53 protein-coding genes, 1 tRNA gene, 1 other RNA gene and 1 pseudogene (2 of these 56 running past the window's edge) are annotated in these 56,133 nt (G+C 74.1%); 37 read left to right on the plus strand and 19 right to left on the minus strand.

From position 1 onward, the window contains the following. The 3 genes in view from ABWU78_RS04550 to ABWU78_RS04560 are tightly spaced (each overlapping or abutting the next) and all read right to left on the minus strand, a layout consistent with a single transcriptional unit that may run on beyond the window. Positions 1–425, minus strand: the beginning of a protein-coding gene (locus ABWU78_RS04550; protein ID WP_439157679.1) for an ABC transporter permease. Its footprint begins 1,252 nt before the window's first position; the window shows 425 of its 1,677 coding nt (coding positions 1–425); its start codon is at positions 423–425; its stop codon lies off the left edge, out of view. Then, on the minus strand, positions 422–1,357 hold the full coding sequence (locus ABWU78_RS04555; RefSeq protein ID WP_253054001.1) for an ABC transporter ATP-binding protein: 936 nt from the start codon (positions 1,355–1,357) through the stop codon (positions 422–424). The genes ABWU78_RS04550 and ABWU78_RS04555 overlap by 4 nt, the downstream gene beginning before the upstream one ends. Beyond that, positions 1,354–2,055, minus strand: coding sequence for a TetR/AcrR family transcriptional regulator (locus ABWU78_RS04560; RefSeq protein ID WP_253053999.1), 702 nt, complete (start codon positions 2,053–2,055; stop codon positions 1,354–1,356). Before ABWU78_RS04560 ends, ABWU78_RS04555 begins: the two co-directional genes overlap by 4 nt. Before the next feature lie 170 nt (positions 2,056–2,225). On the opposite strand from ABWU78_RS04560, the gene ABWU78_RS04565 reads away from it, so the two are divergent. Further along, on the plus strand, positions 2,226–3,833 hold the full coding sequence (locus ABWU78_RS04565; RefSeq protein ID WP_439157680.1) for a glycoside hydrolase family 6 protein: 1,608 nt from the start codon (positions 2,226–2,228) through the stop codon (positions 3,831–3,833). A gap of 268 nt (positions 3,834–4,101) precedes the next feature. Here the strand turns inward: ABWU78_RS04565 and ABWU78_RS04570 are convergent. Beyond that, positions 4,102–4,187 (minus strand) — tRNA-Ser (locus ABWU78_RS04570). Positions 4,188–4,320: 133 nt separating this feature from the next. On the opposite strand from ABWU78_RS04570, the gene ffs reads away from it, so the two are divergent. The 14 genes from ffs (at position 4,321) to ABWU78_RS04640 (ending at position 18,006) form a co-directional block, all read left to right on the plus strand. After that, an RNA gene (ffs, locus tag ABWU78_RS04575) (signal recognition particle sRNA small type) lies at positions 4,321–4,417 on the plus strand. A 68-nt stretch (positions 4,418–4,485) separates the two neighbouring features. Then, positions 4,486–5,778, plus strand: a complete 1,293-nt coding sequence (locus ABWU78_RS04580; RefSeq protein ID WP_439157681.1) for an ion channel protein — start codon at positions 4,486–4,488, stop codon at positions 5,776–5,778. A gap of 477 nt (positions 5,779–6,255) precedes the next feature. After that, positions 6,256–7,161 carry a MetQ/NlpA family ABC transporter substrate-binding protein gene (locus ABWU78_RS04585; RefSeq protein ID WP_439157682.1) on the plus strand — a complete coding sequence of 302 codons (906 nt, stop codon included), beginning with the start codon at positions 6,256–6,258 and terminating at the stop codon, positions 7,159–7,161. A gap of 180 nt (positions 7,162–7,341) precedes the next feature. Then, on the plus strand, positions 7,342–8,550 hold the full coding sequence (locus ABWU78_RS04590) for a methionine ABC transporter ATP-binding protein (protein WP_439157683.1): 1,209 nt from the start codon (positions 7,342–7,344) through the stop codon (positions 8,548–8,550). Continuing rightward, positions 8,550–9,212, plus strand: coding sequence for a methionine ABC transporter permease (locus tag ABWU78_RS04595; protein WP_439157684.1), 663 nt, complete (start codon positions 8,550–8,552; stop codon positions 9,210–9,212). Before ABWU78_RS04590 ends, ABWU78_RS04595 begins: the two co-directional genes overlap by 1 nt. A gap of 145 nt (positions 9,213–9,357) precedes the next feature. Beyond that, complete coding sequence (locus tag ABWU78_RS04600; protein ID WP_439157685.1) at positions 9,358–12,267, plus strand: DNA polymerase III subunit gamma and tau; 2,910 nt, start codon at positions 9,358–9,360, stop codon at positions 12,265–12,267. 2 nt (positions 12,268–12,269) lie between these two features. Next, positions 12,270–12,662 carry a VOC family protein gene (locus tag ABWU78_RS04605; protein ID WP_353708353.1) on the plus strand — a complete coding sequence of 131 codons (393 nt, stop codon included), beginning with the start codon at positions 12,270–12,272 and terminating at the stop codon, positions 12,660–12,662. Between the two features lie 67 nt (positions 12,663–12,729). After that, positions 12,730–13,329 carry a recombination mediator RecR gene (gene recR / locus ABWU78_RS04610; RefSeq protein ID WP_253053985.1) on the plus strand — a complete coding sequence of 200 codons (600 nt, stop codon included), beginning with the start codon at positions 12,730–12,732 and terminating at the stop codon, positions 13,327–13,329. A 15-nt stretch (positions 13,330–13,344) separates the two neighbouring features. Next, positions 13,345–13,914 carry a DUF5063 domain-containing protein gene (locus ABWU78_RS04615; RefSeq protein WP_053371787.1) on the plus strand — a complete coding sequence of 190 codons (570 nt, stop codon included), beginning with the start codon at positions 13,345–13,347 and terminating at the stop codon, positions 13,912–13,914. A 94-nt stretch (positions 13,915–14,008) separates the two neighbouring features. Further along, positions 14,009–14,824, plus strand: coding sequence for a TSUP family transporter (locus tag ABWU78_RS04620; protein ID WP_439157686.1), 816 nt, complete (start codon positions 14,009–14,011; stop codon positions 14,822–14,824). Between the two features lie 101 nt (positions 14,825–14,925). Beyond that, positions 14,926–15,468 (plus strand): histidine kinase, encoded by a 543-nt coding sequence (locus tag ABWU78_RS04625; protein ID WP_439157687.1) that lies wholly within the window; start codon positions 14,926–14,928, stop codon positions 15,466–15,468. Positions 15,469–15,541: 73 nt separating this feature from the next. Then, positions 15,542–16,384, plus strand: a complete 843-nt coding sequence (locus ABWU78_RS04630; protein WP_439157688.1) for a DUF4097 family beta strand repeat-containing protein — start codon at positions 15,542–15,544, stop codon at positions 16,382–16,384. 30 nt (positions 16,385–16,414) lie between these two features. Continuing rightward, positions 16,415–17,245, plus strand: coding sequence for an ABC transporter ATP-binding protein (locus ABWU78_RS04635; protein WP_439157689.1), 831 nt, complete (start codon positions 16,415–16,417; stop codon positions 17,243–17,245). Continuing rightward, on the plus strand, positions 17,242–18,006 hold the full coding sequence (locus ABWU78_RS04640) for an ABC transporter permease (protein ID WP_439157690.1): 765 nt from the start codon (positions 17,242–17,244) through the stop codon (positions 18,004–18,006). The genes ABWU78_RS04635 and ABWU78_RS04640 overlap by 4 nt, the downstream gene beginning before the upstream one ends. Positions 18,007–18,146: 140 nt before the next feature. On the opposite strand, the gene ABWU78_RS04645 is transcribed toward ABWU78_RS04640, so the two are convergent. From ABWU78_RS04645 to ABWU78_RS04670, 6 genes are all read right to left on the minus strand, one after another. Beyond that, positions 18,147–19,319 carry an ABC transporter permease gene (locus tag ABWU78_RS04645; RefSeq protein WP_439157691.1) on the minus strand — a complete coding sequence of 391 codons (1,173 nt, stop codon included), beginning with the start codon at positions 19,317–19,319 and terminating at the stop codon, positions 18,147–18,149. Between the two features lie 3 nt (positions 19,320–19,322). Further along, positions 19,323–20,306, minus strand: a complete 984-nt coding sequence (locus tag ABWU78_RS04650) for an ABC transporter permease (RefSeq protein ID WP_439157692.1) — start codon at positions 20,304–20,306, stop codon at positions 19,323–19,325. A gap of 5 nt (positions 20,307–20,311) precedes the next feature. After that, positions 20,312–21,115 carry an ABC transporter ATP-binding protein gene (locus tag ABWU78_RS04655; RefSeq protein WP_439157693.1) on the minus strand — a complete coding sequence of 268 codons (804 nt, stop codon included), beginning with the start codon at positions 21,113–21,115 and terminating at the stop codon, positions 20,312–20,314. Then, complete coding sequence (locus ABWU78_RS04660; protein WP_439157694.1) at positions 21,115–22,005, minus strand: ABC transporter ATP-binding protein; 891 nt, start codon at positions 22,003–22,005, stop codon at positions 21,115–21,117. The genes ABWU78_RS04655 and ABWU78_RS04660 overlap by 1 nt, the downstream gene beginning before the upstream one ends. 43 nt (positions 22,006–22,048) lie before the next feature. Further along, positions 22,049–23,719: an ABC transporter substrate-binding protein gene (locus tag ABWU78_RS04665; RefSeq protein ID WP_353708360.1), complete on the minus strand. Its 1,671-nt coding sequence runs from the start codon at positions 23,717–23,719 to the stop codon at positions 22,049–22,051. A gap of 119 nt (positions 23,720–23,838) precedes the next feature. Continuing rightward, positions 23,839–26,364: a beta-glucosidase gene (locus ABWU78_RS04670; protein ID WP_439157695.1), complete on the minus strand. Its 2,526-nt coding sequence runs from the start codon at positions 26,362–26,364 to the stop codon at positions 23,839–23,841. Positions 26,365–26,621: 257 nt separating this feature from the next. Here ABWU78_RS04670 and ABWU78_RS04675 point away from each other — a divergent pair, with 257 nt between their 5' ends. The 4 genes from ABWU78_RS04675 (at position 26,622) to ABWU78_RS04690 (ending at position 30,922) form a co-directional block, all read left to right on the plus strand. After that, positions 26,622–27,332: a TetR/AcrR family transcriptional regulator gene (locus ABWU78_RS04675; RefSeq protein WP_353708362.1), complete on the plus strand. Its 711-nt coding sequence runs from the start codon at positions 26,622–26,624 to the stop codon at positions 27,330–27,332. Between the two features lie 113 nt (positions 27,333–27,445). Next, the gene (locus ABWU78_RS04680) at positions 27,446–28,333 is read left to right on the plus strand and encodes a formate/nitrite transporter family protein (RefSeq protein ID WP_439157696.1); all 888 of its coding nucleotides are present in this window, start codon (positions 27,446–27,448) and stop codon (positions 28,331–28,333) included. A 133-nt stretch (positions 28,334–28,466) separates the two neighbouring features. Then, complete coding sequence (locus tag ABWU78_RS04685; RefSeq protein ID WP_253053958.1) at positions 28,467–29,789, plus strand: aspartate kinase; 1,323 nt, start codon at positions 28,467–28,469, stop codon at positions 29,787–29,789. 14 nt (positions 29,790–29,803) lie between these two features. Beyond that, the gene (locus tag ABWU78_RS04690) at positions 29,804–30,922 is read left to right on the plus strand and encodes an aspartate-semialdehyde dehydrogenase (protein WP_439157697.1); all 1,119 of its coding nucleotides are present in this window, start codon (positions 29,804–29,806) and stop codon (positions 30,920–30,922) included. A 108-nt stretch (positions 30,923–31,030) separates the two neighbouring features. Here the strand turns inward: ABWU78_RS04690 and ABWU78_RS04695 are convergent, their stop codons facing one another. Both ABWU78_RS04695 and ABWU78_RS04700 read right to left on the minus strand, forming a co-directional pair. Next, the gene (locus ABWU78_RS04695; protein WP_253053954.1) at positions 31,031–31,438 is read right to left on the minus strand and encodes a VOC family protein; all 408 of its coding nucleotides are present in this window, start codon (positions 31,436–31,438) and stop codon (positions 31,031–31,033) included. A gap of 124 nt (positions 31,439–31,562) precedes the next feature. Further along, positions 31,563–31,868 carry a hypothetical protein gene (locus ABWU78_RS04700; RefSeq protein WP_439157698.1) on the minus strand — a complete coding sequence of 102 codons (306 nt, stop codon included), beginning with the start codon at positions 31,866–31,868 and terminating at the stop codon, positions 31,563–31,565. 161 nt (positions 31,869–32,029) lie between these two features. Here ABWU78_RS04700 and ABWU78_RS04705 point away from each other — a divergent pair, with 161 nt between their 5' ends. The 6 genes from ABWU78_RS04705 to ABWU78_RS04730 all read left to right on the plus strand — a co-directional run bounded on the left by ABWU78_RS04705 (position 32,030) and on the right by ABWU78_RS04730 (position 36,653). After that, on the plus strand, positions 32,030–32,254 hold the full coding sequence (locus ABWU78_RS04705; protein ID WP_439157699.1) for a hypothetical protein: 225 nt from the start codon (positions 32,030–32,032) through the stop codon (positions 32,252–32,254). Between the two features lie 225 nt (positions 32,255–32,479). Then, the gene (locus ABWU78_RS04710) at positions 32,480–32,899 is read left to right on the plus strand and encodes a GntR family transcriptional regulator (protein ID WP_253053950.1); all 420 of its coding nucleotides are present in this window, start codon (positions 32,480–32,482) and stop codon (positions 32,897–32,899) included. 5 nt (positions 32,900–32,904) lie between these two features. Then, positions 32,905–33,909, plus strand: coding sequence for an ATP-binding cassette domain-containing protein (locus ABWU78_RS04715; protein WP_439157700.1), 1,005 nt, complete (start codon positions 32,905–32,907; stop codon positions 33,907–33,909). After that, complete coding sequence (locus ABWU78_RS04720; protein ID WP_439157701.1) at positions 33,906–34,697, plus strand: hypothetical protein; 792 nt, start codon at positions 33,906–33,908, stop codon at positions 34,695–34,697. Before ABWU78_RS04715 ends, ABWU78_RS04720 begins: the two co-directional genes overlap by 4 nt. A gap of 88 nt (positions 34,698–34,785) precedes the next feature. Continuing rightward, the gene (locus tag ABWU78_RS04725; protein ID WP_439157702.1) at positions 34,786–35,850 is read left to right on the plus strand and encodes an ABC transporter ATP-binding protein; all 1,065 of its coding nucleotides are present in this window, start codon (positions 34,786–34,788) and stop codon (positions 35,848–35,850) included. Next, positions 35,847–36,653 (plus strand): ABC transporter permease, encoded by an 807-nt coding sequence (locus ABWU78_RS04730; protein ID WP_439157703.1) that lies wholly within the window; start codon positions 35,847–35,849, stop codon positions 36,651–36,653. The genes ABWU78_RS04725 and ABWU78_RS04730 overlap by 4 nt, the downstream gene beginning before the upstream one ends. A 3-nt stretch (positions 36,654–36,656) precedes the next feature. Here ABWU78_RS04730 and ABWU78_RS04735 read toward each other — a convergent pair whose 3' ends face one another. Next, a complete protein-coding gene (locus ABWU78_RS04735) occupies positions 36,657–37,547 on the minus strand; it encodes a LysR family transcriptional regulator (protein WP_253053940.1) in 891 nt (296 codons plus the stop codon). 109 nt (positions 37,548–37,656) lie between these two features. On the opposite strand from ABWU78_RS04735, the gene ABWU78_RS04740 reads away from it, so the two are divergent. Together ABWU78_RS04740 and ABWU78_RS04745 are read left to right on the plus strand one after the other, a co-directional pair. Further along, positions 37,657–38,232, plus strand: coding sequence for a dihydrofolate reductase family protein (locus tag ABWU78_RS04740; protein WP_253053938.1), 576 nt, complete (start codon positions 37,657–37,659; stop codon positions 38,230–38,232). Positions 38,233–38,480: 248 nt separating this feature from the next. After that, positions 38,481–39,215, plus strand: a complete 735-nt coding sequence (locus ABWU78_RS04745; RefSeq protein WP_439157704.1) for a glutamine amidotransferase — start codon at positions 38,481–38,483, stop codon at positions 39,213–39,215. A gap of 11 nt (positions 39,216–39,226) precedes the next feature. On the opposite strand, the gene ABWU78_RS04750 is transcribed toward ABWU78_RS04745, so the two are convergent. Further along, complete coding sequence (locus tag ABWU78_RS04750; protein WP_439157705.1) at positions 39,227–40,168, minus strand: sulfite exporter TauE/SafE family protein; 942 nt, start codon at positions 40,166–40,168, stop codon at positions 39,227–39,229. Between the two features lie 329 nt (positions 40,169–40,497). Further along, on the minus strand, positions 40,498–40,956 hold the full coding sequence (locus tag ABWU78_RS04755) for an RrF2 family transcriptional regulator (RefSeq protein ID WP_439157706.1): 459 nt from the start codon (positions 40,954–40,956) through the stop codon (positions 40,498–40,500). Between the two features lie 113 nt (positions 40,957–41,069). Between ABWU78_RS04755 and ABWU78_RS04760 the strand changes: the two genes are divergently transcribed. Then, complete coding sequence (locus ABWU78_RS04760; protein WP_308202330.1) at positions 41,070–41,870, plus strand: alpha/beta fold hydrolase; 801 nt, start codon at positions 41,070–41,072, stop codon at positions 41,868–41,870. Beyond that, positions 41,870–43,435 carry a SpoIIE family protein phosphatase gene (locus ABWU78_RS04765; RefSeq protein WP_253053930.1) on the plus strand — a complete coding sequence of 522 codons (1,566 nt, stop codon included), beginning with the start codon at positions 41,870–41,872 and terminating at the stop codon, positions 43,433–43,435. Before ABWU78_RS04760 ends, ABWU78_RS04765 begins: the two co-directional genes overlap by 1 nt. Here the strand turns inward: ABWU78_RS04765 and ABWU78_RS04770 are convergent. After that, on the minus strand, positions 43,409–43,906 hold the full coding sequence (locus tag ABWU78_RS04770; protein ID WP_253053928.1) for an NUDIX hydrolase: 498 nt from the start codon (positions 43,904–43,906) through the stop codon (positions 43,409–43,411). The two genes, ABWU78_RS04765 and ABWU78_RS04770, sit on opposite strands and share 27 nt — an antisense overlap. A gap of 411 nt (positions 43,907–44,317) precedes the next feature. Here ABWU78_RS04770 and ABWU78_RS04775 point away from each other — a divergent pair, with 411 nt between their 5' ends. From ABWU78_RS04775 to ABWU78_RS04795, 5 genes are all read left to right on the plus strand, one after another. Further along, positions 44,318–45,421: a 3-deoxy-7-phosphoheptulonate synthase gene (locus ABWU78_RS04775; RefSeq protein WP_374615249.1), complete on the plus strand. Its 1,104-nt coding sequence runs from the start codon at positions 44,318–44,320 to the stop codon at positions 45,419–45,421. 155 nt (positions 45,422–45,576) lie between these two features. After that, a complete protein-coding gene (gene sigK, locus ABWU78_RS04780) occupies positions 45,577–46,149 on the plus strand; it encodes an ECF RNA polymerase sigma factor SigK (protein WP_253053926.1) in 573 nt (190 codons plus the stop codon). Continuing rightward, positions 46,142–46,909 (plus strand): anti-sigma factor, encoded by a 768-nt coding sequence (locus ABWU78_RS04785; RefSeq protein ID WP_253053924.1) that lies wholly within the window; start codon positions 46,142–46,144, stop codon positions 46,907–46,909. Before sigK ends, ABWU78_RS04785 begins: the two co-directional genes overlap by 8 nt. Before the next feature lie 133 nt (positions 46,910–47,042). Further along, positions 47,043–47,747: a fasciclin domain-containing protein gene (locus ABWU78_RS04790; RefSeq protein WP_253053922.1), complete on the plus strand. Its 705-nt coding sequence runs from the start codon at positions 47,043–47,045 to the stop codon at positions 47,745–47,747. A 157-nt stretch (positions 47,748–47,904) separates the two neighbouring features. Then, positions 47,905–49,914: a cytochrome c biogenesis protein DipZ gene (locus ABWU78_RS04795; RefSeq protein WP_253053920.1), complete on the plus strand. Its 2,010-nt coding sequence runs from the start codon at positions 47,905–47,907 to the stop codon at positions 49,912–49,914. A gap of 4 nt (positions 49,915–49,918) precedes the next feature. Here the strand turns inward: ABWU78_RS04795 and ABWU78_RS04800 are convergent, their stop codons facing one another. Next, on the minus strand, positions 49,919–51,397 hold the full coding sequence (locus tag ABWU78_RS04800) for a DUF4232 domain-containing protein (protein ID WP_439157707.1): 1,479 nt from the start codon (positions 51,395–51,397) through the stop codon (positions 49,919–49,921). A 224-nt stretch (positions 51,398–51,621) separates the two neighbouring features. Here ABWU78_RS04800 and ABWU78_RS04805 point away from each other — a divergent pair, with 224 nt between their 5' ends. Beyond that, positions 51,622–52,362, plus strand: coding sequence for a DUF2625 family protein (locus ABWU78_RS04805; protein WP_253053918.1), 741 nt, complete (start codon positions 51,622–51,624; stop codon positions 52,360–52,362). A gap of 4 nt (positions 52,363–52,366) precedes the next feature. Here ABWU78_RS04805 and sigJ read toward each other — a convergent pair whose 3' ends face one another. Together sigJ and ABWU78_RS04815 are read right to left on the minus strand one after the other, a co-directional pair. Beyond that, positions 52,367–53,311 carry an RNA polymerase sigma factor SigJ gene (gene sigJ, locus ABWU78_RS04810; RefSeq protein ID WP_439157708.1) on the minus strand — a complete coding sequence of 315 codons (945 nt, stop codon included), beginning with the start codon at positions 53,309–53,311 and terminating at the stop codon, positions 52,367–52,369. Next, positions 53,308–54,063 (minus strand): SDR family oxidoreductase, encoded by a 756-nt coding sequence (locus ABWU78_RS04815; protein WP_439157709.1) that lies wholly within the window; start codon positions 54,061–54,063, stop codon positions 53,308–53,310. The genes sigJ and ABWU78_RS04815 overlap by 4 nt, the downstream gene beginning before the upstream one ends. A gap of 116 nt (positions 54,064–54,179) precedes the next feature. On the opposite strand from ABWU78_RS04815, the gene ABWU78_RS04820 reads away from it, so the two are divergent. Both ABWU78_RS04820 and ABWU78_RS04825 read left to right on the plus strand, forming a co-directional pair. After that, positions 54,180–54,911: a GntR family transcriptional regulator gene (locus tag ABWU78_RS04820; protein WP_253053912.1), complete on the plus strand. Its 732-nt coding sequence runs from the start codon at positions 54,180–54,182 to the stop codon at positions 54,909–54,911. A gap of 29 nt (positions 54,912–54,940) precedes the next feature. Continuing rightward, positions 54,941–56,133, plus strand: a pseudogene (locus ABWU78_RS04825) (MmgE/PrpD family protein) (its annotated part continues 322 nt past the right edge of the window); the annotation flags it as partial.

The raw sequence follows: 56,133 nt of genomic DNA on the forward strand, positions 1-56,133 counted from the left end.
TCCGCCCGGCCGGTCTCCTCCTCGGCGCGCGTGTGCCGCACGACGAGGGAGATGCTCATGATCGCGACGGCGACCATGACGGTGAGCGCCATCTCGTTCGCGATCATCGCGCCGAGCGTGTAGTCCTCGATCCCGTACTGGGGACCGGACAGCATGATCCCCGCGGGGCTGGACACGAGCGCCGCGCGCGCCTGGCGGTCGGCCGCGGTGGGGTAGAGCGTGTCCAGCGCGACGGCCGCGTACCCGAACAGGAGCGCGATCGACGCGGTCCACACGGGGATGCGGACGCGGTCGCGCCGCAGGACGAAGCGCAGCAGCGTGGTCCAGCCGGTGGCCGCGCGGCCCCGCCGGTGCGGCTCGGGCGCGACGGCGGCGCGTCGCCCCCGCGGTGGTGCCGCCGTGCGGGCGGTCCCGGGGGCGCTCACAGCGCGCCCGCCCCGTCGAGCACGGCGAGCTCGTCGCCGTAGTGGCGCAGGAACAGCTCCTCGAGCGACGGCGGGTTGACCGTCACGGACCGCAGCCCGAGGTCGGTGAGCGTGCGCAGGACGGCCTCGACGTGGTCGTTGTCGACGTCGAACCGTGCCCGCGTCCCGTCCGCGCCGGGCTCGACGACGAGGTCGTGCACGCCGTCGTGGGTGTCGAGCGCGGACGGGTCGCGCTCGGTCACGGCGGTGACCGACGAGCGCGTGAGGTGGCGGAGCTCGGCGAGCGTCCCCGACTGCACCGTGCGCCCGGAGCGGATGATCGTCACGGTGTCGCAGAGCTTCTCGACCTCGGCCAGGATGTGGCTGGAGAGCAGGACGGAGCGGCCCTCGGCCGTCACCTCGCGCACGCACTGCGTGAACACGGACTCCATGAGGGGGTCGAGGCCCGACGTCGGCTCGTCGAGGACGAGCAGCTCGACGTCGGACGCGAACGCCGCGACGAGCGCCACCTTCTGCCGGTTCCCCTTGGAGTACGTGCGCGCCTTCTTCGACGGGTCCAGCTCGAAGCGCTCGAGCAGCAGCTTCTTGCGCTGCGGGTCGACGCTCCCGCGCAGCCGGGTGAGCAGGTCGATCGCCTCGCCGCCGGTGAGGTTGGGCCACAGGCTCACGTCGCCCGGCACGTAGGCGAGGCGCTTGTGGAGGTCGACGGCGTCGTGCCAGGGGTCTCCGCCGAGCAGCCGCGCGCTGCCGGAGTCGGGCCGCAGCAGCCCGAGCAGCACGCGGATGGTGGTCGACTTGCCCGCGCCGTTCGGTCCGAGGAACCCGGCGACCTCGCCCGCGCGGACGGTGAGGTCGAGGCCGTCGAGCGCCTGCACGTGGCCGAAGGCCTTGCGCAGGTCGTGCACCTCGACGGCGGGGGTCGTGCTCGTCATCGCGTCTCCTCCTGGTGGGTGGTGTGCTGCAGGTAGGCGTCGAGCAGGGTCGTCTCGACGAAGAGTCCCTCGGTGAAGACCTCGAGCGCGGGGAGCATCACGCGCTCGACGTACTCGCGCAGGTCCGCCTCGGGGTCGCGCGGCTCGGCCCGCTCGCGCAGCGCGCCGTCGACGAGCAGGGACCCGAGCGAGACGGAGACGAGGTAGCGCGCGCGGGCCGCCTCGTCGCGGCTCGGGCGGATGACGCCCGCGGCGACGCCCGACTCCATGTACTCGAGCGTGACCTGCGTGAGGTGCTCGACGAACGACCGGGCGAGGTCCCCGCCCGCCTGGAGGCTGCGCAGCGTGTACTCGAACACGGGCGCGTAGTCCTCGATCCCGGCGAGCTGCGCGAACAGTCCCATCGGGCCCGCCGCGGGGTCCTGCGGCGAGATGGCGTCGGTCTTGGCGGCGCGCACCGCGTCGAACACGTAGTCGTCGCACGCGCGGCGCAGCCCGTCCTTGGAGCCGAAGTGGTGCACGACGAGCGCGGCGCTCACGCCCGCGTCGGCGGCGATGGTGCGCAGCGGCGCGCCGAACCCGTCGCGCGCGAAGCGCGAGACGGCGGCGTCCCGGATGCGGGCGCGGGTCGTGAGGTCGTCGGTGCCCGACGGCGCGGGGCGGCCGCGGCCGGTCGGCGAGGGCTGGTCTGAACGCACGTTCAATAGACTAAACACCCGTTCAACAAGTGTCCACCCGCGAGGGAGCGCTCTGTCGCGACCTGGCCCTTGACGCCGACGACGGCGCCGGGTTGAGTGGAGGTCACGACGCGATGGGAGCGCTTCCATCCGTCGTTTCCGCACCCCCGTGTCGATCGAAGGAGATCCGCATGAGACGTCGTGCCGTCCTGTCCGCCGTCGCCGCTCTCGCGCTCGCGAGCCCGCTGCTCGCCGCCGCCGGGAGCGCCGGCGCCGCCCCCGTCCCGACCCCTGCCGCACCCCGGGCGACGGCCGCCCCCGCGGCGGACGACGTCGTCGGGCCGGGGACCCGCCTCTACGTGGACCCGTTCTCCACGACCCTCCAGGCCGCCGCCGCGCTCACGGGCCAGGCCCGCGCCGACGCCCAGCTCCTCGGGTCCTTCCCGTCGGCCTCGTGGTTCACGGGCGGCACGCCCGACGAGGTGCGCGACGACGTCGCGTCCGTCGTCCGGGCGGCCGCGACCGACGGGTCGGTGCCGACCGTCGTCGTCTACAACCTGCCGTTCCGGGACTGCGCGCAGTACTCCGCGGGCGGCGCCGCCGACACGGCCGCCTACACGGCCTGGGTGGACGCCGTCGCCGAGGGGATCGGCGACGACCCGGCGATCGTGATCCTCGAGCCGGACGGGCTCGGGATCATCCCCTGGTACACCGACATCAACGGCAACCCCGAGTGGTGCCGGCCGGCCGAGCTCGACCCGGAGACCGCCGCGGCCGACCGGTTCGTCCAGCTCAACCACGCCGTCGACGCGCTCACGGCGCTCCCGGCCACCTCGGTCTACCTCGACGGGACGCACAGCGGGTGGCTCGGGGTCGGCGACATCACCGACCGCCTCATCAAGGCGGGCGTCGAGCGCGCCGCCGGTGTGTTCGTCAACGCGTCGAACTACGTCGAGACCGAGCGCCTCGTGAAGTACGGGACGTGGATCAGCGACTGCGTCAACCTGTCGGTGAACAGCTGGTGGGAGCCCGCGTGGTGCGCGAGCCAGTACTACCCGGCGAACCCCGACGACGTCGAGACCTGGGGCCTCACCGACGCCGCGTACGCCCAGGCCTACGCGGACACGGGCGTCGTGCGCGACCCGGCGGCCCAGAAGCACGTCGTCGTCGACACGAGCCGTAACGGCCAGGGGCCGTGGACCGCGCCGTCCGGCGTCTACGCCGACCCCGAGGTGTGGTGCAACCCGCCCGACCGCGGGCTCGGCGAGCGACCGACGACGGACACCGCGGACCCGTTCGTCGACGCGTACCTGTGGATCAAGGTGCCCGGCGAGTCCGACGGCAAGTGCTACCGCGGCACCGGCGGCCCGCTCGACCCCGCACGCGGCATCGAGGACCCGGCGGCGGGGCAGTGGTTCGTCGAGCAGGCCGCTGAGCTCCTCGCGCTCGCCTCGCCCGCCGTCGAGCGCCCGACCTGCGAGGTCGCGTACACCGTCCACGGGACGTGGCAGGGCAAGAAGGGCAGCGGCTTCATCGCCCAGGTCGAGCTCCGCAACACCGGCGCGTCGCCGCTCGACGGCTGGGAGCTGCGCTGGACGCCCGACGGGGACCAGCGGCTCACCGACGTGTGGGGCGCGCAGGCGGGCCGCGACGGCGCCGCCCTCACCGCGCACAGCCTGTCGTGGAACGCGCGCGTGCGACCGGGCGCGACGGCGACGTTCGGCTTCGTCGCGTCGGGCGCGCCGGGCGCCGGCCCGCAGCTCGTGACCCTCGGAGGGCGCCCGTGCCACGTCGTCTGACCCGTGGCCGCGGCTCCCCGCACGACGTGCGTCGTGGAGATCACGGGCACTGGGGACGAGAGACCCCTGCCGTTCCGGGCCAGACACCCGTAGGCTGGGGGTAGCCGTCGGCGGCACCGCCGGCGCCACGTCCCGGCGCGTCGGACCGTCGGGACGTCGAGAGGCCCGTCGCACTCGTGCGACGGGCCTTTTCGGTCCCGGCGGCCGGACGTGGTGCGACGGACGACGACGAAGGGCCCGCCGCGAGTGCGGCGGGCCCTTCGGTCTGCGGAGGATGGGGGATTCGAACCCCCGAGGGCTGTTAACCCAACACGCTTTCCAAGCGTGCGCCATAGGCCACTAGGCGAATCCTCCTGGTGCGACGGCCGACGCGCACACGGCGCACCGACGGCAGCGCAACGAGGATACCGGACCGCGGCGTCCGGGCCGAATCGCCCCCGCGCCCGACCGGGTTTCGGGTGGGGCGCCGACCTGGGCTAGGGTGGGCGCAGACCCCTCGTGCGGCATCATCTCGCCGAACTCCCCCAGGGCCGGAAGGCAGCAAGGGTAGGTGAGCTCTGGTGGGTGTGCGAGGGGTCCTTCGCGTCCCGGGGCCGCGGCGGACCCGAGCGGTCGAGGTGCAGCCTCGGCCCCGGCGTGGTTCTCTGCCCGTGTGACCGGGGAACCGCAGCCTCCGTCGTCGACGGGGCGCCTGGTGCGCCTGGTCGTCCCGGCGCTCCTGGTCGGCGTGCTCTGCGCCCTGACCCTTCTCGCGCTCTCGGCGCTCGCCACGTGGATCCAGGACCTCGTGTGGGACCGGCTGCCCGCGGCGTGGGGCCTCGCGACGACGGAGACCTGGTGGACGGTCGTCGTGCTCACCGTCACGGGCCTGCTGGTCGGCGCGACGATCCGGTGGGCACCGGGGCACGCGGGGGTCGACCCCGCGACGACGGACCTCGTGACCGCTCCGCTCCCGCTGCGTGCCCTGCCCGGCCTCGCCCTCACGCTCGTCCTCGGCCTCGCGGGCGGCGTCAGCCTGGGGCCGGAGAACCCGATCATCGCGATCAACGTCGCCCTCACGGCCTGGCTCCTGTGCCGCCCCCGGCTGGGCGTGCCGGTGCAGGGTGCCGTGGGCCTGGCGATGGCCGCGACGATCGGGGCGATGTTCGCGACGCCGGTCGCGGCCGCGCTCGTCCTGACGGAGACGCTCGCCGAGCGGGGCGACGCGCCGGGACCGCTGTTCGACCGGCTCTTCGCCCCGCTCGTGGCCGCCGGGGCCGGGGCCGTGACGATGCTCGCGTTCGACGCGCCGACGTTCGCGATCGACCTCCCCGACCATCCCGGGCTGCACGTCGGCGACGCGCTGAGCGCCGCGGTCGTGGCCCTCGTCGCCGCACTGCTCGCGCTCCTGGCCGTCCTCGCCCTCCCGTGGGTCCACCGCGCGTTCCACGCGCTGCGGCACCCCGTCCTCGCCCTCGGTGCCGCCGGTCTCCTGCTCGGGCTCCTCGGGGTCCTCGGAGGGCCGCTCACGCTCTTCAAGGGGTTGGCGCAGATGAAGGAGCTGTCCGAGGAGGCCGACACGCTCGCCTGGTCGGCGATCCTCGTCCTTGCCCTCGTCAAGCTCGTCGCCCTCATCGTCGCCGCGGGCGCCGGCTTCCGGGGCGGTCGGATCTTCCCGACGGTGTTCGTCGGCGTGGCGGTCGGGCTCGCGGCATCGTCGCTCGTCCCGGCCGTGCCCGCGGCGGTCGCGGTGTCGGCGGCCGTCCTCGGGGCCGTGCTCGTCGTGAGCCGGGACGGGTGGCTCGCGCTCTTCATGGCGGCCGTGACCGTGGGCGACGTGCGGCTCATCCCGGTGCTGTGCGTCGCGATCCTGCCGGTCTGGCTGGTCGCGCGGGTGATGCCGCCGATGCGCGTGGACCCTCCCGCGGACGGAGCGCCCGAGTTCGCCGCCCTGGCCCGGACGTGAGCGGCGGTGTGGCGCAGATCTCCCCGTTCGGTCGTCGCACGGCCCTCATGACCTGGCCAGGTGCCCGCTTCGTCCCGGTCTGAGGCCGGGGATTCCCGGCATGCGACCATTTCTCCGTCCACATCATGGACAATCTGGCCCGGGGATTGGCGTCCGGGGTGCCACCGTGCTCATGATGTCGGCATGACCCGGAACCACGTCGTCACCACGACCCCGCGCGCAGCGTCCTGCGCCGGCACGTCGTGCTGTCGTGGCGTGCGCACCGGGCGAATGTGCGGCTGCTGACGCCGTCGTGACCCGCAGGGAGACCTGCGCCGCACCCGCCGCGTCGTCCTGACGACGACGCCCCGCTCGCCGCGTGGCTGATGGCCCGCCGGAAGCACCCCGAACCCCACCGCCTCGCAGGGCCGTCCCTGCACCACCGGCCGCGCCGGTCGCCACCCGTGACCGTCGTCGCCGCCACCGGAAGGAACCCCCATGTCGTTCTCGACCACCCGCAAGCGTCTGACCTGGACCGCGATCGCCGCCACGGCCGCCCTCACCCTCACCGCCTGCGGCGGTGGCGACGACACCGCGGGCGGCGCCGCGAGCGGCGACGCCGCGGACCCGATCCGCGTCGGCGTCGTCGGCGCGTCCGACGACAAGTGGGCGGTGTTCCAGGAGCAGGCCGAGGCCGAGGGCATCGAGATCGAGCTCGTCGACCTCCAGGACTACACGCAGGCGAACCCGGCGCTGTCCCAGGGCGAGCTCGACGTCAACCAGTTCCAGCACCTCCAGTTCCTCGCGGGGTACAACGTGGACGCGGGCGACGACCTCCAGCCGATCGGCGCGACCGCCGTCTACCCGCTCGGCCTGTACTCGTCGAAGCACACGTCGCTCGAGGAGATCCCCGACGGCGGCCAGGTCGCCGTGCCGAACGACCCGACCAACCTCGCCCGTGCGCTCCTCGTGCTCCAGGAGGCCGGCCTGGTCGAGCTCAAGGACGGCGGGAGCTCCATCTCCACCGAGGCCGACGTGCTGCCCAGCTCCAAGGTGACGGTCACGCCCGTCGACGCCGCGCAGACGCCGATCCAGCTCCAGTCGGTCGACGCGTCGATCATCAACAACGACTTCGTCGAGGACGCGGGCCTCAAGCCCGAGGACGCGCTCTTCCAGGACGACCCCGACTCCGACGCCGCCAAGCCCTACATCAACGTGTGGGTCGCGCGGGCCGAGGACAAGGACGACGAGACGCTGCTCAAGCTCGCCGAGATCTCGCACTCGCCGGAGGTCGTCGAGGCGGAGAAGAAGGCGTCGGGCGGCACCGCCGTCATCAAGGAGAACACGCCCGCCGAGCTCCAGGAGATCCTCGCGGGCATCGAGGACGACATCCGCAACTCCTGACGTCCCCGCGAGGGCGGGCGCGCGCGTCGCGCCCGCCCTCGCGCGCCGTCGTGCCCGGGGGAGGACGATGGCAGGCGAGCGGCACACCCCGACAGGCGGCCCCGACGACGCACCTGGTGATCCCAGGCGACCCGGGCGGCCCCGGCCCGGAGGCCCGGCCTCCGACGAGAGGAACCCGACGTGACCGACGTGCCCCGCGACGAGGGCGGTGACGAGCAGACCGCGATCGAGCTGCGCCACGTGAGCAAGACGTTCGGCGAGGGCGACGGTGCCGTGCACGCGGTCGACGACGTCTCGCTGCGCATCCGGCGCGGTGAGATCTTCGGCGTCATCGGCTACTCGGGCGCCGGCAAGTCGACGCTCGTGCGGCTCGTCAACGCGCTCGAGACCGTGACGAGCGGCGAGGTCGTCGTCGACGGCCAGGTGATCACCGGGCTGCCCGAGCGCCGCGTGCGCGAGGTGCGCTCACGCATCGGCATGGTCTTCCAGCAGTTCAACCTGCTGTCGTCGCGGACGGTCGCCGGGAACGTGGCCTACCCGCTCAAGGTGGCCGGCTGGCCGCGCGAGAAGCGCGCCGCGCGCGTCGCGGAGCTCCTCGCGTTCGTCGGCCTCGCCGACAAGGCGAAGGCGTACCCGCGCCAGCTCTCGGGCGGGCAGAAGCAGCGCGTCGGCATCGCGCGCGCGCTCGCCGCGCAGCCGACGATCCTCCTCGCCGACGAGGCGACCTCCGCGCTCGACCCCGAGACGACGCGCGAGGTGCTGGCGCTCCTGCGGCGCGTCAACGCCGAGCTCGGCATCACCATCGTCGTCATCACGCACGAGATGGAGGTCGTGCGCTCGACGTGCCACCGCGTCGCCGTGATGGAGCACGGGCGGGTCGTCGAGACGGGTGACGTGTACGACGTCTTCTCCGCACCCGGCGCGGACGCCGCCCAGCGGTTCGTCGGCACGGCCCTGCACGACCGCCCGTCGCGCGACACGCTCGCCCGGCTGCGCGAGCGGCACCCCGGGCGGCTCGTGACGGTCGGCGTGCGGGAGGGCGCGAGCACGGGGACCGACCTGTTCCGCCTCCTGCGCGAGCACGACGTCGACGGGTCCGTCGTCTACGGCGGCATCTCCGAGGTCGGGGAGCGCCCGTTCGGGTCGCTCACCGTCGAGCTCGACGCGCCGGAGGACCGGATCGCGCCGTTCCTCGTCGCGCTGGCCGAGCGGGCCGACGTCGTGGACCTGGGGACCGCGGACCGGCCGCTCGACGACCCGCGCGTTGCGCGGCTCGACGCCGACCCGGGCGCCGGGGACGCCCCCGAGGACGCCGGCGGCGACCTGGGCGACCCGTACGGGACCGGCCGCGAGACCCTCTTCCGCCACGGCAACCTCGGAGGCCGCTGATGAACCGCGACTGGTCCCAGCTCTGGCCGATCCTCTGGGAGTCCTTCGGGCAGACGCTCCAGATGGTGTCCGTCGCGCTGCTCACGGGCGGGCTGGCGGGCCTCGCCCTCGGCATCGCGCTCTACGTGACGCGGCGGGGCAACCTGCTCGACAACCGCTGGGTGTTCGGCGTGCTCAACGTGCTCGTCAACATCGTGCGGCCCATCCCGTTCATCATCTTCGTCACGCTGCTCGGGCCGGTGACGCTCCAGGTGGTCGGGACGACGCTCGGCACCGAGGCGTTCATCTTCCCGCTGTCCGTCATGACGGCGTTCGGCACGAGCCGCATCGTCGAGCAGAACCTCGTGGGCATCGACCCGGGCGTCATCGAGGCGGCGCGCGCGATGGGCGCGTCGTCGTGGCGCATCATCACGACGGTGCTCGTCCCCGAGGCGCTCGCGCCGCTCATCCTCGGGTACACGTTCCTCTTCATCGCCGTGCTGGACATGTCCGCGATCGCGGGGATCATCGGCGGCGGCGGGCTCGGCAACTTCGCGATCGTCTACGGCTACCAGCGCTACAACTGGGGCGTCGTGGTCGTGACGGTCGTCGTCATCATCGCGATCGTCCAGGTCGCGCAGCTCCTCGGCAACTGGCTCGCCCGCAAGGCGCTCCACCGCTGACCCGCCCCGCGAGATCGGCCCGTGCGTCCCCAGATCGACCTCCCGAGGGTCGATCTCGGACGTACGGGTCGATCTCGTGGCGCTCGGCGTCGACGACGGCGGAGCGGCCTCGTGCCTGTGGGACGCGGCGTCTAGAGTGACGGGGGTGAGCACCGCCCTGTACCGCCGCTACCGGCCCGAGACCTTCGCCGAGGTGATCGGTCAGGACCACGTGACCGCGCCGCTCATGCAGGCGCTGCGCAGCGGCCGGGTGAACCACGCCTACCTCTTCTCCGGCCCGCGCGGCTGCGGCAAGACGACGAGCGCGCGCATCCTCGCGCGCACGCTCAACTGCGCGCGGAACACCCCGGACGACCCGCTCGACACGCCCTGCGGCGAGTGCCCGTCGTGCGTCGAGCTCGCGCGCGGCGGCCCGGGCAGCCTCGACGTCGTCGAGATCGACGCGGCGTCGCACAACGGCGTCGACGACGCCCGCGAGCTGCGCGAGCGCGCCGCGTTCGCCCCGGCGCGCGACCGGTACAAGATCTTCATCCTCGACGAGGCGCACATGGTGACGCCGCAGGGCTTCAACGCCCTGCTCAAGCTCGTCGAGGAGCCGCCCGAGCACGTGAAGTTCGTCTTCGCGACGACGGAGCCGGACAAGGTCATCGGCACCATCCGCTCGCGCACGCACCACTACCCCTTCCGTCTCGTCCCGCCGGACGTGCTCGGGCCCTACCTCGAGGAGCTGTGCGCCGCGGAGGGCGTGACGATCGGCGGCGGCGTCGTCCCGCTCGTCACGCGCGCCGGGGGCGGCTCCGTCCGCGACTCGCTGTCCGTCATGGACCAGCTCATCGCGGGCGCCCAGGACGGCGCCGTGGAGTACGAGCGCGCCGTCGCGCTCCTGGGCTTCACGCACGCGACGCTGCTCGACGACGTCGTGGACGCCCTCGCCGCGCGCGACGGCGCGAGCATCTTCCGCGTCGTGGACCACGTCATCGCGACCGGGCACGAGCCCCGGCGCTTCGTCGAGGACGTCCTCGAACGCCTGCGCGACCTCATCGTCATCGCCGTCTCCGGCGACGAGGCGCAGGCCGTGCTGCGCGACCAGCCCGCCGACCAGCTCGCACGCATGCGCGCCCAGGCGCAGAACCTCGGCGTCGCCGAGCTCTCGCGCGCGGCCGACCTCGTCAACGCGGCGCTCACGGAGATGACGGGCGCCACCTCGCCGCGACTCCACCTGGAGCTCCTCATGGCGAGGCTGCTCCTTCCCGGGGCCGACGACGGCGCAGCCGGGTTCGCGGCGCGCCTCGACCGGCTCGAGCGCGGCGGCCTGGGCGCCGTCGCCGCCGTGCCGGCGGCCGTCTCGCCGGGGGCGGGGACGCCTGCCGGAGCCACGGTGCCCGACGGCGGCGGCCAGGCCCCCGCCGCGACCGCACCGGCGTCCGGTCTCACCGGTGCCGCCGCCGTGCGCGCCGCCCTCCGCCCCACCCGGACCACCCCGTCCGCCCCCGCTGTGCAGCCGTCGGCCGGTGCCGCCGCGCCGACCGACGCGCGGCCTGCACCCGAGCCGGCCGAGCCCCGCGCCGCCGCGGCCGTCCCGGCAGGGACCGTCGAGGACGAGCGGGCCTCGGCACCGGCACCCGGCGCCCCGTCGGCACCGGACACCCCGTCCGTACCGAGCGAGGGCGTCGTTCCGTCGGGCACGACCGAGCCCGCGCGCACGGACGCCGCGCCGCCCGCCGTGCCCACGTCGTCGTCGACCGCGGAGACCGGCGGCGGACCGGCGCAGGCGGTGCCGCCGGTCGAGCAGACCGGTACCGCGCGTCGGACCGGCCCGGTCGAGCCGACCGGTCCGGCGGAGCAGGACCACGCGGACGCCGATGCAGCGACGCACGACGACGCCGTGTCGCCGACGCGCGAGGAGGCGGCGCCGCCCGCGCGTGCCGAGGCGGCCCCCGCAGGGCTGGCAGCAGGCCGTCCGGCGCAGCCGACGGCGAGCGCCCCGTCCGGTGCCGCGAGCCCGGCGTTCACGACCGAGGAGCTCCGGCGGCGCTGGCCCGAGGTGCTGGAGAACCTGCGGGCGAACCCCGTCACGTGGTCGCTGGTCGGCCCGAACGCGCAGGTCGCGGAGCTCGCGCAGGGCGTCCTCTTCCTCGCCTTCCCGTCGCCAGGCCTCGCACGCACCTTCTCCTCCTCGCGGCACATCCACGCGGTGCAGGACGTCGTCTACCAGACCCTCGGGCTCCAGGTGCGCGTCGAGGCGCGGCTCGACGAGGGCGGGGCGGCCGGTGCCGGGCGCCCCTCGGCACAGGGCCCTGCGGCCCCCGCCCCCGCGGGCCCCGGTCGGGGCCCGGCAGCGCCCGGCCTCGGCGGGACCGGTCCGGAGCCCGGCTCCGGAGGGGGCGGTGCGTCCGTGCCCCTCGCGACGGTCGGCGCGCCGGGCGGGACCGTGGCGTTCGGCACGGCCACCTCCCCGACCGCGCTCGCGACGGGCGCGTCCGCACCGCGCGGCGCCGTCGCGTTGCAGGAGCGACCGGTCGAGACGGGCGTCGCCGGCGGCGACGCGGACCACCGTCCGGTGGTCGACGCCGCGGACGAGGCCTGGCTCGCCGGAGCCTCGTCGCCGTCGCCGTCGCCCGAACCTCGGATCGACACGGCGGACGAGGCGTGGCTCGCGGGGGCGCCCGCCGAGCCTCCGGCCGACCTCGACGACGGGCCCGAGCCGGAGCCTGTTCTCGACCACGCCCCGGAGACGCGCGTGGTGCCCGCTGCGCAGGCTCCGGCCGCCCCGGCACCGGTCTCGCCCGTGAGCCCTGCGCCAGCCTCCCCGGCGCAGCCGCTGCGCGGGGTCTCTGCCGCGCGCGCGGCGATCGCGGCGGCCACGACGGCCCGCGTCTCCCGACCTGCCGAGGCGTCGGCTCGGCGGGACGCGCCGTCGACGGTCGATTCGATGGACGACCTGCCCTCCGCGGACGACCCCGACATCGTCTCGACCGGTCTGGTCGGGACGGCGCTCGTCGTGAGCCTGCTCGACGGCAAGATCATCGAGGAGATCCAGGACCAGGGTGTCTGACCGTGAGCCGGGGCGGCCTCCACCACGTCGAGCTCTGGGTGCCGGACCTCGCCCGGGCGGAGCGCTCCTGGGGCTGGCTGCTCCCCGAGCTCGGGTACGCGCTGCACCAGCGATGGGAGCACGGCCGGTCCTGGCGACTCGGCGGGACGTACGTCGTCGTCGAGCAGAGCCCGGTGCTCGCGTCCGGGGAGCACGACCGGCTGCGGCCGGGCCTGAACCACCTCGCCTTCCGCGGCGGCTCGCGCGCTGACGTGGACGAGCTGGTCCTGCGGGCCGGCGACCACGGGTGGTCGTTGCTGTTCGGCGACCGCCACCCGTTCGCCGGCGGAGACGACCACTACGCCGCCTATCTCGAGGACGTCGACGGGTTCGAGGTCGAGATCGTCGCGTCCTGACCGACCCGGCCGTCCTGACTCGACCAGGCAGGCCGGTCGTGTGGGCCGCGCCCCGTAGGCTGGGGGCGTGTACGAAGGCGCTGTCCAGGACCTGATCGACGAGCTCGGCCGGCTTCCCGGCGTCGGGCCCAAGAGCGCGCAGCGCATCGCGTTCCACCTGCTCGCGGCCGACGCGGTCGACGTGCGCCGGCTCGCCGACGCGCTCACCGAGGTGAAGGCGCGCGTGCGCTTCTGCGAGACGTGCGGGAACGTCGCGGAGTCCGAGCAGTGCCGCATCTGCGCGGACCCGCGCCGGTCGCCCGAGGTGATCTGCGTCGTCGAGGAGCCCAAGGACGTGGTCGCGATCGAGCGCACGCGCGAGTTCCGCGGTCGGTACCACGTGCTCGGCGGCGCCATCAACCCGATCGAGAACGTCGGTCCGGGCGACCTGCGGATCGCCGAGCTCATGGCGCGTCTCGCCGACGGCCAGGTGACCGAGGTGATCCTCGCGACCGACCCGAACGTCGAGGGCGAGGCCACGGCCACGTACCTCGCGCGCATGCTCGGACCCATGGGCCTGCGCGTGACCCGCCTCGCGTCCGGGCTGCCGGTCGGGGGAGACTTGGAGTACGCGGACGAGGTGACGCTCGGCCGGGCGTTCGAGGGCCGACGTCTCGTCGGCGGCTGACGAGAGGTGACGAGCATGGGGGAGATCGAGAACGACCCCGACCTGCGGGAGATCGCCGAGGGCATGGCCGCGCAGGCGCGCGCGTTCCTGACGACCGCGACGCAGGTCGCGTCGGGGGCCGCACCCGGGGCCGTGCTGCCCCTGCTGCTGCTCGCCCTGTCGGACGCGCTTGCCGCGGGCGCACGGCTCGGGGCGATGGGCGACGTCGTCCCGGTCGAGCGCTTCGAGCCCGACGCCGGCCGCGACACCGACGTGGACCCGCTGCGGACGGCCCTCTCCCAGCTCTTCGACGGGTTCGACGACTACGCCGAGATCACGGACCCGCTCGTGGGCGCCGAGGTCGGGGCCGCGTCCCTCTCGGGAGACCTCGCGTGCGTCGCGGAGTGCCTCGCGAAGGGCCTCCAGCACTACGACGGCGGCCGCGAGCTCGAGGGCCTGTGGTGGTGGCAGTTCTCCTACGTCTCGCTCTGGGGGGAGCGCGCCGCGAGCGCGCTGCGCGTGCTCCAGCTCGCGCTCGCGCACCTGCGCCTCGACGTCGAGGACGACGTCGCGGCCGAGGCGGAGTACGACGCCCTCCAGTCCTGACGCACGTCGCGGTTCGATGCCCGTCCGGCGGACCGGATGCGCACGACCGGGACGCAGGACCACCGCGACCGAGGCGCTGTGGTACCACTAGGGAGTGCTGCCCGCCTTCTCCCTCCCGGTCTCCGGCGGGCTCGAGATCGACGGCGTGACCGTCCTCCTGCTCGTCCTCGCCGCCCTGACGGCGGGGTGGATCGACGCCGTCGTCGGCGGCGGGGGTCTGGTCCAGCTCCCCGCGCTGCTCCTCGTGCCCGGCATCAGCCCGGTCCAGGCGCTCGCGACGAACAAGCTCGCGAGCATCATGGGCACCTCGGTGAGCGCGGCGACGTACTACCGGCGGGTGGGCCCCGACCTGCGGACGGCCGGTCCGATGGCGCTCGCGGCGCTGGTCGGCGCGATCGGCGGCGCCGCCCTCGCGTCGCGCATCCCGGCGGAGCTGTTCGAGCCGATCATCCTCGTGGTGCTCGTCGGGGTCGCGGCCTACACGATCGCGAAGCCGAAGCTGGGGCACACGACGAACCTGCGCTGGGAGGGCAACGGCCACCGCTGGGCCGCAGCCGGGATCGGCCTCGTCATCGGCACGTACGACGGCCTCCTCGGCCCGGGCACCGGGACGTTCTTCGTCATCGCGCTCGTGAGCATCCTCGGGTACGCGTTCCTGCCCGCGTCGGCGCTCGCGAAGATCGCGAACTTCGCGACGAACGCGGGCGCGCTGATCTTCTTCGTCCCGTACGGCGCGGTCCTGTGGGGCCTGGGTCTGCTCATGGGCGCGGCGAACCTGCTCGGTGCGTACGTCGGGGCGCGCATGGCCGTGGCCAAGGGCAGCGCGTTCGTCCGCGTGGTGTTCGTGGTCGTGGTGGGAGCGCTCATCCTCAAGCTCGGCTCCGACGTCGTCACCGACCTGCGCTCCTGACACCACGCTGACCAGCGCGGAGACCCGTCTGGTGTCACGTGGTGTCGAAATGTTGCCATGAGGGGTTGCTATGACACCACGAGTGGTGCCATGATGGCGTCATGGACCTCACCCCGTATGTCGACGACCTCCAGAACCGCCTCGCCGCCGCCGCGGACGCCGCGGGGGACGACGGCCGCCGGCTCGCCGAGCGGCTGACCGCTCCTCTCGACGCGGCCGTGCGGCTCGTCCTGCTCGACGCGCTCTCGGCCGCGGCGGGAGAGATCTCCGCGGAGCTCGCGCCCGGGTCGGTCGACGTGCGGCTGCGGGGCGGCGCCCCGGAGTTCGTGGTCGCCGCCCCGGCCCCCGTGGCCCCGCCCAGCGCTCCCGGTGAGCCGGCGTACGGCGTCGCTCCGGCGTCCGCGCCGACCCCCGCCGCGGCGCCGGTCGACGCCGAGTCCGGCGCCACGACCCGCACGACCCTGCGTCTGCCCGACCACCTCAAGACGCAGGCCGAGACCGCCGCCGCCCGCGACGGCGTCTCCGTCAACACGTGGCTCGTGCGCGCGGTCGCCGCGGCGCTCGAGCAGTCCACCGGGCGCCCGGCCGCGCAGGCCCGCCCGCAGCCGCGCGGCTCCGCCCGCGTCACCGGCTGGGTGCGCTGACCGCTCCGGTCCGCACGCCCGCCCCTCCGACCATCCGCTGACACCACACCGACACCACCGTTGGAGCTTCGTCATGCCCACTTTCCCCGCCTCCCAGCCCGTCCCGGTCGTCGTGGACGTGCCCTTCGCCAACCTGCACGTCGTCGCCGGCGACCGTGACGACGTCGTCGTGACGGTCCTGCCGACGGACCCCTCGAAGTCCGGCAGCGTCCGCGCGGCCCAGGACGTCCGGGTCGACCGCGACGGTGACGCCGTCACGATCCTGTACCCCGGCTCGTGGAAGCAGTTCGTCCTGCCGTTCGCGGCCGGGACCGCCGACATCACGGTCGAGCTCCCGGCCGGGTCCGACCTCCGCGGCAAGGCGGGCACCCTCTACACCGAGGGCTCGCTCGGGGACGTCGACATGACGCTCTCCGTCGCCGACGTCCGGCTCGAGGACGTCGACCGGCTGGCCCTCAAGGCCTCGGCGGGGTCCGTCGTCGTCGGCCGCGTCGCCGGCACCGCGGACGTCAAGGTCAGCGCCGGATCGGTGCGCATCAGCGAGATCGCCGGCGACGGGACCATCAAGGCCAGCAACGGCACGACGACGGTCGGTGCCGTGACGGGCACGCTCGCCGTGCAGGGCGCGCACGGCGAGATCGCCGTGACCCGGGTGGCCGGCACCCTCACCGCCAAGTCCGCGCACGGCGGCATCCGGGTCGACCGCCTGGAGTCCGGCAGCGTCACGCTCAGCACGTCGTTCGGCTCGATCGACGTGGGTGTGCCGGAGGGCACGGCCGCGTTCCTCGACGCGAGCTCCGAGCACGGCAGCGTCCGCAACCACCTGACCCCGACCGAGGGGCCCGTCGAGGACGAGGCCACCGCGGAGATCCACGCCAGCACCGGCTTCGGCGACGTCGTCGTCCGCCGGCCCTGAACCACACCTGAGAGAGACGGAGACCTGGACATGTCAGTCGACCAGACGCTCGAGCCTGCGGTGCGGGTCCGAGGCATCGAGAAGTCGTTCGGCGACCTGCACGTGCTGCGTGGGGTCGACCTGGACGTGGCACGCGGGAGCATCTTCGCGCTCCTGGGGTCCAACGGGGCGGGCAAGACCACGCTCGTGCGCATCCTGTCGACGCTCCTCACGCCCGACGCGGGCGCTGCGAGCGTCCACGGGTACGACGTCGTCGAGCAGCCCGGGCAGGTCCGGGAGTCGATCTCGCTGACCGGGCAGTTCGCCGCGGTCGACGAGGTCCTCACGGGGCGCGAGAACCTCGTGCTCGTCGCGCGCCTGCGCCACCTGAAGAACCCCGGTCAGGTGGCGGACGACCTCCTCGCCCGCTTCTCGCTCACCGACGCGGGCTCGCGCCGGGCCGGGACCTACTCGGGCGGGATGCGCCGTCGCCTCGACATCGCGATGAGCCTGATCGGCAACCCGCCGGTCATCTTCCTCGACGAGCCCACGACGGGCCTGGACCCGCAGGCGCGCATCGAGGTCTGGGCCACGGTGCGCGAGCTCGCCCACGGCGGCACGACCGTCCTGCTCACCACGCAGTACCTCGACGAGGCCGAGCAGCTCGCGGACCGGATCGCGATCCTGCACCGCGGCACCATCATCCAGAACGGCACCCTGGCCGAGCTCAAGGCGCTCCTGCCGCCCGCGCAGGTCGAGTACGTCGAGAAGCAGCCGTCCCTGGAGGACGTGTTCCTCACCCTCGTCGGCGAGACCGGCGACGACCCCACGACCCCGACGACCGCCGAGGGCACCCAGCCCGCCGGAGAGGAGCTCCGATGACCACGCACGTCCTGGCCGACACCCGTGTCCTGACCGGCCGCTCGCTGCGCCACATCCTGCGCAGCCCGGACACGATCATCACGACCGCCGTCACCCCGATCGCGCTCATGCTGCTGTTCGTCTACGTCCTCGGCGGCGCGATCGACACCGGCGCCGCCGGGTCGTACATCGACTACATGCTGCCCGGCATCCTGCTCATCACCGTCGCCTCGGGCGTCGCGTACACGTCGTACCGGCTGTTCCTCGACCTGCAGGGCGGCATCTTCGAGCGCTTCCAGTCGATGCCCGTCGCGCGGTCCAGCGTCCTGTGGGCGCACGTGCTCACGTCGCTCGTCGCGAACCTCGTCTCGGTGACGATCGTCGTCGGCGTCGCGCTCCTCATGGGGTTCCGCACCGACGCGTCGGCGGGCGCGTGGCTCGCCGTCCTGGGCATCCTCGTGCTGTTCACGCTCGCCCTGACGTGGCTCGCGGTGGTCGCCGGGCTCTCGGCCAAGACGGTCGACGGTGCGTCGGCGTTCAGCTACCCGCTGATCTTCCTGCCGTTCATCAGCTCCGCGTTCGTCCCCACGGACACGATGCCGGGCCCGGTCGCGTGGTTCGCGGAGAACCAGCCGGTCACCGCGATCGTCGACACGCTGCGCGCGCTGTTCGGCGGGCAGCCGGTCGGCTCCGACATCTGGGTCGCGCTCGCGTGGCTCGTCGGGATCCTCGTCGTCGCCTACGCGTGGGCCGTCGCGATCTACCGGCGCAAGATGCGCTGACCCGAGGGACGCGAACGGTCCCGGCACGGGTGGAGGCGTGCCGTCCGCACCAGGGGCGTGGCGCGGACGGCGTCCCGTGCCGGGACCGTCTGCCGGTGAGGGGCCGTGGTACGGCCCCTCACCTGTCTGTGCGGCGTCCGCTACGCGGAGCGCTCCGGCCGGCCGGCCGGGATCACGTCCGGGCCGCCCGTCGCCTGGTCGGCCTCCGTCACCGCGCCGATGTCGTCCCCGTGCACCGGAGCGCCCGGCAGGTCGACGTGCGGCGCGTCGGGCGGCGGCGGGGTGACGCTCCCGGCCAGCAGGTCGGGGCGGTCGGCGACGGTGGTGATCCCGCTCGAGACCTTGTAGCCCTTCTTGCGCATCGCTCGCGCCCGCTCGCCGGCGGACCGCAGGCGCGGGTTCACGTACTCGTCGATGCCGAAGTTGATGAGCGACAGGGCCATGCCGAGCAGCGCGATGCACAGGCCGGCGGGGACGTACCACCACCAGTAGTCGGGGAAGGCGCCGTTCTGCTGGGCCCAGAAGAGGATCGTGCCCCAGTTGAGGTTCGTGATGGGGATGACCCCGATGAAGGCGAGGGTCGTCAGGCCGAGGACCGCCGCGGTCACCGTGCCGACGAAGCTCGACGCGATGATCGCGGTGAGGTTCGGCAGCATCTCGACGGCGATGATGCGGTGGATCGGCTCGCCGTTCGCCCGCGCCGCCTGGATGAAGTCCCGGTTGCGGAGCGACAGGGTCTGCGCCCGCAGGACGCGCGCGCCCCAGGCCCAGCCCGTGATCGCGAGCACCGTGGAGACGAGGAGGAGGCTCGGGTTCTCCTGCTGCGACGCCACGATGATCATGAGCGGCAGGCCCGGGAGCACGAGGAACACGTTCGTGAGCGCCGAGAGGGACTCGCTGCGCCAGCCCGCGATGTACCCGGCGGTCACCCCGACGATCACCGCGACGAGCGTCGCGATGATGCCGGAGACGAACCCGACGACCAGCACGCCCCGCGTGCCGTAGATGATCTGGCTGAGGACGTCCTCGCCCATGTGCGTCGTGCCGAGCAGGTGCTGCGCGGACGGCGGCTGCTTGAGCGCGGTGAAGTCCTTCTCGAGCGGGCCGTACGGCGCGAGGAGGTCGCCGAAGATCGCCACGAGCGTGAACACGCCGAGGATGATGAGGCCGGTGAGCGACTTGCCGTTGCGGAACATCGCGAACGACGCCCCGGCGCGGCTCGCGAGGCCGCGTCCGGAGGAGCCGCCCGAGGCGGCAGGCGGGGTCGCGGGCGCGGTGGCCTCGCTCGTCGCGGTCGTGGTGGTGGACGTCATGGCTCAGGCCTCCGTCTGACGCGTGCGCGGGTCGAGGGCGGCGTAGGCGACGTCCGCCAGGATGTTCGCGACGAGGACCGAGAGCGTGATGACGAGGAAGAGGCCCTGCATCAGCGGGTAGTCCTTCGCGTTGGTGGCGTCGAGCAGCAGCTTGCCCACCCCGGGGTAGGAGAAGACGAGCTCCATGACGAGCGTGCCGCCCACGATGAAGCCGAGGGACAGGGCGAAGCTCGAGAGCTGCGGCAGCACCGCGTTGCGCGACGCGTAGCGCGTGAGCACCTTGCGCGGCGGGAGGCCCTTGGCCTGCGCGACCGTCACGTAGTCCTCGTCGAGGACGGTGATCATCATGTTCCGCATCCCGAGCACCCAGCCGCCGAGCGACGCGACGACGATGGTCAGCGCGGGCAGCGTGCCGTGCTGGATCACGTCCCAGGCGAACTCCCACGACCACTCGGGCGACGCGCCCTTGCTGTAGGCGTGCGAGGCGGGGAACCAGCCGAGCATGCTCGAGAAGACCGCGATGGCGATGAGGCCCATCCAGAAGTACGGGACCGTCGAGAAGAACGTCGAGATCGGCACGATCGCGTCGGCCTTGCTCCCGCGGCGCCAGCCGATGACCGCGCCGAGACCGCTGCCGAGGAAGAAGCTGAGGATCGTGGCGATGCCCACGAGCCCGAGCGTCCACGGCAGGGCGGCGGCGATCACGTCGCCGACCGGGGCGAGGCCCTTGGAGAACGACCGGCCGAGGTCGCCACGGAGCATGAGGCCCCAGTAGTCGATGTACTGCTGGAAGAGCGACCGGCCGTCGTCGAGCCCGAAGAGGGTGCGCAGCGACTCGGCCGCCTCCGGGCTGATCTTCCCCTGGTTCTTCGCGAGGTACGCGGAGACCGGGTCGCCCTTCATCATGCGGGGCAGGAAGAAGTTGATCGTGATCGCCGCCCAGGCGGTGAACAGGTAGAAGGCGGTGCGGCGGGCGAAGAATCGCAACGGGATCAGCTCCTCGACGATGCGGGGCCGGTGCCGGAGAAGTGGACCTCCGGGTTGGGCGAGGCATCGCGTAGCGCGCGGGTGTAGGGGTGCTGGGGCTCGAGGATCACGTCGTCGGCGGGGCCGTGCTCCACGACCTTGCCGTGGTGCAGGACCATGATCTCGTCGCTGAAGTGGCGCGCGGTCGCCAGGTCGTGCGTGATGTAGAGGACCCCGAGGTTCGCCTCGCGCTGGAGCTCGGCGAGGAGGTTGAGGACGCCGAGGCGGATCGACACGTCGAGCATCGAGACCGGCTCGTCGGCGATGAGCAGCGACGGGCGCGACGCGAGGGCGCGCGCGATCGCGACGCGCTGGCGCTGACCGCCGGACAGCTCGTGCGGGCGGCGTTCCACGACCCCGCCGTCCAGGTGGACGCGGTCGAGGAGGCGGTGCACCTCGGCGTCGACCTCGTCCTTCGGGACCACGTGGTCGAGGCGCAGCGGGCGCTCGAGGTGGTGGCGGATCGTGTGGTACGGGTTGAGCGACGCGAACGGGTCCTGGAAGACCATGCGGATCTGCTGCCGGTAGCGGCGCAGCGCCCGTCCCCGGCGGGGGATGGGGGCGCCGTCGAGCAGGATCTCGCCGGACGTGGCGCGCTCGAGCTGCGTGAGGATCTTCGCGATCGTCGACTTGCCGCTGCCGCTCTGCCCGACGAGCGCGACGGTGCGCCCCGAGGTGAGCGTGAAGCTGACGTCGTCGAGCGCCAGCAGGTCGCCCGAACCCCGGACCTTGTACTTCTTGCTGACGTGCGAGAACTCGAGGGTGGTCATCAGGCCTGGCCTCCTGCGCTGGTCGTGGCAGTGCTCGCGGCCGTGGTCGCGGGCTCCGACCGGCCGCGCACGAACCCGCCCCGCTCGCCGGTGAGGCTCGGGAACGAGCCGAGGAGCGTGCGCGTGTACTCGTGCTGGGCGTGGTGGTAGATGTTCGCCGCGGTGTCGAGCTCGACGATCCGTCCCTGGCGCATGACCGCGATCCGGTCGGAGATCTCGAGCAGCAGCGGGAGGTCGTGCGTGATGAAGATGACCGAGAAGCCGAACTGCTTCCGCAGGTCCGAGATCTGCTGGAGGATCTCGCGCTGCACGAGGACGTCGAGGGCCGTCGTCGGCTCGTCCATGATCATGAGCTGGGGCTTGAGCGCCAGGGCCATGGCGATCATGACGCGCTGGCGCATGCCGCCGGAGAGCTCGTGCGGGTAGGAGCGCAGTCGGTCGCGTCCGACGCCGACGAGGTCGAGGAGCTGGGCGCTCTCCTCGGTCCGCTCGGCCTTGCTCATGCGGGGGCGGTGCGTCTCGAACACGTCGCCGAGCTGCTTGCCGATGGTCGCGACGGGGTTGAGCGCGTTCATCGCCCCCTGGAACACCATCGACGCCTTGTCCCAGCGGAACCGGCGCATCGCGTCGTCGTCGAGCGCGTTGAGGTCGACGTCCTCGCCCGACTCGTCGTGGAAGATCGCCGATCCCGAGGGGATCACGGCCGGCGGCTTGAGCAGCCGCTGGATGCCGTACGCGAGCGACGTCTTGCCGCAGCCGGACTCGCCGGCGAGGCCGAGGATCTCCCCGCGGTGCAGCGTGAGGGAGACGTCGCTGACGGCCTCGACCGGCGGGTCGACGTCGTAGACCACGCTGAAGCTCGAGACGGTCAGCAGGGGTTCGGTGTTCACTCGTCCTACCTGTTTCTGTGCGGGGGGCTGGGCCTCGGTGACCTCACTCGGCCGGCTTGAGCTGGGTGAGGATGAGCACCGCGGTCGGCTGCGTCGGGTCCGCGTTGATGTACGGGTCGTCGTCGCTCGGCCAGCCGACGTAGTTGCGCGTGTTGAACTCCGTGATGAACGGGCGCGTGCCGATCGGCATGACCGGGACCTGGTCCACGAAGATCTTCTGCGCCTCCGCGATGGCCGTCGCGCGGTCCTCGTCCGTCGTCGCCGCGAGGTACGCGTCGAGGGCGGCCGTGGCCTCCGGGCTGTCGAAGCGGCCGAAGTTGTAGTCCGCGGCCTCACCCACCGGCTTGAGCCAGCGGGCGTCCATCGTGTCGCTGTAGATGTCGTACGGCGTCGCGCCGGTCTCGGTCCAGTGCAGGATCGCGTCGAAGTCGCCGGTGCCCTTGGCGGCCCACCACGAGTCCGAGTCGGGCGTGTCGACCGTGGCCTCGACGCCGATCGCCTTGACCGACTCCGCGATGAGGCTGATGCCGGTGACGTAGTCGTTCCAGCCCTGCGGGACGCTGAGCTGGAAGGTGACGGGCTCGCCGTCGGGGTCGATCAGGGTGTCGCCCTCGAACGTGTACCCGGCGTCGGTGAGGACCTTCTTGGCGCCCTCGACGTCGACCTCGTACTCCTCCCCCGCGAACTCGTCCGAGATGAACGGGTCGCCGGCCGGGGTCGGCAGTCCCGTGACGGAGGTGAGCAGCGGGACGCCGCCCTCGCGGGCGATCTGCTGGTGCTGCTCGCGGTCGATGACCATGTTCACGGCCTGGCGGAACGCGACGTCGTCGAACGGCTTCTTGGTCGTGTTGACGAACATCGCGTCGATGCCGAGGCCGGCGGGGGCCCAGTACACGTTGTGCTCCGGGTCCTTGTCCACGAACGCCGACTGCACGTTCGGGAGGAACGCCTGCGCCCAGTCCGCGTCGCCGTTGGCGAGCGCCGTCGTCAGGGCGCTGTTGTCGTTGTAGGAGACGTAGTACAGCGTCGGGACCGCGAGCTCGCCGCCCCAGTAGTCGTCGCGCGCGTCGAGCTGGACGCTCTCCGTGCTGAAGCTCGTCAGCGTGTAGGGGCCGGTGCCGACGGGGTCGGGGTTCGTCTCCGTCGTCGGGTCGGCGACGCCCTCCCACACGTGCTTCGGGACGACGAACCGGTGCAGCACCTTGTCCTGCTTGGCGAACATCGGCGTGCCGAACGTGACGGTGACCTTGTCGCCGTCCACGGCGACGTCCGTGATGTCGAGCGCCGCGGTGTTGAGCTCGGGCGTGTCGACGAGGATCTGGTACGAGTACGCGATGTCGTCGGCCGTGAGGTCCTTGCCGTCACTCCACTTCACGCCCTCGCGGGTCGTGAGCGTCACCGACGTGTAGTCCTCCGACCACGTGATCTCGGACGCGAGCCAGGGGCGGATCTCGTCCGACGGGTCGACGACGTTGACGATGCCGACGGGCTCGTAGATCGCGTTGACGTAGCCGAGCTTGAGCGCGGACGAGTCGCCGATCCACGGGTTGTTCGACTCGGTCGCGATCGCTCCGTCCGGCTTGGCGATGGTGAGGGCGGCGCCCTCGCCGGAGCTGGTCGTGCTGTCGTCGTCGTTGCCGCCGGACGACGAGCAGCCGGTCAGCACGAGTGCTGTCGCGATGCCGAGGGCGATCGCGGAGGCCTTCAACCTCATGAATCTCTCTCCTTCGAGGGAACTTCGTCCCCGGCGCGGTGCCGGGGCGGTCGAGCATGCGTGAGTACTGCGTGAGAACTGCGTGGGGCGCTGGGTCGCCCGGGTGGACCGCGGTCCGGCTACTCCTGTTCCGTGGTGCTCTCCTGCACCCGGACCGCGGTGTCCAGGCGGAGGTCGTGGACGGAACGCCCCACCCGGAGCCGGTAGGTCCCGGCCGGGAGGTGCCAGCGTCCGCTGTCGGTGTCCCACACCTCGAGCTGACGGCGGGGGACGGTCACGGTGACGTCGGCGGAGGCCCCCGCGGCGACGTCGACGACGGCGAACCCGCCGAGCCAGCGGACCGGTCGGTCGCGCTCGGCGACCGGGGCCGACGCGGGCGCGACCGGAGGTTCGACGTAGACCTGGACGACCTCGCGGCCGTCGCGGTGCCCGGTGTTGGTGACGCGGACCGTGAGGGTCGCGTCGCCGTCGGGAGTGCGGGCGGGGAGATGGTCAGGCTCGCCGGACGCGTCGTACGACCACGTCGTCCAGCCCAGCCCGTGCCCGAAGGGTGCGGCGGGGACGGCGCCCGAGCGCTCCCACGCGCGGTAGCCGACGTGGACGCCGTCGGCGTACTCGACGACCCCCTGGTCGGGGACCGCGTGCGGGACGGGGACGTCGGCCTCGTCGGCCGGGAGCGTCCAGGGGAGGCGGCCCGCCGGCTCGACGACGCCCGCGAGGACGTCCGCGATCGAGTGCCCGGCCTCCTGGCCCGGGAACCACACCCACAGCACGGTGCGCGCGCGGTCGAGCCAGGGGAGGAGCACAGGGGCGCCCGCGTTCACGACGACGACCGCGTCCGGGTCGGCGTCGAGGACCCGCTCGACGAGCTCGTCCTGACGGCCGGGCAGCGCGAGCGACGTGCGGTCCCAGCCCTCGGACTCGACCTCCTCGTTCGTCCCGACGACGACGACGGTCAGGTCGGCCGCGCGGGCCGCCTCGACGGCGTCGGCGATCTCCTGCTCGACGCTCGGCGCCGGGACGCGGTGGCGGAGCTCCGCGCGGACGAGGTTCCCGTAACCCTGGGCGCGCGTGACGAGGAGCGACGCCGTGATCCGCACGCGGCGCGGCGCGTCGACGTGCACGGTCGTGGGGACGCCCGCCGGGTTGTTGATCGAGGAGTCGAGGATGACCTCGACCCCCGAGCGGCGGTCGTCCTCCGCGACGACGACCCCGTCGATCTCGATGGTGTGACCCGGGACCGTGCCGACCTCGAGCACGTGGTCCCCGGGCTCGTCGAGCAGGACGTCGACGTCGAGCACGACGGTGTCGACCTCGGCGGGCAGGTCGCGCAGGAACCCGTCCCAGCGGGGCAGGACGGACTTGCGGAGCGTCGCGCCCTCGGCGTCGAGCCAGGTCATCGCGACGGCGGCGCCGTCGGCGCTGCGGCCCTCCACGTCGAGCCGCGGGGCGAACCGGCGCGCGTCGCCGCCGCGGGCGACGGTGAGCGTGGCGTCGGGCCAGCGCGCGGCCAGTCCCTCGGCGGGCGTGACGACGTGCGCGGGGTTCACGGTCGAGCTGCCGCCGCCGAGCACGTGCGGGCGCACCGCGTTGGGGCCGACGAGCGCGATCGACCGCGGTGCCGGACGGTCCCACACGGGGTTCGCGACGTCCGAGCGCAGGACGACCGTGCCGGCGGCGGCGGTGCGGCGCACGAGCGCGCGCAGGTCGCCGTCGTGCGTGACGGGGCGGGCGGGCTCGTCGAGCGCTCCGACCCGGCGCGCGAGCAGGAGGATGCGCGCGACCTTGTCGTCGATCTCGCTCTCGGGGACGCGGCCCTCCTCGACCGCGCGGACGAGGGTGTCCTCCCACGGGCCGCCCGGGCCGGGCATGACGACGTCGAGGCCGCCGTTCGCGGAGAGCTCGGTCGTGTGCGTCGCGACCCAGTCGGAGACCACGGCGCCGTCGAACCCGAGCTCGTCCTTGAGGACGTCGGTGAGCAGGTGCCGGTGCCCGGTCATGGGACCCGACTCCACGCCGTCGTCCACCTGGTTGTACGCCGCCATGACGGACCACGCGCCCGCCGCGACCGCGTCCTCGAACGGCGCGAGGTAGACCTCGCGCAGGGCGCGGGGGTCGACGTGCGACACGTACGACGTGCGCTCGGTCTCGGAGTCGTTGGCGACGTAGTGCTTGACGCACGCGGCGACGCCCTGGTCCTGGAGGCCGCGCACGACGCCGGTGCCGATCTGCGCGGTGAGGTACGGGTCCTCGGAGTAGCACTCGAAGTGCCGGCCGCCGACGGGCGTGCGCTGGATGTTGACCTGGGGCGCGAGGACGACGTCGACGCCGTGCGTGCGTGCCTCACGGGCGAACGCCTGCCCGGTCTCGTGCGCGACCGCCCGGTCCCACGTCGCGCCGATCGCGCTGGGGGACGGGAAGAGGATCGAGGTCTCGCCCTCGACCTCGCTCGTGCCGCGGACCCCGACGGGGCCGTCGGACATGACGACGGGGCGCAGCCCGAGCTCGTCCTGGGCGTGCAGGCGCCACATGGACCGGCCGGTGAGGAGGCGGACCTTCTCGCGGAGGGGCAGCCCTTGCGCACGGGTGCGCAGGGTGGCGAGCTCCGCGGGGTCGCGCTCTCCCGCGAGGGACTGCGATGTCACGTACGTGCTCCTCGTCGTCGAGTCGTCTGTCGAGCGGAGAACTTACCGTGCAGTCAGTAAGTTGGCAAGAATCTGCGTTTCCCCAGGTCAGATCGATATCTCACCGTGACCTTTGCCGAGAACGCGGCTCGGAGGCGCTGCCGCGTGCGTAGGATCACCCCGGACGGCGACGGACCGAGGACGTGCTCGGTGCCGGGGCGCCGACGTCGGCGCCGACCGTGGCGCACCGGGCACCACGACGAGGAAGTGACGAGGCGATGACCACGAGCAGGCGGCGCCCCCGCGTGCGGGAGGAGACCCTCCGGCGCCGCGAGGAGATCCTCAAGGCCGCCATGGCGACCTTCGGGAGCAAGGGCTACCACAACGGCCCCCTGGCGGAGATCGCCGAGCAGGTCGACATGACCCACGCCGGGATCCTCCACCACTTCGGGTCCAAGGACCATCTCCTCCTCGAGGTGCTGCGCTACCGCGACGAGAGCGACGTCGCCGGCCTCGACGGGCAGCACATCCCGGGCGGCATCGACATGTTCCGCCACCTGGTCCGCACGGCGTTCCTCAACGCGCAGCGCGCCGGGATCGTGCAGACGTACGCCGTGCTCTCCGCGGAGTCCGTGACCGACGACCACCCCGCGCGCGCCTTCTTCGAGGGCCGGTACCGCACGCTGCGCAGCGAGGCCGTGGAGGCGTTCGAGGCGCTGTGCGCGGAGCGGGGCGTCGCGGTCCCCGCGAGCGTCCGGCACGCGTCGGCGTCGATCCTCGCCGTCATGGACGGCCTCCAGGTCCAGTGGCTCCTCGACCCCACGCAGGTCGACCTCGGCGAGGCGAGCGAGTTCGCCATCGAGGCGATCGTCTCCGCGGTGCTCGACCCGCGCCCGTCCCCGCTCGGGGCCGTCCCGGTGCCGACGACGGAGAGCGGCGCCGCGGACGCCGTGGACGTCGACCTCCCCGTGGAGGCGGCGACCGCCTGACGGCGGCCGGCGTCGCGCTCCGGGCGGTCCGGCGGCCGCGGTCCTTCGGTCCCGGAGGGTCGCGGACCACAGGCCCTGGTCTGCCGCGGCGGGCGACGGCGAGGATCGAGGTCGTGCAGACCCTCGCCCAGGCGTTGACCACCCAGTCGGAGGCGGCCCGGAAGAAGGTCGGCTCGGCGAGACGCCCGGCGCGCTACCTCGTCGCCGCGATGCTCGCGGGCGCGTACATCGGCGTCGGGGTGGTCCTCATGGTCGCGACCGCCGGGCCCTTCCTCGCGGCCGGGTCTCCGGGGGAGCGGCTGGTCGCCGGAGGCGTGTTCGCGGCGGCCCTGACCCTCGTCGTGTTCGCCGGGGCCGAGCTCGCGACCTCCGCGATGATGATCCTCGCCCAGGGCGTCGCGACGCGCGCGGTCCGGGTGCGTGACGCCGTCCTCACGCTCGGGCTGTGCCTCGTCGGCAACCTCGCCGGCTCGATGCTGTTCGCGTTCGCGGTCACGCAGGCCGGGGTGCTGCACTCCAACGCGCCCGCGGGCGAGATGGTCGCGTCGATGCTGCGGGCGAAGGCCCACGAGACCGGCGGCGAGCTCTTCTTCCGCGGCGTCCTGTGCAACCTCCTCGTGTGCGCCGCGATCTGGGCCTGCGGTCGCCTGCGCTCCGAGGCGGGCCAGGCGATCGTCCTGTTCTGGGCGATCCTCGCGTTCATCGCCTCCGGCTTCGAGCACGTGGTCGCCAACATGACGACCTTCTCGCTCGGTCTCCTCGGCGGCCTGGGCCCGACGACGTGGGCCGACTTTGCCCGCAACCTCGCCTGGGTCGGTCTCGGCAACCTCGTCGGCGGCGCCCTCGTCGTCGGCCTCGCCTACGTCGTCGTCGCCGGCCCGGTGCGAGAGGCCGGGCGGGGTGCGCCCTCGACGGTCGTGGCCTCGGGACCGGTCGTGCTCCCGATGCCGGCGATCCGGCGCGCGACCGCGCCCCTCGACCGGAGCCACCGCGCGGGCTGACGCCGCGCCGCCCGGGCCCGCATGGCGGGACGGGCTTGGCCGGACGGCGGGACGCGTGCGTATCATCGATCGACCCACAAGCACCCGGCGGGCCGTTGAGAGAGACGGAGGCCGGCGACAGATGGAGCAGCACGTGGCACTTGTCGTGCAGAAGTACGGCGGTTCGTCGGTATCCGACGCCGAGAGCATCAAGCGCGTGGCCAAGCGCATCGCGCAGACCAAGAGGGCCGGGCACGACGTCGTCGTCGTGGTCTCGGCGATGGGCGACACGACGGACGAGCTCATCGACCTCGCGCAGCAGGTCACCCCCCTCCCGCCGCAGCGCGAGATGGACATCCTCCTCACCGCGGGCGAGCGCATCTCGATGTCGCTGCTCGCGATGGCGATCAACAGCCTGGGCGTCAAGGCGAAGTCCTTCACGGGCCAGCAGGCGGGCGTCATCACCGACGCCGTGCACGGCAAGGCGCGCATCGTCGACGTCGTCCCGCACCGCATCCGCGAGACGATCGAGCGCGGCCAGGTCGCGATCGTCGCGGGCTTCCAGGGCGTCACGCAGTCGACGAACGACGTGACGACGCTCGGCCGCGGCGGGTCGGACACGACCGCCGTCGCGCTCGCCGCCGGCCTCGACGCCGACGTGTGCGAGATCTACACGGACGTGGACGGCATCTTCACGGCCGACCCGCGCATCGTCCCGAGCGCCCGCAAGATCGACCGCATCACGTACGAGGAGATGCTCGAGATGGCGGCGAGCGGGGCCAAGGTCCTCGCGCTGCGCTGCGTCGAGTACGGCCGCCGCTACGGCGTGCCGATCCACGTGCGCTCGTCGTTCAGCGGCAAGGACGGCACGTTCGTCAGCGCGGACGCCTACTCCGCGCCGCAGCCGGCCGTCGGCGCTGCCCCCAGCTCTGCAGACCTTCCCGAGGAGACCGTCATGGAAGACCCGATCATCTCCGGCGTCGCGCACGACCGCAGCGAGGCCAAGATCACCGTCGTCGGGGTGCCCGACGTCCCCGGGACCGCCGCGCGCATCTTCGAGGTCGTCGCCGGCTCGGGCGTGAACATCGACATGATCGTGCAGAACGTCTCGGCCGCCCGCACGGGCCTGACCGACATCTCGTTCTCGCTCCCCGAGGGCGACGGCCCGGCCGCGATGTCGGCGCTGTCCGCGCTGCAGGGCGAGATCGGGTTCGACTCGCTGCAGTTCGACGACCAGATCGGCAAGCTGTCGCTCGTCGGCGCGGGCATGAAGTCGCACCCGGGCGTCTCCGCGAAGCTCTTCGGGGCGCTGCGCGACGCCGGCATCAACATCGAGATGATCTCCACCTCGGAGATCCGCATCTCCGTCGTGACCCGCGAGGACTCGCTCGACGACGCGGTGCGCGCCGTGCACACCGCGTTCGAGCTCGACGCCGCCGACGGCGAGGCCGTCGTCTACGCCGGCACCGGCCGCTGAGAGGACGAGGAACCATGAGCACCGAGAACCGTCAGGGCCTGCACGTCGCCGTCGTCGGCGCGACCGGCCAGGTGGGCGCCGTCATGCGCCGCCTCCTCGACGAGCGCGACCTGCCCGTCGCGAGCATCCGCTACTTCGCGTCGGCCCGCTCCGCCGGGTCGACGCTCCCGTGGCGCGGGACCGACGTCGTCGTGGAGGACGTCGCCGCGACGTCGACCGACGACCTGCGCGGGATCGACGTCGCCCTGTTCTCCGCGGGCGGCACGACCTCGAAGGCGCAGGCCGAGCGCTTCGCCGAGGCGGGCGCCGTCGTGATCGACAACTCGTCCGCGTGGCGCATGGACCCGGACGTCCCGCTCGTCGTGTCCGAGGTGAACCCGGGCGCGCTGCGCGAGGCGCGCAAGGGGATCATCGCCAACCCGAACTGCACGACCATGGCCGCGATGCCGGTGCTCAAGCCGCTCGCGGACGAGGCCGGGCTGGAGCGCCTGATCGTCGCGACGTACCAGGCCGTGTCCGGCGCCGGTCTCGCCGGTGCGGAGGAGCTGCGCGCGCAGGCGGTCGCGGGCGCCGCGGCGGAGGGCACGGGCGCGGGCCTGGTCGGGCTCGTGCACGACGGCGGCGCGGTCGCCTTCCCGGAGCCCGCGGTCTTCCCGCGCAACGTCGCGTTCAACGTCGTCCCGATCGCCGGGTCGATCGTCGACGACGGGCAGGAGGAGACGGACGAGGAGAAGAAGCTCCGCAACGAGTCGCGCAAGATCCTCGGCCTGCCGGGGCTCGCCGTCGCGGGGACCTGCGTGCGCGTCCCGGTGTTCACCGGCCACTCGCTCGCGATCCACGCGGAGTTCGGGAACGCGATCACGCCCGACCGGGCGCGCGAGATCCTCGCCGCCGCGCCGGGCGTCGTGCTCGCCGACGTCCCGAACCCGCTCGCGGCGGCCGGGAAGGACCCGTCGTTCGTCGGCCGCATCCGCACCGACCAGTCCGTCCCCGACGGCCGCGGCCTCGTGCTCTTCGTCTCGAACGACAACCTCCGCAAGGGCGCCGCGCTCAACGCGGTGCAGCTCGCGGAACTCGTCGCCCAGGACCTCGACGCCGTCCGCGCGGCGTTCACCCCCGCCCTCGCGAAGTAGAGCCCCGGACACCCGAAGCCCCGGTACCGCGAGGTAGAGCCCCGGTACCGCGAGGTAGAGCCCTGGTCATCGACCAGGGCTCTACGTCGTGGTGGGAGGTCCAGGGCCTCAGCCCCCGACCAGGCGTGCCATGTTCTCGCCGTCGGCGAGGCCGACGATGTTGCCGGCCGGGTCGGTGAACCAGGCCCCGTCGCCGCCCTCCATGAAGCCGCGCACGATGCCCTTGTCGTCCTGGTCGAACCCTTCGTAGCGCTCGAACGTCACGCCCTTCGCGGTGAGCTCGTCGACGACCTGGTCCACGTCGTCGACGGTGAGGTGCATGACCGTGAAGGCGGCCGGCCGATGGTCCTCCTTCGGGTACACGAACACGTCCGAACCGCCGCCGAGGTGAAGCACCAGACCACCCCCGTCGTCGAGTGCCGTGACGGGGAGCCCGAGGGTTCCTCCGTAGAAATCGCGCGCCGCGTCGAGGTCGTCCGCCGAGAAGCTGGAGAACCCGCGCCGAATGGTGACCATCGTCGTCTCACTCCTTCGTGACCGCCGGCGGCCGGAGGGCGTGACCCGCCGCGGACGCCGGATCCTCCCAGGGTCCCACCGCCGGGCCGCGGTGGGTACCGCCCGGAGCGGGTGATCGTCGCGCTCAGGGCGTGCGGCGGGTGCCCAGCGTCGGCGCGAGCACCCAGAGGGCCGCCGCGGCGAGCACGTGCCAGGCGGCGTGACCCTGGAGCGTGACGCCGAGGGGTCCGCTCGCGTCGCACAGCGGCCACCCGGGGCGAGTGAGCGTCCCGACCCCGCCGCCCACGGCGAGCAGCGCGAGCGCGGTGACGGTGCGGCGTCGGACGGCGGGGCGACGCCACGCCCGCAGGACGCTCGCGCCCACGGCGACGACGGCCGCGACCACCTGGGCCGTGGTCGACCACGGGGGCGCCACGGCGGCGAGCACCACCCCGAGCAGCGTCGGGGCGACCCACCACCAGGTCCGCAGCCGGCGGCCCGCGAGGTCCGCGACGGCGTCGGCCGCGACGAGCGCGAGCGCGCCGAGCAGGGGCGGGTCGTGCGCGACGGGGTCCGGGCGACGGCCCGTGCTGGACCACGGACCCCGCCCCGATGAGAGCGACCAGGATCCCGAAGGCGACGCGCGGGCGCGTGGTCGCGGCGGCGTCGGGCCGAGGCGTGCCCGACGACGGACTCGGGCGGGGGCGCAGCGCCGCCACCACGACGGCCGCGCCCGCGACGACGAACGCGATGCTCGTCCACGTGCTCAGCGGCTCGGCCCAGGGCGTCCCGCCCGCGAGCTCGCACGCTGCGTCCACACCGCCTCCCGCGAGGTAGAGCCGTGGTCACTCCCAGGGTGCCTCCTCGCATGACCCACCCTCTACCTCGCACGACCCACCCTCGACCTCGCGCGACCAGAGCTCTATCTCGCGGGACCAGGGCTCTACCTGGGCGTACCAGGGCTCTACCTCGCGCGGACGGGGTTGCGGGACCGTCGACATCTGTGGTTCATTAGTTAGGTAATGAACCGCAGAAGGCGCGAGGCGGGAGAGGATGGGGCCCATGTTCGACGGACCGGAACCCATCTACCTCCAGATCGCGCAGATGATCCGGGCGCAGGTGCTCGCGGGCGAGCTCGCGGAGGAGGAGCAGGTCATGTCGACCACGCAGTTCGCGACGACGTTCCGCATCAACCCGGCGACGGCCGCGAAGGCGTTCGCCGGGCTCGTCGACGAGGGCGTCCTGTACAAGCGGCGCGGCCTCGGCATGTTCGTCGCCCCCGGGGCGCGGGAGCGGCTGCTCGCCGACCACCGCGCCCGGTTCTTCGACGAGGTCCTCGCGCCGGCGCTCGCCCAGGCCGACCTCCTCGACGTCCCGACGGCCGAGATCGTGGACTACGTCCTCGGCCGGCCGCGCCCCGCCGGACCCGGCACCGGCGGCGCCCCCAGCACCGGCCCGACCACCGACCCCGCCCCGAGGTGAGACCCGTGACCGCCCGGCCCACCAGCCGCCCCACGGACCAGGACCCGACCGCCGGGACCACGACCTCGGCCCCGGCGCCGTTCGCGGCCGAGGTGCGCGACGTCGTCGTGCGCTACCCGCGCAGCGACGGCGTCCCCGCGCTGGACCGCGCGACGCTCACGGTCCGCCCGGGCGTCATCACGGGCCTGCTCGGCCGCAACGGCGCGGGCAAGACGACGCTCGCGGCCCTGCTGGCAGCCTTCCGCCGGCCCACGGCCGGGACCGTGCGGGTCGGGCCGGCGGGCGACCTCGAGGACCCGTTCGAGAACGTGTGGGCGACCGTGCACACCCAGCTCGTCCGGGAGAGCGGCGACGTGCGGGAGACCGACAAGGCCCGCGACACGCTCGAGTACTACGCGGACCTGCGCCCGCACTGGGACGCCGACCTCGCCGCGCGCCTGCTCGACGAGCTTGAGGTGGACGTCCGCAAGAAGCCGAGCGAGATGTCGCGCGGCAAGCGCTCGGCGCTCGGCGCCGTCATCGGCCTCGCGGCGCGCGCGCCGCTCACGATCTTCGACGAGGTCTATCTCGGCATGGACGCCCCGAGCCGGTACGCGTTCTACGACGCGCTCGTCGCGGACTACGCCGAGCACCCGCGCACGATCCTGCTGTCGAGCCACCTCATCTCCGAGGTGGAGCGGCTCTTCGAGGACGTCGTCATCATCGACCGCGGGCGTGTCCTGCTCGCCGAGAACGCCGACGACGTCCGGGCCCGGGGCGTGAGCCTCACCGGCCCCGCGGAGGTGGTCGAGCGGCACGCCGCGGGCCGCGAGGTGCTCGCGCGCCAGCGGCTCGGCGGCACGGCCCAGGTGACGCTCTTCGGCACGTTCGCCGACGACGAGCGGGCGGCCGCCGCGGAGGCCGGGCTGGAGGTCGGCGCCGTCCCCGTCCAGGACCTGTTCGTCCACCTCACCCGCGCCGGTCGCGACGAGGCGGGGGCGCGGCCCGACACGACGGAGGAGGCACGATGACCGCCACGACCCACCGCACCGCCGAGCGCCGCGCCCTCGAGTCCGCCGCCCACCGGCGCGGCGTCAAGGCGGTCGCCCGGTACTTCATCGGCGGCACCTGGTACGTCGGGGTCTGGTTCTGGGCGATCGCGCTCGCGGTCGGGGCGCTCATCCTCTGGATCATGCACCGCAACGACGACGTCAGCATCGAGGCGGTCGGGGGAGTCGCCGGCTCGGCGAAGTTCTTCCTCTTCGTGATGGGCATCATCCTGCCCCTCATGACGATCGCCGTGCACGTCGCGTCGGGCGGCACGCGCCGCTCGTACACGCACGGGCTGTGCATCGGCGCCGTCGTGTCGGGCCTGACGTTCGGCGTCGCGAGCGCGCTCGTCAAGTGGGGGGCGTGGTCGCTGTTCCGGGACGCGGGGTGGGCGACCGAGCCCGAGCTCGGGCAGCTCTACGGCGACGGCTCCCAGGTGGGCCTCGTGATCCTCGTCGAGGGCATCTTCTGCGTCGTGTACTACCTGGCCGGGATGGTCGTCGCCGCCGGCTTCTACGGGTTCGGGTTCCTGCGCGGGGTGCTCCTCGTCCTGGCGTCGCTCGTCCCCGTGGTGGTCGCCGAGGTCTTCCTCCGCTCCGGCTTCTTCGGTGACGCGCTCGCGCGCGTCGTCGGTCTCGACGGCACCCCCGTCGGGCTCGCCGTCCTCGGCGGGGCCGTCGGGGTGGCGCTCGCCGCACTGCTCCTGCGCGTCGTCCTGCGGGGCGTCGCGATCCGACCGGTCGAGTTCGCCGCGAGCGCGAGCGGCTGACCGGACGCACCGCACCCACCGTTCCCCGAGAGCCCACCGAGCGGCCCCGCGCCGCGCGTGGGTCTCGCACACCCTCATGGAGGTCAGCATGAGCCCCGCACCACCGCCCGCCGACGGCGCGACCGTCGCGTCGCCCGCCCCGACCCCTGCACCGTCGGCGGGCGCGTCGCCCGTCGTCGAGGTCCGCAACCTGCGCAAGACCTACCCCGGGCCGGGGGGTCGCGGGGACGCAGCCGCCCGCACGGTCGCCGTCGAGGACGTGAGCCTCACCGTCCGGGCGGGCGAGATCTTCGGCATCCTCGGCCCCAACGGCGCCGGGAAGACGACGACCGTCGAGTGCCTCGCCGGTCTGCGCGAGGCCGACGCCGGGACGGTCCGCGTGCTCGGCGTCGACCCGCAGACGGACCCGGCCGCCGTGCGCGACGCGGTCGGGGTCCAGCTCCAGGAGGCGGCGCTCCACGAGAAGATCACGGTCGAGGAGGCGATGCGCCTCTTCGCGTCCTTCTACGCGTCGCCCTCGGACGTGGAGGAGCTGCTCGACCTCCTCGACCTCGCCGCGCACCGGCGCGTCGCGTTCGGCAAGCTCTCGGGCGGGCAGAAGCAGCGTCTCTCGATCGCGCTCGCGCTCGTCGGCAACCCGCGCGTCGCGATCCTCGACGAGCTGACCACGGGCCTCGACCCGGCCGCGCGCCGCGCCACGTGGGAGCTCGTGGAACGCGTGCGGGACCGGGGCGTGACGATCCTGCTCGTCACGCACTTCATGGAGGAGGCGGAGCGCCTGTGCGACCGGCTCGTCATCATCGACGGCGGTCGCGTGGTCGCGCAGGGCACGCCCGCGGAGCTCATCGACTCCGTCGACACGTCGCGCACGGTCCGGCTGCGCGTACCGCCTGCCGACCACGACCTGGCGCTCCACACGCTCGCCGGCCTCGCCGACGTCGAGCGCGTCGAGGTCGACGCGCGCGAGATCGTGGTGACCGGGTCGCGCCGGGTGCTGCTCGCCGTCGTGCTCGCGCTCGCCGAGCAGGAGGTCGTGCCCGACGACGTCCGGACCGTCTCCCGGACGCTCGAGGACGTCTTCGTCGCCGTGACCGGCCGGACCTACGACCACGCCGCGGACACCGCGGCCCTGCACGAGGGAGCCGCACGATGACCGCCGCGACGACGACCCTGCCCCACGCCCCCGCCGCCCGCTCGGGCTGGCGAGGGTTCAGGACGCTCCTGCTGACCGAGGCCCGACTGTTCCTGCGCGACGGCGCGGCCGTGTTCTTCGCGCTCGCGTTCCCCACGGTCCTGCTCGTCGGCGTCGGGCTCGCCATCCCGGGCATGCGGGAGCCGATCACGGGGGCGGGCGCGCCCTGGGACGGACTGACGGCGATCGCGACCTACCTGCCGGTCGTCCTCGCCGCCGCGGTGGCGACGCCCGCGCTGACGACGATGCCCGTGACCTTCGCGACCGCCCGCGAGAAGGGGCTGCTCCGCCGGCTGTCGACGACCCCCATGCGCCCGCAGGGCGTGGTCGTCGCCCACCTCCTCATCAACCTCGGCGCGATCGCCGTGTCGTCCGTGCTCGCGCTCGTCGTCGGCCAGGTCGTGTTCGGCCTCGCCGCGCCCGTCAGCCCGCTCACGGTCGTGCTGGCCTTCGTGCTCACCGTCCTGTCCATGCTCTCGCTCGGCATGGTCGTCGCGGCGGTCGCCGCCAAGGGGAGCACCGCGTCGGCGATCGGGAACCTCGTCTACTTCCCGATGCTCTTCCTGTCGGGCATGTGGACGCCGGGGCCGATCATGCCCGAGGTCGTGCGGGACATCGGGCAGTTCTCCCCGCTCGGGGCCGCCGCCCAGGCCATGTCGGCGGGATGGTTCGAGACGGAGGTCCCCACGCTCCAGCTCGTCGTGATGGTCGCGTGGACCGCCGTGCTCCTCCCGCTCGCGGTGAAGCTCTTCCGCTGGAGCTGAGCCTCAGATCGCCCGCGAGCCCAGCTCGCGGGCGGTCTCGGCGAAGGCGCGGACCTCGGTGGTCTCCCGGTCGCGCAGCCAGACGAGCACCCACTCGGTGTCGGGGACGTCGACGATCGGCACGTACACGACCCCCGGGTGCGTGTAGTACCGCCGGACGTGCGCGTTGAGCGGGGTGACCGCCTCGCCCGAGGCGACCACGGTCAGCACCTCGTGGAACGTGCGCGCGACCGGCCCGCGCAGCACCGGGCGGCCCGACGGCGTCCGGCGGGGCACCATGGCCTCCTCCCAGTACGTGGGGACGCCGGTCCCGAGGTCGAGCACCGCGTGGTCGCCGAGGACCTCGAGGGACACCGCGTCCTCGCCCGCGAGCGGGTGCCCCGCCGCGACGGCGAGGACGCGTCCCTCCGTGAGCACGCGCGGCCCCACGACGACGTCGGGCTCGCGGACCGGGGACCACGTCACCTGCAGGTCCGCCTCGCCTTCGCGCAGCGCCCCGAAGGGGTCCGAGAAGTGGAACTCGCGGCGCTCCACCGAGCACTCCGGGTGCCGCTCCCCGAACGCGTCGACCACCGGCTGCAGCTCGTGGCCGACGATGCCCATCGCGGCGACGCGCAGCACGCCGGCCGGCCGCTCTCCCGTGCGGCTGGCCGCCGCGATCCCGGACTGGATGAGCTCGTAGCCCTGGCGCAGGTCGTCGCGCAGGCGGGCGCCGACCGGAGTGAGCTCGACGCGTCGGCTCGTGCGCTCGAACAAGGTCGTGCCCATGCGGCGCTCCTGGCGGCTGATCGCCTGGCTCACGCGCGCGGGGGAGACGTGGAGCCGCTCGGCGGTGCGCCCGAAGTGGAGCTCGTCGGCGAGCGTAAGGAAGATCTCGATGTCCCTCAGCTCCACGCGGCCACCTCTGCCTCCGTCTCCGTCGCCGTGCACCGTTCACACCGGGTGAACGATCCACCCAGCATGCGTCATTGATGACGAATCGGTGGAATCCGAGGCTGGAACCATGAGACGACTCACCTACTTCGTCGCCCTGTCCATCGACGGCTTCCTCTCGGGCCCGGACGACGAGGTCGACTTCTATCCCTCCTCCGACGCGTACAGCGCGCGCATGATCGACACGTTCCCCGACGTCCTGCCCACGCACGGGCGCCGCCAGCTCGGGGTCGACGACGCCCCTCACCGCACGTTCGACACGATCGTCATGGGCAGGCGGACGTACGAGCCCGCGCTCCGGCTGGGGATCACGAGCCCGTACGCGCACCTGCGCCAGTACGTCGTCTCGACGTCGCAGCCCGAGCTCGACCCGGCGGTGACGATCGTGCGCGACGACCCGGTCGGGCTCGTGCGAGCGCTCAAGGCCGAGGACTCCCCGTTCGACATCTACCTCGCGGGCGGCGGCGTCCTCGCGGGCGCGCTCCGCGGCGAGATCGACCGGCTCGTCGTCAAGCTCTACCCCGTCGTGGCCGGTGCCGGTCGGAGCGCGTTCGGTGGTACCGCGTTCCGGCCCACGACCTACGACCTGACCGACGTCGCCACGTTCGACGGCGGCAACGCCGTCCTCACGTACGACCGTGCCTGAGCGCGCCCCCGCACGCGTGCTCCGGCACCGCGCGTCGATCCTCACGGCCCGCGCCGTCGTGACCGTCCGCCTGCTGCGGCCGCGCTGCCGCCGTCGTGCGCGCCGTCGGGCCGGGGGCGGGGACGCCGCGGTCCTCGACGGCGCCCTCGACGATCCCGACCGCGCCCCGGTCCGGCACGGCCCGGTCCGACCGCGACCCGCGTGCCCACCCCGGGCGAGGCTGCGAGGACGCACCTAGCGTGGCCGGCATGAGGCCGTTCCTGCTGCTCGCGTCGCGCGCGGAGGACCCCGCCGCCGACGGGGAGCACGCGGCGGTGCTCCGGTACTCCGGGCTGGACGCCGGTGCGCTGCACCGCGTGCGCATGGAGGCCGGGCCGCTGCCGGCGATCGACCTCGACGACTACTCGGGGGTGATCGTCGGCGGCAGCCCGTTCGACTCGTCCCTGCCCGAGAAGGACAAGTCGCCGACCCAGCGCCGCGTCGAGCGCGACCTCGCGCCGCTCCTGGACGAGATCGTCGAGCGCGACGTCCCGTTCCTCGGCGCGTGCTACGGCGTCGGGACGCTCGGGCTGCACGAGGGCGCCGTCCTCGACGACACGTTCGCCGAGCCCATCTCGCCCGTGACGATCCGGCTCACGCCGGAGGGCCGGGCCGACCCGCTCCTCGCCGACCTGCCCGACGTGTTCGAGGCGTACGTCGGGCACAAGGAGGCCGTGACCCGGCTGCCGTCGCACGCGGTGCTGCTCGCGACGTCGGACGCCTGCCCGGTCCAGATGTTCCGGGTCAAGGAGAACCTCTACGCGACGCAGTTCCACCCCGAGCTCGACCTGGACGGCATCCTCACGCGCATCGGCGTCTACCGGGACTACGGGTACTTCGCGCCCGAGGCGGCGGGCGACGTCGAGGCGACCGTCCGCCGCGGCGACGTCTGGGCGCCGCACCGCATCCTCGCCGCGTTCGTCCGCCGCTATGCGCGCGACTGACGAGCACGCGGTCAGCGGGAAGCGGGCGCCGACTGCAGCTCGGGAGCGGCGGCCTCAGCGTCCGCGGGCGGCTCGGCGGCCTCGAGGGCGACGGCGCGGCGGTGCGCCCGGACCGACCACGCGACGGCTGCGGCCCACACGACGGCGACGACGCCGAGCACGACGCCCTGGACCGCACCGCTCGCGTCGACCCAGTCCGAGCGCAGCAGCGTGCGGACGTTGGTGAGGACGATGACGCCGCCCACCGCCGAGCCCAGGATCCGGGGCGGCAGCAGCCGCACCAGCCAGGCCGCGATCGGCGCCGCGACCAGGCCGCCGAGCAGCAGCGCGCCGACCCACAGCAGGTCGATCCCCTGCCTGCCGAGCGAGAACAGGAAGCCGAGGGACGCGGCGACCGCGACGAGGAACTCGCTCGTGTCGATCGAACCGATGACCTTGCGCGGCTCGATCCGGCCCGACGCGAGCAGCGCCGGCGTCCCCACGGGTCCCCAGCCACCGCCGCCCGTCGCGTCGACGAAGCCGGCGACCAGGCCGAGCGGCGCGAGGAACCGCTTGCGCAGCGGGAGGCCCTGCCGGCCCTTCGGCAGCCCCACGAACGTGAACCGCGACAGCACGTACACGCCGAGCGCCAGGAGGAGCAGCGACATGACCGGCGCGGCGAGCTCGGTCGACAGGTTCGACAGGAACGTCGCGCCCGCGAACGCGCCGATCGCGCCCGGGACGCCGATCCGCACGACGACCTTCCAGTCCACGTTCCCGAACCGCCAGTGCGCCGCACCCGACGCGAGGGTCGTCCCGATCTCCGCGAGGTGGATCGTCGCCGACGCCGCTGCGGGGTTCGTCCCGATCGCGAGCAGGAGCGTCGTCGACGTCACGCCGTACGCCATGCCGAGGCTGCCGTCGACGAGCTGCGCACCGAGGCCCACGAGGGCCAGCAGGATGAGGGTCCGCACCGCGTCCTCCGTGCTCGGGGTGGGCCGGGGCAGCCCCGACGTGTCCCGACAAGGTTGACCGAACGAGTCCAGTATGTGAAGCGCTGACCACATCGTGGGCCAGTGTTAACGGGCGCGTCTCGATCTACCGCCCCACAGCCGATGTCGCCACGCGTCACCACGCGCCGCGTGGTGACGAGAAGCGAGAAATGGCCCCGAGAACGAGGCCCGGAGCGGCCACTTCTCGCATCTCGGCCGGGCCCCACCCAGCACCGGGCGGCACGACGGCGCACGGTCCGACCCCACCGCGGACCCGACCCAGCGGAGCGCCCGACCGCGGGCTCAGCGGGTCAGGGGTTCTCCCAGGCGTCGGCGCGGGCGGCGAGGGCGTGGACGTCGTCGGGGAGGTCACGGCGGACGACGTCGTCGATCGTCACGTGGTCGAGCACGTCGCGGACGCTCGCGCGGAGGGCGACCCAGACCTCGAGGAGAGCGGCCGCGGAGCCCTCGTACTCGAGGCTCGGGGGGCGCTCGTCGCGCACGGTGACGAGCGGTCCGTCGACGGCGCGGAAGACGTCGGCGAGGGTCACCTCGGACGCGGGGCGCGCGAGGCGGTGGCCGCCGGAGCGGCCGCGGACGCTCGCGACGATGCCGGCGCGGCGCAGGTCGCCGAGGATCCGTTCGAGGAAGGAGACCGGCAGGCCCTGGCCGGCCGCGAGGTCCTCCGCCCGCACGGGGTCGCCGTGGGGGGACGCCGCGAGCTCGGCGCACGCCCGCACCGCATAGTCAGCCTTCGCCGAGACACGCATGGGGCCATTGTGCCGTGCGCACGGTCGCGGACCGCCGTGCGGGGCGCCTCCGGGCGCGATCTCACCCGCGTGGGCCCTGCTCACCGGTTCGGGTTCCCCCTACGCTGTGACCCGTGGACGTGCGCGAACGCAACAACGTGCGGGTCATGGGACCGCGGGATGGCCCGACGATGGTCTTCGCGCACGGCTTCGGTTGCGACCAGTCGATGTGGCGCTTCGTCGCGCCCGTCTTCGCGGCGGACCACCGGGTGGTGCTGTTCGACCACTCGGGTTGTGGCGCGTCCCACCCGGCCGCGTACGACCCCGCGCGGCACGCGGAGCTGGGGGGCTACGTCGCGGACATGATCGAGGTCGTGGAGGACGTCGCGGACGAGCCGGTGATCCTCGTGGGTCATTCGGTGAGCGCGGTGATCGCGCTCCTCGCGGCGGCGGACCGGCCCGACCTCGTCGACCGCCTGGTGCTCGTCGGGCCGAGCCCCCGGTACGTCGACGACGAGGGGTACCGCGGCGGGTTCTCGGCGGAGGAGATCGACGAGCTGCTCGAGACGATGGACGCGAACTACCTGGGCTGGACGCAGGCGATGGCGCCGGTGATCGTCGGGAATCCCGACCGCCCGGCGCTGGGGGACGAGCTCGCGGAGGTCTTCCGGCGCAACGACCCGGCGATCGCCCGGCAGTTCGCGCGCGTGACGTTCCTCGGAGACAACAGGGCGGACCTGGCGCGCGTGCGGACCCCGGCCCTCGTCGTGCAGAGCCGGGAGGACGTCATCGCCCCGCAGACGGTGGGGCGGTACGTGCACGAGCACCTGGCGGGGAGCGAGCTGGTCGTCATCGACTCGGTCGGGCACTGCCCGAACCTGTCGCACCCGGCGCTCCTCGTCGAGGCGATGCGCCACTGGCTCGGGGACTCCTGATGGTGATGTCGCGCGGCGAGCGCTGGGTGCTCGCGCCCGTCGCGCTCCTGCTCCTCGACGCGGAGGGGCGGGTGCTCGACGGGAACGACGAGTTCCTGCGCCTGCTGGACGTGCCCGACGTGGAGGCGGTCGCCGGGCGCCGGCTCGCGGACCTGCTGACGGTGGGCGGCCGCATCTACTGGGAGACCCACCTCGGTCCGCGCCTGCACATCGAGGGGCGGGTCGACGAGGTCGCGGTGGAGCTGCGGACGCCGCGCGGGCGCGAGCCGGTGCTCCTCACGGCGATCGGGCGCGAGGTCCGCGGCGAGCGGCTCGTCGAGGTCGCGATGCTGGGGGCGCGCGAGCGGTCCCGGTTCGAGCACGAGCTGGTGGGTGCCCGACGCGCCGCGGAGGAGGCGGAGCGGCGCGTGCGGCTGCTGCACGGGATCGCCGCCGACCTGGCGAGCGTCGCCGGTCTCGACGGCGTCGCGTGGGTCCTGCTCCGGGCCGCCGTGACGATGCTCGGGGCGGGCGACGCCGCCCTGTGGACGCCGCAGGAGGGCGGCCCGCTGCGCCGCTGGGGCGGGGCGGCGGGCGTGACCGCCCCGACGATCGAGGAGCTGGCCGAGGCGGGCGTGCGCGCGGACGGGACCGTCGTCGTCCCGCTGCGCACGGCGGGGGCGCTGCTCGGCGTCCTCGCGCTGGAGCCGCGCCGGGCGGCGGGCTCGGAACCGGTCGACCTCGGCACGGCCGCCGCGGCCGGGCAGCTCGCGGCGCTCGCGCTGGCACGGGCCACGACCCACGAGCAGAGCGTGTCGGTCGCGAGCGAGCTGCAGGGCGCGATGCTGTCGGACGGGATCGTCGCCGACCCGCACGTGGAGATCGCGGCCTGCTACCGCCCCGGTGTGCACGACCTGCAGGTCGGCGGCGACTGGTACGACACGTTCCGCGTGGCCCCGGACGTCGTCGCGCTCTCGGTCGGGGACGTGGTGGGGCGCGGGCTCAAGGCCGCGACCGCGATGGGGCAGCTGCGGACGGCGGTCCGCGCGGCGTCGGACACCGGGCTGCCGCCGGAGGAGGTGGTCGAGCGGCTCGACCGCTTCGTGGACCGGACCGGGACGGGGTTCATGGCGAGCCTCGTGTACGGGGAGCTCGAGCTGGTGGAGGGGGTGCTGCGCTACGCGTGCGCCGGGCACCTGCCGCCGCTGCTCGTGCGCGCGGACGGGTCCGCGGGCTACCTGTGGGAGGCGCGGTCCACCCCGTTGGGCGTCCGGGGCACGACGCCGCGCGTCGCCGACACGGTCGCGCTCGCCCCGGGCGACCTGCTGCTCCTCTTCACCGACGGCGTCGTCGAGCGCCGCGACCGGCCGCTCGCGCTCGCGCTCGACGAGCTCGCGGAGATCGTCACGAACGCGCTCGGGGCCGGGCTGAGCGGGACGGAGCTGCTGGAGGCGGTCGTCGCGCGCGCTCCCGAGGACGACGACGCGTGCCTGCTCGCGGTGCGCTGGCTCGGCCCGGAGGCGTCGGACGAGCCCGCGACGGAGCCGTCGCGCGTCGCGTCAGCGGACGAAGAAGGGGCCGGCTGAGGGGTCCGCGAGCCGCCCGAGCGCATGGCCGAGGCGCTCGACCGTGGAGCGGGCGAGGTCGTCGGGCAGGTCGTCCGGGGCGAACCACGCGACCGCGAGCGACTCGTCGTCCGCGACGTGCGCCGCCGCGGCGGCGGCCGGGGACACGGGCCGGCACAGGAACGCGAGGTCGAGGTACTGCGAGCGGTCGCCGTTGGGGTACTCGACCGGCTCGGTGACGGTCACCGCGACGAGCGCGTCCACGACGACCTCGACGCCCGTCTCCTCGCGCACCTCGCGCGCGAGCCCCACCGCGGGGTCCTCGCCGGGCTCGAGGATCCCGCTGATGACGGCCCACTGCCCGGTGTCGGCGCGCTGTCCGAGCAGCAGGCGGCCGTCGTCGTCCACCACGACGGCCGACACCCCCGGCATCCACAGGAGGTCGGTCCCGACGCGGGACCGCAGGGCGGCGACGAACTCGGGGATCGGCATGCCCCGAGCCTAGGCGGGCGCGCCGGTCCGGGCCGACCGGCTCGTGAGACGCGCCGACCGGACCGCAGAGGCCCTGTGCTACGGTCGCTCCGTGACTTCTCAGTGGTATTGGCGCTTTACGCAGGCTCCCGGTGGGGCCGTGCGGGCGTTCGCCTGACCACAGATCACCACCCGGAGCCAGCACAGGGCCTTGGACGCGGACCGCGTCCGGGCCCTTCGTCGTGAGACGGGCCGCTCCGGGACCACGGGCGGCAGCAGGCCGGTGAAGCGCCGCTGGGCACCGCTGAGCACTCCGATCTCACGGCGGCCCCCGACCACCGCCGCACAGACCAGGAGCCTCCCGTGACCAGCACGACCACCCAGCCCGAGACCGCGTCGTCCAGCCCGACGTCCACCGCGTCGACCGACCGCGTGACGAGTACCGTCGACCCCGTGGACAGCCCCGAGCTCCAGGCCCGCACGAGCGACCTGCGGGTCCGCGCGCTCGACGCGCTCCCCGCACCGCGCACGATGCTCGCCGACCTGCCGCTCGGCGCGACGCGCAGCGACCTCGTGACGACGTCGCGCCGCGAGGTCCGCGACGTCCTCGCGGGCGACGACGACCGCCTCCTCGTCATCGTCGGCCCGTGCTCGGTGCACGACCCCGAGGCCGCGCTGGAGTACGCGGGCCGCCTGGCCGCCGTCGCGCACGAGCTCGCGGACGACCTCATGGTCGTCATGCGCGTCTACTTCGAGAAGCCGCGCACGACCGTGGGCTGGAAGGGCCTCATCAACGACCCGCACCTCGACGGCTCGCACGACGTGCACCACGGCCTGCGCCTCGCGCGCGAGGTGCTGCTCGGCGTGCTCGACGCCGGCGTCCCGGCCGCGTGCGAGTTCCTCGAGCCGACGAGCCCGCAGTACATCGCCGACGCCGTGTCGTGGGGTGCGATCGGCGCGCGCAACGCGGAGTCGCAGGTGCACCGCCAGCTCGCCTCCGGCCTGTCCATGCCCGTCGGGTTCAAGAACGCGACCGACGGCGACGTGCAGATCGCGGTCGACGGCTGCATCACCGCGGCGAGCGAGCACACGTTCTTCGGCATGGACTCGCTCGGCCGGGCCGCCGCCGTGGAGACCGCGGGCAACCCCGACTGCCACGTCATCCTGCGCGGCGGGCGCTCGGGCCCCAACTACGGGGCCGACGACGTCGCGGCGGCGCTCGCGGTCGCGCGCGCCTCGGGCCGTGGCGGGGTCACGGAGCACGGGCTCGTCATCGACGCGTCGCACGGCAACTCCGGCAAGAGCCACGTGCGCCAGGCGGAGGTCGTGCGCGAGGTCTCCGCGCGGCTGGCCGAGGGCGAGCAGGGGATCACGGGCCTCATGATGGAGAGCTTCCTCGTGGCGGGCGCGCAGAAGCCCGCGCCGAGCGGCCTCGTCTACGGGCAGTCCGTCACCGACGCGTGCATCGACTGGGACACCACGGCCGACCTCCTGCGCGAGCTCGCCGCCGCGGTGCGCACCCGCCGCGCGCTCTGACGCTCTCCCGGCGTCGTCCCATCCGCGGAGGCGTCGGCACCGAACCATGAACGTCCCGGACGGTCCGGGAGGGTGCGGTGGGAGGCCCGGTGCCGAGAATCGTGGCCGACGTGCCGCAGCGGGTGGGTGGGGCGTCCGTGCCGCACACTGGCCGGGTGCCACCTCCCCTGACGACGAACCCCGCGGTCGACGCCGCGCTGGTGGCGTGCGCCGCCGGCGACCCGGCCGCGTTCGCGCCCGTCTACGACGCGCTCGCGCCGGTCGCCTACGGCACGTGCCTGGGCGTCCTGCGGGACCCGGACCACGCGGCGGAGGTCGTGCAGGAGGTGATGGTCGAGGTGTGGCAGACGGCGGAACGGTACGACGCGACACGCGGGTCCGCGCGCACGTGGGTCGTGACGCTCGCGCGGCGGCGCGCGGTGGACCGGGTGCGTGCCGAGCAGGCGCGCCGCGACCGCGACCAGCGCGACGTGGACGCGTCGACGGCCACGGTGCCGCGTGACGTCGTCGTCGAGGACGTCGAGCAACGGTTGGAGGGCGCGGCCGTGCGGCAGTGCCTGGACTCGCTCACGGCGACGCAGCGGGAGGCCGTCGTGCAGGCGTACTACGGCGGGCTCACCTACCGGGAGGTCGCCGAGCGGCTCGACGCGGCCCTCCCGACCGTGAAGTCCCGGATCCGGGACGGGCTCCTGCGCCTGCGCGACTGCCTGGGGGTGCGCCGTGGCTGACGAGACCTCGCCGCGGGGGGCCGGGCCGGACGACCTGCGGGACGTCCGCGACCTGCTGCCTGCCTACGCGCTCGACGCGGTCGACGACGTCGAGCGGCGCGCCGTCGAGCGCCTGCTCGCGGCCGACCCCGACGCGCGTCGCGCGCTCGACGAGTACCGCGACGTCGTCGCGGCGTTCGCGGTCGAGACCGCCCCGCCGCCCGCGCTGCGCGACGCCGTCCTGGCCCGGGTGGCCGCGTCCGCGGCCACCGTCCCGTCCGCCGGGGAGAGCACGGGGGGCGTCGTCGTCGACCTCGCGGCCGCGCGCCGCGCGCGCCGACGGCGCTGGACCGGGCTCGCGGCGGCGGTGGCCGCGGTCGTCGCGGTGGCCGTCCCGACGACGGTCGCGGTCCGCGCGACGCAGGAGCAGTCGCGCCTGCAGGAGCAGGCCGACGCGATCGCGCGGATGCTCGCCGACCCCGACGCGACGATCCTGCACGGTGAGGTCGCGGGCGGCGGGCAGGCGTCGGTCCTCGCCGCGGGCGACGACATGTACTTCCGCGCGTCCGACCTGCCCGACGCCGGCGACGACCGGGACTACCAGCTCTGGGTGGTCGAGCCCGACGGCGCCGTCGTCTCGGCGGGCGTCCTCGACGTCCAGGACGGCAGCACGTCGCGGCTCGTCCAGGACGAGCCGGGTGTCGGCATGGCCGTGACGGTCGAGCCGGCGGGCGGCTCGGAGCAGCCCACGACGGACCCGGTGGTCGCGCTCGTCGGCTGAGCGCCGCGGTCCGGAGGGGTCGGGACGCGCGCGAGAGAACTCGTGCCGATCCCGACCCATCCACCCGGGGCGGCGCTCCGAACCCTCGGCATGACGCCCCGCACCGGCGGGGCGACGACCCGAGGAGAGACCGATGAACGTTCGCACCCGCACGTCGTACGCCGTCGCCGGCATCGCCACGCTCGCCATGCTCGGCCTGTCCGCGTGCAGCTCGGACACGGACACGGGGTCCGACTCGACGACGACCGACTCCCCGTCCGAGGACACCATGACGGACGACTCGACGTCCGACGGCATGACCGACGACTCGACCGAGGGCTCGGACGACATGGCGGCCGACCCTGCCGCGAACCTCGTGGGCCCCGGCTGCGCGGCCTACGCGGAGCAGGTGCCCGACGGCGCCGGGTCGATCACCGGGATGTCGACGGACCCCGTCGCCGTGGCGGCGTCGAACAACCCGCTGCTCACGACGCTCACCGCGGCCGTCACGGGCGAGCTCAACCCGGACGTGAACCTCGTCGACACGCTCAACGGCGGCGAGTTCACCGTGTTCGCCCCCGTCGACGACGCGTTCGCGACGATCGACGCCGCGACGCTCGACTCGCTGAAGACGGACTCCGACACGCTGACGAAGATCCTCACGTACCACGTGGTGCCCGGCCAGCTCACGCCCGACCAGGTCGTCGGCGAGCACGAGACCGTCGAGGGCGGCACGGTCGAGGTGACCGGCTCGGGCGACGAGCTCATGGTCAACGACGCGGCCGTCGTGTGCGGTGGCGTGATGACGCAGAACGCGACCGTGTACCTCGTCGACTCGGTGCTCATGCCGACCATGTGACCCTCCCGGCGCGTCCAGAAGCGGGCGTGCGGTGGACCCGCGCGAGCGGGTCCCGACGGCCCCGACCGGACGGTCGGGGCCGTCGTCGTGCGCCCGGCGACGTGCTCTCGGCGCGTGGCGGACCCATCCGCGAGGGCCGCCGGTCCGAACCCCGGGCATGGAGACGCTCATCGTCATCGGCCTGCTCGGGGGACTCATCACGGGGATCTCGCCGTGCATCCTGCCCATGCTGCCCGTCATCTTCTTCGCAGGCGGCGTGCAGGGCGCGCGCACGGGGGAGGCGCCGTCGGGCACCGCGGAGACCGGGACGGGCGGCGTCTTCCCGGGGCTGTTCGCGGGCGTCCCCGACGTGGTCCGCGTCGGCGGTCGCCCGGCCGCGGGGCTGCGCGGCCGGGGTGGCCGGGGTGGCCCGGGCGGCGCGCAGGAGACCGGGGCGCGCGAGGTCGCGGCGCGGCCGACGCGCGGCGGGGCGCTCGCCCTCGACCTGTCGACGGGGGACGCGGAGCCCGCCACCCCGGCCGACGAGGGGCCCGGTCGCCGCGCGACGCGGCGGGCCGCGCGCCGCTCGTGGCGCCCCTACCTCGTCATCGCGGGCCTGGTCCTCAGCTTCAGCGTCTTCACGCTCCTCGGCTCCCTGCTGCTGACCGCGCTCGGGCTCCCGCAGGACCTGCTGCGCTGGGCGGGCATCGTGCTCCTCGTCGCGATCGGCGTCGGGATGATCGTGCCGCGCGTCGAGGAGGTCCTGGAGCGGCCGTTCCGGCGGGTCGCGGCGCTCGGGGCACGACGCGGCGCCGCGCGCCAGGACCGCGGGGCGTTCGTGCTCGGCCTCGGCCTCGGCGTGCTGTACGTGCCGTGCGCCGGGCCCGTCCTCGCGGCGATCACCGTGGCGGGGGCGACGGGGAACATCGGCCCGGGCACCGTCGCGCTGACGGTGTCGTTCGCGGTCGGGGCGGCGGTCCCGCTCCTGGTCTTCGCGCTCGCGGGACGCCGCGTCGCGGAGCGGGTCCGCGGGTTCCAGCGGCACACGCGCGGCATCCGCGTCACGGGCGGCGTCGTGATGATCGCGCTCGCAGGCGCGCTCGCGCTGAACCTCCCCGCCGCGCTCCAGCGCGCCCTGCCGGACTACACGGGCGCGCTCCAGCAGCGGGTCGACGAGAACGACGCCGTGCGCGAGGCGCTCGACCTCGGCGGGCTCGTCACCGACGAGAACCGCGAGCTGTCGAACTGCTCGAACGGCGCGCCCGTCCTGGAGGACTGCGGCACCGCGCCGGAGCTGCGCGGCATCGACACGTGGCTCAACACCCCGGGCGGCGACGGGCTGACGCTCGAGGGGCTGCGCGGCAAGGTCGTGCTCGTCGACTTCTGGACCTACTCCTGCATCAACTGCCAGCGCGCGATCCCGCACGTCAACGCCTGGTACGACCGGTACCGCGACGTCGGCGCGGGGTTCGAGGTCGTCGGGGTCCACACGCCCGAGTTCGCGTTCGAGCGCGAGACGCGCAACGTCGTCGCGGGCGCGCAGGACCTCGGCGTTCTCTACCCCGTGGCCCAGGACAACGCGTACGCGACCTGGACGGCCTACCGGAACCGCTACTGGCCCGCGCAGTACCTCGTCGACGCCGACGGGACCGTGCGCCACATCCGCTTCGGGGAGGGCGGGTACGAGGACACCGAGCGCCTGGTGCGCGAGCTCCTCGAGGACGCGAACCCGGGCGTGGAGCTGCCCGAGCCCACCGCCGTCGGCGACACCACGCCGCAGGACGAGACGACGCCCGAGACCTACTTCTCCATCAAGCGCGTCGTCAACTACGCGGGCGAGCCGCGCTACGCCGCGGGGCAGCAGGACTTCACGCTCGCCGACGACCAGCGGCAGGACACGTTCTCGCTCGGCGGCACGTGGGACGTCGACTTCCAGGGCGCGACCGCCGTGTCCGACGACGCGCGCGTGCGCCTCGCGTACCGCTCGACCGACGTGTTCACGGTGCTCGGCGGCGAGGGCACCGTCACGGCGCGCGTCACGACGGACGGGCGGACCACGACCAGCGAGATCGACGTCTCCGGCAGCCCGACGCTCTACCCGGTCCTGGAGGGCGACGGCCCGACGGAAGGGCTCGTCGAGCTCGACGTCCCGCCCGGCGTCCAGGTGTTCACCGCGACGTTCGGGTGACGGGTCAGCTCGCGAGCTCCCGCGCGGGCGTCCACGACCCGATCGTCGCGGTCCCGCCGCCGAGCAGGTCGAGGCCGTCCCCGACGCCGGGGATCCCCGCGAGCCCGACGACGGACTCGGGGTCGCCCGGCTGCGGGGCCACGAGCAGCGTCGTGACGAGCGGCGGGTCGTCGGCCGTCGACCCGCCGCGCCACGAGAGCGCGGCCCAGGCCGTGGCGCCGGGTGCGAGCGTGAGCGGGGCGAGGCCGTCGTCGTCCGGCTCGAGGAGCACGTCCGTCTCCGAGCCGTCGTCGGCGACGAAGCGGAGCGCGGGCGGTCCCGCGAGGACGCACTCCGCGGTGCCGTCGTTGCGGGCCGTGACGGTGAGGAACCGGCGCCCCGCCGCGGCGTCGAACCCCAGGGCCCCGAGCGCGAGGTCGCCGGGCGCGCACGCGCCCGCGGGGCGCGCCCCGGCGCCCGGCGCCACCCCCGCGACGAACCCGGAGCGCGTCGCGGACGCGCCGCCGTCGGTCGAGCCGTGGACCTGGTACGCGAGCACCGGGCCGGAGTAGGCCGCGCCGTCGAGCGTGCGCGCGACGACGGCCGCGTCGCCCGAGGTGATCACCGTGAGCAGGGGGTCCTGCGGGAACGTGTCACGGACGGCGTCGTGCACGACCTGCGTCACGCCGGGCTCCGCGGCGACGTCGGCCAGGAGCGTGAGCAGGGCGTCGTCGGGGACGGTCAGCCCGTCGCCGTCGTAGGTGCCGACACCGGAGCCCTGGACGCCGAGGCTCGTCAGCCCTCGACCTTCGGCCCGCACGAGCGCGGCGACGGGGACGAGGTCGTCGGCCGAGCGGACGTCGACCGAGGCGGCGCCCGGGGCGAGGTACACGCGCCGCACGGAGTCGTGGGCGACGAGGCGGACCGCGTCGGCGACGGCGTCGGCACCGAGGAGGTCGGGGCGCGGCTCCCCGGTGGCTGGGTCGACGCCGGGGACGGAGGCCGCCCCCGGGCCGTGCTCGACGGCGAGCGTCCCGCCGCCCGCGTCCGTGCCCTCGACCCGGAGCGACCACGCGCCGCCGCCGGGCACCGCGGCGACGATCGCGCTCGCGTCCCTGGCGGTGCGCTGCGCGACCTCGGGGGAGGGGAGCGGGGTCACGAGCGTGATCTCGGCCGACGTGCCCACCCGCCCGTTCGTCTGCACGTCCTCGACGCCCGGCAGGGCGAGCAGGAGCGCGGTCATGTCCTCGACCCCGTGCTCCGGGTCGCCGGGTGCGGGCGACGTCGCCGTCGACCCGTCCGGTGGTGACGACGGGAGCGCGGCCGGTCCGTCCGCCACGGCCGCGTCGAGGACCGCGGGGGCGAGGAGCGCGGCGACGACTGCGAGGCCCACGCCGGCGACCGACGCGACGACGGCGACCGTGCTCCGCGGGACCCGGGTCGCGTTCTCCGGCGGAGCTACGTCGGTACCGTCCGTCGTCGGTGCGGTGCGCTCGTCGTCCACGGCCGAGACGCTACCCACGCGGACGCCGCGACGTGGCCGCACCGACGCGGTCTGCGCGGGCTCGCCGCGGGGTCTTCACATGCGTCCCGCGCCGGAGGGACGAGCGGCGGCGGGACGGGTGCAGGGTCCCTTCCGAATCGGTCTTTCAGCCCATCGGGGGACCTGCCGGGCGCCGCTCCATAGCAGGACTCCTGGATGCCGGCAACATCTGGCATGATCCGGCCATGACAGTGAGGACGGCCGCCGAGCTCGCGGCGGTCGACGACCCTGCGTGGCCGACGCTCTCCCGCATGCTCGGGCGCGGCGGCGTGGAGGTCGTGCCGGCACCCGCGTGGTCGCTCGAGGTCCTCTACCGGCTCCAGGTCACCGTCCGCTCGACGCTGGGCGCGCTCGCGCTCCACACGGGCGGGGTCGTCGTCGACGGCGGGTGGCTGCGGATCATCGGCGGGGGTGGCGCGGGACTGCCCGACCTCGCCACCGTCAACGGGCTCGGCGAGCCGGGGGAGCACAGCGTCGCGCCGTCGGTCCTCGTCGTCGCGTACGACGTGCTGGGCGGCACCTTCGCGATCAACGGCGGCGGGCTCCCGGGGCAGCTCGGCAACGTCAACTACTTCGCGCCCGACTCGCTCTCGTGGGTCGACCTCGGGTTCGGCCAGGCTGCGTTCCTCGAGTGGGCGGTGAGCGGTGGGACGACGGAGTTCTACGCCACGGTCCGCTGGCCCGGCTGGTACGACGAGGTCGGGACGGTCCGGCTCGACGAGGGGCTGAGCCTCTACCCGCCGCTGTGGTCCGAGGAGGGGCGCGACGTCGCGCGGTCGTCGCGCACCCCCGTCCCGCTCGGCGAGCTGGTCGACTGGCACTTCGAGATGGCCGAGCGCATGACGCCGGTCGACGACTACGTGCGCGACGCCGACGAGCACCTCGACGGCTACGGGGGCTGGCCGGCCGGGGACTTCCGGCCGTAGCCGGTCAGGGCCACCAGGGTCGGGCGTCGTCGAGCAACCCCGACGGCACCGTGCCGAGCTTGTCCGGGTTGCGGACGATGTCGAGGGCCGCGATGCGCCCGTCCACGAGCGTGAACGCCAGGACGGTGAGCACCCCCGAGCCGTCGACGAGCGCGAGCCCGGGGCGGCCGTTGACGTCGACGGCGCCCGCGCCGCGCGGCCGGTTGCGCAGGTAGGAGAGCAGGACCTCCCCGACCGTCGAAGCCCCCTGGACCGGGTGGCGCAGCGCGCGGACCTTGCCGCCGCCGTCGCCCCGGAGGGTCACGTCGGGGTCGAGCAGGCCGAGCAGTCCCGGCAGGTCGTCGCCCGCGCACGCCGCGACGAACGCCTCGACGACGCGCTCCTGCTCGGCGCGCGACGTCCGGCCGCGCGGGCGCCCCGCCTCGACGTCCTTGCGGGCGCGCGACGCGAGCTGGCGCACCGCCGCGGGCGAGCGCCCGACGACGTCGCCCACCTCCTCGAACGGCAGCCCGAACACGTCGTGCAGCACGAACGCGACGCGCTGCGCGGGGGAGAGGCGTTCGAGCACGACGAGCAGCGCCATGCTCACCTCCTCGTCGAGCGTGACCCGCTCGGCCGGGTCGGTGGCACCGGCCGTCGCCTCCACGGAGGACGCGACGGGGGAGCGCGCGCCGGGCGCGGTGACGACGGGCTCGGGCAGCCACGTCCCGACGTAGCGCTCGCGCCGAACGCGCGCGCTGCCGAGCACGTCGAGCGCGAGGCGCCCGACGGTCGTCGTGAGCCACGCCGCGAGGTTGCGGATCGACGCCGGGTCCTGGGTGCGCAGGCGCAGCCACGCGTCCTGGACGCAGTCCTCGGCGTCCGACCACGACCCGGTGGTCGCGTAGGCGAGGCGCAGGAGGCGCGGACGCTCGGCCTCGAAGGCGTGCGCGAGGTCGTCGGTGCTCATCGCGCGGCCGTCGCGGCGGGCTGGGCGGCGAGCCAGTCGCGGAAGGTCGTCGTGCCGCGCGCGTCGGGGTGCGGGTCGGTGAGGCCGCCCGCGCGCAGCGCCCGCCCGAGCTTCCCGGGCAGCGGGACGCGGACCGGGAGCGCCCGCGAGCCGGTCGCCGCGCGCCAGGCGCGCGCCGCGTCCCGCAGATCGAGCACCTCGGGCCCGGCGATGGTCGTGGTGCCGCGCAGCGGCTCGCGCTCCGCGGCGTCGGCGACGGCCGAGGCCGCGTCCCGCGCCGCCACCGGCTGGACCGGGGCACGCAGCAGCGGCACGACGCCACGTCGTGCGGCGCCGGCGAGCGTCCCGGCGACGAACTCGTGGAACTGCGTCACCGCGACGACGGTCCACGGGACGGCGCCGGCGGCGACCGCCCGCTCCTGCTCGACCTTCACGCCGTAGTAGGCCATCGGCACATCGTGGCACCCGACGATCGAGACGAGCACGTGGTGCCGCACCCCGGCGTCGTGTTCGGCCGCGAGCAGCCGGCGCGTCCCGTCGACGAGCGTCGCCCGCGCGTCCGTCGTGGACGACGACGCGTTGCTCGCGTCCACGACCACGTCCACCCCGGCGAGCGCGGCCGGGAGCCCGGCGCCCGTCCGGAGGTCGACGGCGTACCGCTCCGCGTGCCGGCTCAGCGCGCGCACCTCGTGCCCGCGCGCGGTCAGCGCCGCGACGACGTGCCGGCCGATCGTCCCTGTCCCACCTGTCACTGCGATCCTCATGCCCGTACGACGCCGCAGCGCCCCCGGTTGTGACATCTGGCCGGACGGGAGTACCGATCCGCTAGTTGTATACAAGTGCGCAGGGCGTGTGGCACGATGGCCGGGTGACGACGACGCCCGACCTGCGCGCCGCCGTCGGGCAGGCCGCGACGGCCCCCGGCGACGCGGGCCTCGCGCGCCGCCAGTCCGGCGCCCGCGCGGTCTACGACCTCCTGCGCGGCCGCATCATCGACGGGTCCCTCGCGCCCGACGCACGCCTCACCGAGCCCGTGCTGTCCGCCGAGCTCGGCGTCTCCCGGACCCCCGTGCGCGAGGCGCTGCGCCTGCTCCAGGCGGAGGCGCTCGTCGTCGAGCTGCCGACCGGGGGCGTGCGCGTCGCGCCGCTGGACGTCGCGGACGCGCGCCGCGTCTACGACGTGCGCGCGCGCCTCGAGGGCCTCCTCGCCCGGGACGCGTGCGAGCGCGCCACGCCCGACGACGTCGCCCGCCTCGTCCGGCTCGTGACCCTCATGGACGCGGTGCGGGACCACGAGGACGAGGTGCTGCGCGTCGGCGCCCAGTTCCACGGCGAGATCGAGGCGCTCGCCGACAACCGCTGGGGGTCGGCGCTCCTGCGCCAGATCCGCGGCCACGTCGACCGGTACCGCGCGCTCGCCGCGCGCCGCCGCGTCGGCACCACCGACCACGTCGACGAGCACCGCGCCGTCGCCGACGCGATCGCGAGCCGGGACCCGGCCGCGGCCGAGGCCGCGATGCGGGCCCACATCGAGCGCAGCGCCGCCCTCGCCGAGCAGTCGCTGCGCGGCGCGGGGTCGGCGCCCGACGACCTCCCCTGACCACCGCCCACCGCACGACGGAGACACCGATGCCGTACACCCACCACCTGCGCGTCTACCCCAGCGCGGAGCCGCTCGACCGCACCGACCAGCTCGCGTGGAAGCTCGCCGAGCTCGCGACCGATCCCGTCGAGGTCACGCCCGAGGTCGTCGACATGGTGATCAACCGGGTCATCGACAACGCGGCCGTCGCCGCGGCCAGCCTCACGCGCGGCCCCGCGGTCGCGGCGCGCGGCCAGGCGCTCGCGCACCCCTACACCCCGGGCGCGACGGTGTTCGGCTGCGGCCTCGACACCCGCACGAGCCCCGAGTGGGCGGCGTGGGCGAACGGCGTCGCGGTGCGCGAGCTCGACTTCCACGACACGTTCCTCGCCGCCGAGTACTCCCACCCGGGCGACAACATCCCGCCCATCCTCGCCGTCGCGCAGCACGCCGGGTCCGACGGCGCCGCGGTCGTCCGCGCGATCGCGACCGGCTACGAGATCCAGGTCGACCTCGTCCGCGCGATCAGCCTGCACCGGCACAAGATCGACCACGTCGCGCACCTCGGGCCGTCGGCCGCGGCGGGCATCGGGACGCTGCTCGGCCTCGACACCGAGACGGTGTTCCAGGCGATCGGCCAGGCCCTGCACACGACGACGGCCACGCGCCAGTCCCGCAAGGGACAGATCTCCACGTGGAAGGCGCACGCCCCGGCGTTCGCGGGCAAGGTCGCGGTCGAGGCCGTCGACCGGGCGATGCGCGGCCAGACGTCGCCCGAGCCGATCTACGAGGGCGAGGACGGCGTCGTCGCGTGGCTGCTCGACGGCCCGGACGCGGCGTACGACGTCGTGCTCCCGGCCCCCGGCGAGCCGAAGACCGCGATCCTCGACACCTACACCAAGGAGCACTCCGCGGAGTACCAGTCCCAGGCGCTCATCGACCTCGCCCGCGCGCTGCACGACGAGCACCCGTGGCTCGCCGACCCCGAGAACGTCGCGTCGATCGTCATCCACACGAGCCACCACACCCACTACGTGATCGGCTCCGGCGCGAACGACCCGCAGAAGTACGACCCGACGGCGTCGCGCGAGACGCTCGACCACTCGATCCCGTACATCTTCGCGGTCGCGCTGCAGGACGGCGGCTGGCACCACGTCGACTCGTACACCCCCGAGCGCGCGGGCCGCCCCGACACCGTCGCGCTGTGGGCCAAGGTCACGACGGCCGAGGACCCCGAGTG

This window comes from Cellulosimicrobium sp. CpK407 (assembly GCF_051844275.1).
Lineage (GTDB): Bacteria > Actinomycetota > Actinomycetes > Actinomycetales > Cellulomonadaceae > Cellulosimicrobium > Cellulosimicrobium cellulans_G.

Bases quoted from the DNA above. Each gene is read 5' to 3' on its own strand.
- ABWU78_RS04805 (WP_253053918.1), top strand. From the start codon at position 51,622: ATGACAGTGAGGACGGCCGCCGAGCTCGCGGCGGTCGACGACCCTGCG.
- ABWU78_RS04630 (WP_439157688.1), top strand. From the start codon at position 15,542: ATGCCCACTTTCCCCGCCTCCCAGCCCGTCCCGGTCGTCGTGGACGTG.
- ABWU78_RS04730 (WP_439157703.1), top strand. From the start codon at position 35,847: ATGACCGCCGCGACGACGACCCTGCCCCACGCCCCCGCCGCCCGCTCG.
- ABWU78_RS04615 (WP_053371787.1), top strand. From the start codon at position 13,345: ATGGGGGAGATCGAGAACGACCCCGACCTGCGGGAGATCGCCGAGGGC.
- ABWU78_RS04710 (WP_253053950.1), top strand. From the start codon at position 32,480: ATGTTCGACGGACCGGAACCCATCTACCTCCAGATCGCGCAGATGATC.
- ABWU78_RS04790 (WP_253053922.1), top strand. From the start codon at position 47,043: ATGAACGTTCGCACCCGCACGTCGTACGCCGTCGCCGGCATCGCCACG.
- ABWU78_RS04595 (WP_439157684.1), top strand. From the start codon at position 8,550: ATGAACCGCGACTGGTCCCAGCTCTGGCCGATCCTCTGGGAGTCCTTC.
- ABWU78_RS04705 (WP_439157699.1), top strand. From the start codon at position 32,030: ATGAGAGCGACCAGGATCCCGAAGGCGACGCGCGGGCGCGTGGTCGCG.
- ABWU78_RS04585 (WP_439157682.1), top strand. From the start codon at position 6,256: ATGTCGTTCTCGACCACCCGCAAGCGTCTGACCTGGACCGCGATCGCC.
- ABWU78_RS04690 (WP_439157697.1), top strand. From the start codon at position 29,804: ATGAGCACCGAGAACCGTCAGGGCCTGCACGTCGCCGTCGTCGGCGCG.
- ABWU78_RS04645 (WP_439157691.1), bottom strand. From the start codon at position 19,319: ATGACGTCCACCACCACGACCGCGACGAGCGAGGCCACCGCGCCCGCG.
- ABWU78_RS04725 (WP_439157702.1), top strand. From the start codon at position 34,786: ATGAGCCCCGCACCACCGCCCGCCGACGGCGCGACCGTCGCGTCGCCC.
- ABWU78_RS04770 (WP_253053928.1), bottom strand. From the start codon at position 43,906: ATGCCGATCCCCGAGTTCGTCGCCGCCCTGCGGTCCCGCGTCGGGACC.
- sigJ (WP_439157708.1), bottom strand. From the start codon at position 53,311: ATGAGCACCGACGACCTCGCGCACGCCTTCGAGGCCGAGCGTCCGCGC.
- ABWU78_RS04625 (WP_439157687.1), top strand. From the start codon at position 14,926: ATGGACCTCACCCCGTATGTCGACGACCTCCAGAACCGCCTCGCCGCC.
- ABWU78_RS04555 (WP_253054001.1), bottom strand. From the start codon at position 1,357: ATGACGAGCACGACCCCCGCCGTCGAGGTGCACGACCTGCGCAAGGCC.
- ABWU78_RS04635 (WP_439157689.1), top strand. From the start codon at position 16,415: ATGTCAGTCGACCAGACGCTCGAGCCTGCGGTGCGGGTCCGAGGCATC.
- ABWU78_RS04745 (WP_439157704.1), top strand. From the start codon at position 38,481: ATGAGGCCGTTCCTGCTGCTCGCGTCGCGCGCGGAGGACCCCGCCGCC.
- ABWU78_RS04755 (WP_439157706.1), bottom strand. From the start codon at position 40,956: ATGCGTGTCTCGGCGAAGGCTGACTATGCGGTGCGGGCGTGCGCCGAG.
- ABWU78_RS04795 (WP_253053920.1), top strand. From the start codon at position 47,905: ATGGAGACGCTCATCGTCATCGGCCTGCTCGGGGGACTCATCACGGGG.
- ABWU78_RS04655 (WP_439157693.1), bottom strand. From the start codon at position 21,115: ATGACCACCCTCGAGTTCTCGCACGTCAGCAAGAAGTACAAGGTCCGG.
- ABWU78_RS04565 (WP_439157680.1), top strand. From the start codon at position 2,226: ATGAGACGTCGTGCCGTCCTGTCCGCCGTCGCCGCTCTCGCGCTCGCG.
- ABWU78_RS04695 (WP_253053954.1), bottom strand. From the start codon at position 31,438: ATGGTCACCATTCGGCGCGGGTTCTCCAGCTTCTCGGCGGACGACCTC.
- ABWU78_RS04765 (WP_253053930.1), top strand. From the start codon at position 41,870: ATGGTGATGTCGCGCGGCGAGCGCTGGGTGCTCGCGCCCGTCGCGCTC.
- ABWU78_RS04675 (WP_353708362.1), top strand. From the start codon at position 26,622: ATGACCACGAGCAGGCGGCGCCCCCGCGTGCGGGAGGAGACCCTCCGG.
- ABWU78_RS04640 (WP_439157690.1), top strand. From the start codon at position 17,242: ATGACCACGCACGTCCTGGCCGACACCCGTGTCCTGACCGGCCGCTCG.
- ABWU78_RS04720 (WP_439157701.1), top strand. From the start codon at position 33,906: ATGACCGCCACGACCCACCGCACCGCCGAGCGCCGCGCCCTCGAGTCC.
- ABWU78_RS04740 (WP_253053938.1), top strand. From the start codon at position 37,657: ATGAGACGACTCACCTACTTCGTCGCCCTGTCCATCGACGGCTTCCTC.
- ABWU78_RS04665 (WP_353708360.1), bottom strand. From the start codon at position 23,719: ATGAGGTTGAAGGCCTCCGCGATCGCCCTCGGCATCGCGACAGCACTC.